Origin of the sequence: Pseudoxanthomonas sp. LjRoot125 (assembly GCF_964252705.1) — a bacterium.
In the GTDB taxonomy this organism is placed as follows: Bacteria; Pseudomonadota; Gammaproteobacteria; order Xanthomonadales; family Xanthomonadaceae; genus Pseudoxanthomonas_A.
The window spans coordinates 1,692,930-1,747,922 of the sequence record NZ_CAXUOY020000001.1; the positions used below are offsets into that span (position 1 = coordinate 1,692,930).

At 67.2% G+C, this 54,993-nt stretch carries 57 protein-coding genes and 1 tRNA gene (2 of these 58 running past the window's edge); 29 read left to right on the forward strand and 29 right to left on the reverse strand.

The annotated features are described in order from the left end of the window. The 3 genes from ACSION_RS07745 to ACSION_RS07755 form a co-directional block, all read right to left on the reverse strand. Window positions 1-955: the 5' portion of a PhoH family protein gene (locus ACSION_RS07745; RefSeq protein WP_435305543.1), read on the reverse strand. It extends 443 nt beyond the left edge of the window; the window shows 955 of its 1,398 coding nt (coding positions 1-955); the start codon lies at window positions 953-955; the stop codon falls past the left edge of the window. A gap of 130 nt (window positions 956-1,085) precedes the next feature. Next, window positions 1,086-1,571: a peroxiredoxin gene (locus ACSION_RS07750; protein ID WP_435305544.1), complete on the reverse strand. Its 486-nt coding sequence runs from the start codon at window positions 1,569-1,571 to the stop codon at window positions 1,086-1,088. A gap of 2 nt (window positions 1,572-1,573) precedes the next feature. Beyond that, the gene (locus tag ACSION_RS07755) at window positions 1,574-2,149 is read right to left on the reverse strand and encodes a glycine cleavage system protein R (RefSeq protein ID WP_093490560.1); all 576 of its coding nucleotides are present in this window, start codon (window positions 2,147-2,149) and stop codon (window positions 1,574-1,576) included. A 166-nt stretch (window positions 2,150-2,315) separates the two neighbouring features. On the opposite strand from ACSION_RS07755, the gene dapA reads away from it, so the two are divergent. Both dapA and ACSION_RS07765 read left to right on the forward strand, forming a co-directional pair. Beyond that, window positions 2,316-3,224: a 4-hydroxy-tetrahydrodipicolinate synthase gene (gene dapA, locus ACSION_RS07760; protein WP_435305545.1), complete on the forward strand. Its 909-nt coding sequence runs from the start codon at window positions 2,316-2,318 to the stop codon at window positions 3,222-3,224. A 15-nt stretch (window positions 3,225-3,239) separates the two neighbouring features. After that, complete coding sequence (locus ACSION_RS07765; protein ID WP_435305546.1) at window positions 3,240-3,734, forward strand: hypothetical protein; 495 nt, start codon at window positions 3,240-3,242, stop codon at window positions 3,732-3,734. 69 nt (window positions 3,735-3,803) lie between these two features. Here the strand turns inward: ACSION_RS07765 and fdxA are convergent, their stop codons facing one another. Then, window positions 3,804-4,127, reverse strand: a complete 324-nt coding sequence (gene fdxA / locus ACSION_RS07770; protein ID WP_435305547.1) for a ferredoxin FdxA — start codon at window positions 4,125-4,127, stop codon at window positions 3,804-3,806. 312 nt (window positions 4,128-4,439) lie between these two features. Here fdxA and ACSION_RS07775 point away from each other — a divergent pair, with 312 nt between their 5' ends. After that, window positions 4,440-5,147, forward strand: a complete 708-nt coding sequence (locus ACSION_RS07775; RefSeq protein ID WP_093490563.1) for a pirin family protein — start codon at window positions 4,440-4,442, stop codon at window positions 5,145-5,147. Between the two features lie 61 nt (window positions 5,148-5,208). Here the strand turns inward: ACSION_RS07775 and ACSION_RS07780 are convergent, their stop codons facing one another. The 8 genes from ACSION_RS07780 to ACSION_RS07815 all read right to left on the reverse strand — a co-directional run bounded on the left by ACSION_RS07780 (window position 5,209) and on the right by ACSION_RS07815 (window position 11,564). Continuing rightward, complete coding sequence (locus tag ACSION_RS07780; RefSeq protein ID WP_435305548.1) at window positions 5,209-5,367, reverse strand: DUF1427 family protein; 159 nt, start codon at window positions 5,365-5,367, stop codon at window positions 5,209-5,211. Then, on the reverse strand, window positions 5,364-5,594 hold the full coding sequence (locus tag ACSION_RS07785; protein WP_435305549.1) for a XapX domain-containing protein: 231 nt from the start codon (window positions 5,592-5,594) through the stop codon (window positions 5,364-5,366). The genes ACSION_RS07780 and ACSION_RS07785 overlap by 4 nt, the downstream gene beginning before the upstream one ends. Beyond that, window positions 5,591-7,231 (reverse strand): MFS transporter, encoded by a 1,641-nt coding sequence (locus tag ACSION_RS07790; protein ID WP_435306679.1) that lies wholly within the window; start codon window positions 7,229-7,231, stop codon window positions 5,591-5,593. Before ACSION_RS07790 ends, ACSION_RS07785 begins: the two co-directional genes overlap by 4 nt. Next, a complete protein-coding gene (locus tag ACSION_RS07795; RefSeq protein WP_435306680.1) occupies window positions 7,228-9,081 on the reverse strand; it encodes an amidohydrolase in 1,854 nt (617 codons plus the stop codon). Before ACSION_RS07795 ends, ACSION_RS07790 begins: the two co-directional genes overlap by 4 nt. Window positions 9,082-9,169: 88 nt before the next feature. After that, the gene (locus ACSION_RS07800; RefSeq protein WP_435305550.1) at window positions 9,170-9,628 is read right to left on the reverse strand and encodes a DoxX family protein; all 459 of its coding nucleotides are present in this window, start codon (window positions 9,626-9,628) and stop codon (window positions 9,170-9,172) included. Window positions 9,629-9,639: 11 nt separating this feature from the next. Further along, a complete protein-coding gene (locus ACSION_RS07805; RefSeq protein WP_435305551.1) occupies window positions 9,640-10,296 on the reverse strand; it encodes a hydrolase in 657 nt (218 codons plus the stop codon). Window positions 10,297-10,384: 88 nt separating this feature from the next. After that, window positions 10,385-10,984 carry an NAD(P)H:quinone oxidoreductase gene (wrbA, locus tag ACSION_RS07810; protein ID WP_435305552.1) on the reverse strand — a complete coding sequence of 200 codons (600 nt, stop codon included), beginning with the start codon at window positions 10,982-10,984 and terminating at the stop codon, window positions 10,385-10,387. A gap of 52 nt (window positions 10,985-11,036) precedes the next feature. After that, the gene (locus ACSION_RS07815) at window positions 11,037-11,564 is read right to left on the reverse strand and encodes a helix-turn-helix transcriptional regulator (protein ID WP_435305553.1); all 528 of its coding nucleotides are present in this window, start codon (window positions 11,562-11,564) and stop codon (window positions 11,037-11,039) included. A gap of 152 nt (window positions 11,565-11,716) precedes the next feature. Here ACSION_RS07815 and ACSION_RS07820 point away from each other — a divergent pair, with 152 nt between their 5' ends. The 4 genes from ACSION_RS07820 to ACSION_RS07835 all read left to right on the forward strand — a co-directional run bounded on the left by ACSION_RS07820 (window position 11,717) and on the right by ACSION_RS07835 (window position 14,909). Further along, the gene (locus tag ACSION_RS07820) at window positions 11,717-12,334 is read left to right on the forward strand and encodes a response regulator (protein WP_435305554.1); all 618 of its coding nucleotides are present in this window, start codon (window positions 11,717-11,719) and stop codon (window positions 12,332-12,334) included. A 79-nt stretch (window positions 12,335-12,413) separates the two neighbouring features. Next, window positions 12,414-13,220: a MipA/OmpV family protein gene (locus ACSION_RS07825; RefSeq protein ID WP_435305555.1), complete on the forward strand. Its 807-nt coding sequence runs from the start codon at window positions 12,414-12,416 to the stop codon at window positions 13,218-13,220. Between the two features lie 32 nt (window positions 13,221-13,252). Next, complete coding sequence (locus ACSION_RS07830) at window positions 13,253-13,804, forward strand: hypothetical protein (protein WP_435305556.1); 552 nt, start codon at window positions 13,253-13,255, stop codon at window positions 13,802-13,804. Beyond that, window positions 13,797-14,909: an MBL fold metallo-hydrolase gene (locus ACSION_RS07835; RefSeq protein ID WP_435305557.1), complete on the forward strand. Its 1,113-nt coding sequence runs from the start codon at window positions 13,797-13,799 to the stop codon at window positions 14,907-14,909. Before ACSION_RS07830 ends, ACSION_RS07835 begins: the two co-directional genes overlap by 8 nt. A 6-nt stretch (window positions 14,910-14,915) precedes the next feature. Here ACSION_RS07835 and ACSION_RS07840 read toward each other — a convergent pair whose 3' ends face one another. The 3 genes from ACSION_RS07840 to ACSION_RS07850 all read right to left on the reverse strand — a co-directional run bounded on the left by ACSION_RS07840 (window position 14,916) and on the right by ACSION_RS07850 (window position 17,177). After that, on the reverse strand, window positions 14,916-16,292 hold the full coding sequence (locus ACSION_RS07840) for an ATP-binding protein (RefSeq protein ID WP_435305558.1): 1,377 nt from the start codon (window positions 16,290-16,292) through the stop codon (window positions 14,916-14,918). Then, the gene (locus ACSION_RS07845; RefSeq protein ID WP_255412337.1) at window positions 16,289-16,954 is read right to left on the reverse strand and encodes a response regulator transcription factor; all 666 of its coding nucleotides are present in this window, start codon (window positions 16,952-16,954) and stop codon (window positions 16,289-16,291) included. The genes ACSION_RS07840 and ACSION_RS07845 overlap by 4 nt, the downstream gene beginning before the upstream one ends. Window positions 16,955-17,102: 148 nt before the next feature. Then, window positions 17,103-17,177: transfer RNA gene (locus tag ACSION_RS07850), tRNA-Glu, on the reverse strand. Between the two features lie 84 nt (window positions 17,178-17,261). Between ACSION_RS07850 and pcnB the strand changes: the two genes are divergently transcribed. The 6 genes from pcnB (at window position 17,262) to pgi (ending at window position 22,793) form a co-directional block, all read left to right on the forward strand. Continuing rightward, window positions 17,262-18,608, forward strand: a complete 1,347-nt coding sequence (gene pcnB / locus ACSION_RS07855) for a polynucleotide adenylyltransferase PcnB (RefSeq protein ID WP_435306681.1) — start codon at window positions 17,262-17,264, stop codon at window positions 18,606-18,608. Beyond that, a complete protein-coding gene (gene folK, locus ACSION_RS07860) occupies window positions 18,605-19,096 on the forward strand; it encodes a 2-amino-4-hydroxy-6-hydroxymethyldihydropteridine diphosphokinase (RefSeq protein WP_435305559.1) in 492 nt (163 codons plus the stop codon). The genes pcnB and folK overlap by 4 nt, the downstream gene beginning before the upstream one ends. A gap of 17 nt (window positions 19,097-19,113) precedes the next feature. Further along, a complete protein-coding gene (panB, locus tag ACSION_RS07865; RefSeq protein WP_435305560.1) occupies window positions 19,114-19,926 on the forward strand; it encodes a 3-methyl-2-oxobutanoate hydroxymethyltransferase in 813 nt (270 codons plus the stop codon). 36 nt (window positions 19,927-19,962) lie between these two features. Further along, window positions 19,963-20,805 carry a pantoate--beta-alanine ligase gene (panC, locus tag ACSION_RS07870; protein ID WP_435305561.1) on the forward strand — a complete coding sequence of 281 codons (843 nt, stop codon included), beginning with the start codon at window positions 19,963-19,965 and terminating at the stop codon, window positions 20,803-20,805. 94 nt (window positions 20,806-20,899) lie between these two features. Continuing rightward, window positions 20,900-21,280, forward strand: a complete 381-nt coding sequence (gene panD, locus ACSION_RS07875) for an aspartate 1-decarboxylase (RefSeq protein WP_056881163.1) — start codon at window positions 20,900-20,902, stop codon at window positions 21,278-21,280. Window position 21,281: 1 nt separating this feature from the next. Beyond that, window positions 21,282-22,793: a glucose-6-phosphate isomerase gene (gene pgi / locus ACSION_RS07880; RefSeq protein WP_435305562.1), complete on the forward strand. Its 1,512-nt coding sequence runs from the start codon at window positions 21,282-21,284 to the stop codon at window positions 22,791-22,793. Here the strand turns inward: pgi and queG are convergent. Then, window positions 22,790-23,887, reverse strand: a complete 1,098-nt coding sequence (gene queG / locus ACSION_RS07885) for a tRNA epoxyqueuosine(34) reductase QueG (RefSeq protein WP_435305563.1) — start codon at window positions 23,885-23,887, stop codon at window positions 22,790-22,792. The genes pgi and queG overlap by 4 nt on opposite strands. A gap of 67 nt (window positions 23,888-23,954) precedes the next feature. On the opposite strand from queG, the gene ACSION_RS07890 reads away from it, so the two are divergent. The 6 genes from ACSION_RS07890 to ACSION_RS07915 all read left to right on the forward strand — a co-directional run bounded on the left by ACSION_RS07890 (window position 23,955) and on the right by ACSION_RS07915 (window position 31,331). Continuing rightward, complete coding sequence (locus ACSION_RS07890) at window positions 23,955-25,427, forward strand: NAD(P)H-hydrate dehydratase (protein WP_435305564.1); 1,473 nt, start codon at window positions 23,955-23,957, stop codon at window positions 25,425-25,427. Between the two features lie 42 nt (window positions 25,428-25,469). Next, window positions 25,470-25,952, forward strand: coding sequence for a tRNA (adenosine(37)-N6)-threonylcarbamoyltransferase complex ATPase subunit type 1 TsaE (gene tsaE / locus ACSION_RS07895; protein ID WP_435305565.1), 483 nt, complete (start codon window positions 25,470-25,472; stop codon window positions 25,950-25,952). A 75-nt stretch (window positions 25,953-26,027) separates the two neighbouring features. Continuing rightward, complete coding sequence (locus ACSION_RS07900; protein ID WP_435305566.1) at window positions 26,028-27,572, forward strand: N-acetylmuramoyl-L-alanine amidase; 1,545 nt, start codon at window positions 26,028-26,030, stop codon at window positions 27,570-27,572. Window positions 27,573-27,638: 66 nt separating this feature from the next. Then, entirely contained in the window at window positions 27,639-29,444 is a 1,806-nt protein-coding gene (mutL, locus tag ACSION_RS07905) for a DNA mismatch repair endonuclease MutL (protein WP_435306682.1), read from the forward strand. Between the two features lies 1 nt (window position 29,445). Then, window positions 29,446-30,384: a DUF1684 domain-containing protein gene (locus ACSION_RS07910; protein ID WP_435305567.1), complete on the forward strand. Its 939-nt coding sequence runs from the start codon at window positions 29,446-29,448 to the stop codon at window positions 30,382-30,384. Between the two features lie 11 nt (window positions 30,385-30,395). Then, the gene (locus tag ACSION_RS07915; protein WP_435305568.1) at window positions 30,396-31,331 is read left to right on the forward strand and encodes a TraB/GumN family protein; all 936 of its coding nucleotides are present in this window, start codon (window positions 30,396-30,398) and stop codon (window positions 31,329-31,331) included. A 16-nt stretch (window positions 31,332-31,347) separates the two neighbouring features. Here ACSION_RS07915 and rnfB read toward each other — a convergent pair whose 3' ends face one another. The 6 genes from rnfB to ACSION_RS07945 all read right to left on the reverse strand — a co-directional run bounded on the left by rnfB (window position 31,348) and on the right by ACSION_RS07945 (window position 40,488). Further along, a complete protein-coding gene (gene rnfB / locus ACSION_RS07920; RefSeq protein WP_435305569.1) occupies window positions 31,348-31,770 on the reverse strand; it encodes an Rnf electron transport complex subunit RnfB in 423 nt (140 codons plus the stop codon). Between the two features lie 13 nt (window positions 31,771-31,783). After that, window positions 31,784-33,850 carry a methionine--tRNA ligase gene (gene metG, locus ACSION_RS07925; RefSeq protein ID WP_435305570.1) on the reverse strand — a complete coding sequence of 689 codons (2,067 nt, stop codon included), beginning with the start codon at window positions 33,848-33,850 and terminating at the stop codon, window positions 31,784-31,786. A 118-nt stretch (window positions 33,851-33,968) separates the two neighbouring features. Beyond that, window positions 33,969-34,409 carry a DUF2147 domain-containing protein gene (locus ACSION_RS07930; protein WP_435305571.1) on the reverse strand — a complete coding sequence of 147 codons (441 nt, stop codon included), beginning with the start codon at window positions 34,407-34,409 and terminating at the stop codon, window positions 33,969-33,971. A 93-nt stretch (window positions 34,410-34,502) separates the two neighbouring features. Continuing rightward, window positions 34,503-35,270, reverse strand: coding sequence for a sel1 repeat family protein (locus ACSION_RS07935; RefSeq protein WP_435305572.1), 768 nt, complete (start codon window positions 35,268-35,270; stop codon window positions 34,503-34,505). Window positions 35,271-35,434: 164 nt separating this feature from the next. After that, window positions 35,435-37,432: an alpha/beta hydrolase family protein gene (locus tag ACSION_RS07940; RefSeq protein ID WP_435305573.1), complete on the reverse strand. Its 1,998-nt coding sequence runs from the start codon at window positions 37,430-37,432 to the stop codon at window positions 35,435-35,437. A 131-nt stretch (window positions 37,433-37,563) separates the two neighbouring features. Further along, a complete protein-coding gene (locus ACSION_RS07945; RefSeq protein WP_435305574.1) occupies window positions 37,564-40,488 on the reverse strand; it encodes a TonB-dependent receptor plug domain-containing protein in 2,925 nt (974 codons plus the stop codon). A gap of 202 nt (window positions 40,489-40,690) precedes the next feature. Here ACSION_RS07945 and apbC point away from each other — a divergent pair, with 202 nt between their 5' ends. The 3 genes from apbC to ACSION_RS07960 all read left to right on the forward strand — a co-directional run bounded on the left by apbC (window position 40,691) and on the right by ACSION_RS07960 (window position 42,794). Further along, entirely contained in the window at window positions 40,691-41,554 is an 864-nt protein-coding gene (apbC, locus tag ACSION_RS07950) for an iron-sulfur cluster carrier protein ApbC (RefSeq protein ID WP_435305575.1), read from the forward strand. Between the two features lie 94 nt (window positions 41,555-41,648). After that, complete coding sequence (dcd, locus tag ACSION_RS07955; RefSeq protein ID WP_435305576.1) at window positions 41,649-42,221, forward strand: dCTP deaminase; 573 nt, start codon at window positions 41,649-41,651, stop codon at window positions 42,219-42,221. Between the two features lie 36 nt (window positions 42,222-42,257). Beyond that, a complete protein-coding gene (locus tag ACSION_RS07960) occupies window positions 42,258-42,794 on the forward strand; it encodes an RDD family protein (protein ID WP_435305577.1) in 537 nt (178 codons plus the stop codon). A 3-nt stretch (window positions 42,795-42,797) separates the two neighbouring features. Here the strand turns inward: ACSION_RS07960 and ACSION_RS07965 are convergent, their stop codons facing one another. Continuing rightward, the gene (locus ACSION_RS07965) at window positions 42,798-43,205 is read right to left on the reverse strand and encodes an HIT family protein (RefSeq protein ID WP_435305578.1); all 408 of its coding nucleotides are present in this window, start codon (window positions 43,203-43,205) and stop codon (window positions 42,798-42,800) included. Then, entirely contained in the window at window positions 43,202-43,861 is a 660-nt protein-coding gene (locus tag ACSION_RS07970; protein ID WP_435305579.1) for a dienelactone hydrolase family protein, read from the reverse strand. Before ACSION_RS07970 ends, ACSION_RS07965 begins: the two co-directional genes overlap by 4 nt. A 139-nt stretch (window positions 43,862-44,000) precedes the next feature. Here ACSION_RS07970 and rimO point away from each other — a divergent pair, with 139 nt between their 5' ends. Together rimO and ACSION_RS07980 are read left to right on the forward strand one after the other, a co-directional pair. Next, window positions 44,001-45,362 (forward strand): 30S ribosomal protein S12 methylthiotransferase RimO, encoded by a 1,362-nt coding sequence (gene rimO / locus ACSION_RS07975; RefSeq protein ID WP_435305580.1) that lies wholly within the window; start codon window positions 44,001-44,003, stop codon window positions 45,360-45,362. Then, a complete protein-coding gene (locus tag ACSION_RS07980; RefSeq protein ID WP_435305581.1) occupies window positions 45,359-46,186 on the forward strand; it encodes a DUF3025 domain-containing protein in 828 nt (275 codons plus the stop codon). Before rimO ends, ACSION_RS07980 begins: the two co-directional genes overlap by 4 nt. 3 nt (window positions 46,187-46,189) lie before the next feature. On the opposite strand, the gene greB is transcribed toward ACSION_RS07980, so the two are convergent. From greB to ACSION_RS07995, 3 genes are read right to left on the reverse strand one after another with little or no spacing between them, the layout of a single operon-like run. Further along, window positions 46,190-46,693 (reverse strand): transcription elongation factor GreB, encoded by a 504-nt coding sequence (greB, locus tag ACSION_RS07985; protein ID WP_435305582.1) that lies wholly within the window; start codon window positions 46,691-46,693, stop codon window positions 46,190-46,192. 1 nt (window position 46,694) lies between these two features. Beyond that, window positions 46,695-47,093, reverse strand: a complete 399-nt coding sequence (locus tag ACSION_RS07990) for a copper resistance protein NlpE N-terminal domain-containing protein (protein WP_435305583.1) — start codon at window positions 47,091-47,093, stop codon at window positions 46,695-46,697. Window positions 47,094-47,101: 8 nt separating this feature from the next. Next, window positions 47,102-48,604, reverse strand: a complete 1,503-nt coding sequence (locus ACSION_RS07995) for a helicase HerA-like domain-containing protein (protein ID WP_093490602.1) — start codon at window positions 48,602-48,604, stop codon at window positions 47,102-47,104. 135 nt (window positions 48,605-48,739) lie between these two features. Between ACSION_RS07995 and ACSION_RS08000 the strand changes: the two genes are divergently transcribed. Then, a complete protein-coding gene (locus ACSION_RS08000; protein ID WP_435305584.1) occupies window positions 48,740-50,320 on the forward strand; it encodes a transglycosylase SLT domain-containing protein in 1,581 nt (526 codons plus the stop codon). Window positions 50,321-50,323: 3 nt separating this feature from the next. Further along, on the forward strand, window positions 50,324-51,109 hold the full coding sequence (locus ACSION_RS08005) for a lysoplasmalogenase (protein ID WP_435305585.1): 786 nt from the start codon (window positions 50,324-50,326) through the stop codon (window positions 51,107-51,109). Here ACSION_RS08005 and asd read toward each other — a convergent pair. After that, window positions 50,994-51,836 (reverse strand): archaetidylserine decarboxylase, encoded by an 843-nt coding sequence (asd, locus tag ACSION_RS08010; protein ID WP_435305586.1) that lies wholly within the window; start codon window positions 51,834-51,836, stop codon window positions 50,994-50,996. The genes ACSION_RS08005 and asd overlap by 116 nt on opposite strands. Further along, window positions 51,833-52,486, reverse strand: a complete 654-nt coding sequence (locus ACSION_RS08015; RefSeq protein ID WP_435305587.1) for an SCO family protein — start codon at window positions 52,484-52,486, stop codon at window positions 51,833-51,835. Before ACSION_RS08015 ends, asd begins: the two co-directional genes overlap by 4 nt. Before the next feature lie 137 nt (window positions 52,487-52,623). Between ACSION_RS08015 and prmB the strand changes: the two genes are divergently transcribed. The 3 genes from prmB to ACSION_RS08030 form a co-directional block, all read left to right on the forward strand. Then, window positions 52,624-53,553, forward strand: a complete 930-nt coding sequence (gene prmB, locus ACSION_RS08020; protein ID WP_435305588.1) for a 50S ribosomal protein L3 N(5)-glutamine methyltransferase — start codon at window positions 52,624-52,626, stop codon at window positions 53,551-53,553. A gap of 139 nt (window positions 53,554-53,692) precedes the next feature. Next, on the forward strand, window positions 53,693-54,796 hold the full coding sequence (aroC, locus tag ACSION_RS08025; protein WP_435305589.1) for a chorismate synthase: 1,104 nt from the start codon (window positions 53,693-53,695) through the stop codon (window positions 54,794-54,796). Then, window positions 54,789-54,993, forward strand: partial view of a 2-hydroxyacid dehydrogenase gene (locus ACSION_RS08030; RefSeq protein WP_435305590.1) — the start only. 830 nt of this gene lie beyond the right edge of the window; only the first 205 of its 1,035 coding nucleotides appear in the window; its start codon is at window positions 54,789-54,791; its stop codon lies beyond the right edge, outside the window. Before aroC ends, ACSION_RS08030 begins: the two co-directional genes overlap by 8 nt.

Consider the following 54,993-nt stretch of genomic DNA (forward strand, 5'->3'; position numbering starts at 1 on the left):
TGTCCTCGCCCACGCTGACGGTGGCGCGGGTCATGATGATCTCGCGGTAGCGTTGCTGGTCCATCGTCTGTGCCAAACCGGCCGCCAACGCCAGCAGCGTCTTGCCGGTGCCAGCGGTGCCGAGCAGGGTGACGAAGTCGACCTCCGGGTCCATCAGCGCGTTGAGCGCGAAGTTCTGTTCGCGGTTGCGCGCGTTGATGCCCCACACCGCGTGCTGGCTGTGACGGAAATCGTCGACGATCTGCAGCGTGGCCTTGTCGCCGTCCACGCGCGCGACGCGGAATTCGGATTCGTCGTCGCCAGGCAGGTAGAGGAACTGGTTGGGATACCAGCCCGCATCCTTCTCCATCGTCACTTCGTAGTACGTGCGTCCCTTGTCGGTCCACGAACGCAGGTCCTTGCCGTAGCGCTGCCAGAAATCCTCGGGCAGCGGATCCGCGCCGGTATACAGCAGGCTGAAATCGTCCAGTGCGCGGTCGTTCTCGTAGTCCTCCGACACGATGCCGGCGATCGCCGCCTTGATCCGCAGGTTGATGTCCTTGGAGACGAACACCACCGGGATCTCGGGCTCCTGCTCCTTCAGCGCGAGGATCGCGCCGAGGATGGCGTTGTCCGGGATGACCGCACCGAAGCTCTTGCCGGCTTCGAAATGGCTGGTCTGGAACCGCAGCAGGCCGGCGCTCTTCGAGCCGCGCAGCTGCAGGCTGTTCGGCTGCACCAGCGGGATGCCGGCGGCCACATTGTCGAGGCCGGAGGCCTCGACGAGTTCGTTGAGGAAGCGGCTGACCTGCCGCGCGTTGCGGCTCGCTTCAGACGTGCCTTTCTTGCCGTTGTCCAACTCCTCGATCACCTGCATCGGCAGGTAGACGTCGTGCTCCTCGAACTTGAACAGCGCGGTGGGGTCGTGCATCAGCACGTTGGTGTCCAACACATAGATACGCTTGCTACGGGTCATTCAGGCAACCTCATGGAGGAAGATGTGTGAACACAAGACGCAACAACGGGTGCCGCGGAAACGCGCACAGCAGCGCGCCACCATGACCCGCCGCGGCGCGGGATGGTGGTCGGAGTGGAAGAGGATTTGGTCACTGGGCTTGGTGGGCCTTCAGGGCTTCCAGCACGGCCTCGGCGTGGCCGGGTACCTTCACGCCGCGCCATTCCTGCGCGATGCGGCCGTCGGGCGAGATGAGGAAGGTGCTGCGCACCACGCCCAGCACCTTGCGGCCATACATGTTCTTCTCGTGGATGACGTCGAAGGCCTGGCAAAGCTTCTCGTCGGCGTCGCTGACCAAGGCGAACTTGAAGCCTTGCTTGGCACAGAAGTTGTCGTGCGATTTCACCGAGTCGCGCGAGACGCCCAGTACGGTGGCGTTGAGCTTCTTGAACTTCGGCAACAGCGCGTTGAAGTCCAGGCCCTCGGTAGTGCAGCCGGGCGTGCTGTCCTTCGGGTAGAAGTACAGCACCAGCCATTGGTCGGCATAGTCGGCGAGGGTAGCGGTCTCGCCGCCGGACAGCGCCAGCGGCAGTTTCAGTGTCGACTTGGGCAGAGCGTTCGCGCCTTTGGCCGTCATCGTCAGAACTTCATCGGATCCATGATCGCGTCCAGGTTCAGATGGTCGCAGAATTCAAGGAAATCGTCGCGCAACGCGGCGATGTGCATGTTGGCGGGAACACCGATCGTCACCTGCGCCGAGAACATCTCCGCGCCGGTCTGCATCGCGCGGTAGCGCGTGCTCTGCAGATTCTCGATCGTGATGCCCTGGCGGTCGAAGAAGTCGGCCAGCTGGAACAGGATGCCGGGCTTGTCCGCGGCGACCACTTCCACGATGTAGGGCAGCAGGTTGGACTGCACCACCTTCGGGCCGGTGCGGTAGAAGACCAGCTTCAGGCCCTCATCGCGCTCCAGGCGAGACAGCATGGCCTCCAGCTTGGCGACCGCATCCCAGGAGCCGGTGGCCAGTGCCGTCACCGAGACATCGCGGCCCACCGTCGACAGCCGTGCGTCCACCAGATTGCAGCCGCTGTCCGCGATCCGGCGCGTCACCGACAGAAGCGGCGACTCCGGATGCGTCGTGTAGGCGGTGATCAGGAGGTGGTTTTCGGTCGGCGAAGGCCGGGGCGTGGAATCGGTCAAAGGAGCTTCCGGCATTGCGGTCTGGCTGAATGGCAGCCGGGCCAGTGCCCGGCGACGCTGGCAGCATACTTGCCCGCCCTTTGAGCCCGCAAGTAACATGCGGCGGACATTGCGGGCGTGCCGGGATAACCGCGCTTACTTGCGCCGCCGGGCGCCCGGATCCTCCCACCGAGAACCTCCCTTGCACCTTTCCGGCAGCATCACCGCACTGGCCACGCCCTTCCTGGCGTCGGGCGAACTCGACCTGCAAGCCTGGCGCGCGCTGCTCAAACAGCAGTTGGACGGTGGCACGCAGGGCGTGGTGGTGGCCGGTTCGACGGGCGAAGCCGCGGCGCTCTCCGATGAGGAATACGACACGCTGCTGCGCATCGCCGTGGAAACGGTGGGTGGCGCGCTGCCGGTGCTGGCCGGTACCGGCCAGATGAACACCGCCAAGACCATTGCCGCCACCCGTCGCGCCGCCGAGGGTGGCGCGCACGTGGCCCTGGTCGTGACGCCGCCCTACGTGCGACCGACGCAGGCGGGCCTGGTGGCGCACTACCGTGCCGTCGCCGACCAGGGCGGACTGCCCGTCGTGCTCTACAACGTGCCGGGCCGCACCGGCTGCGACCTGCTGCCGGAAACCGTGGCGCAGCTGGTCGACCATCCGAACATCATCGGCATCAAGGAAGCACGGGCCGAACCCGAGCGCATGGCCGCGTTGCTGGCATTGCGCAGCGAAAGCTTCGCGATCCTCAGTGGCGACGATCCCACGGCGGGTCGCGCGATGCTGGCCGGCGCCGATGGGTTGATCTCGGTCGGCTCCAATGCGTTGCCGCGCACTTTCCGTCGCCTGTGCGATCTGGCGCGCGGCGGGCATGCCGATGCGGTCGCCACGCTGGATGAGCAGTTGCAAGAGCATTACGCCTTCTTCGGCGTCGAGTCCAACCCCATTCCCGTCAAGGCGCTGTTGCAGCGCCAGGGCATCGGCCACGGCCTGCGCCTGCCGCTGCTGTCGTTGTCCGATACCCATGCCCCCACTGCCGACCGACTGGCCACGCTGGCCCAGTCGCTGGAAGCACAATCCAGCCGCGAAACGATCGCGGCCTGAACCCAGGAGAATTTCATGCGTCTTTCGTCTTCCCTCGTGCGTCCGCTTGCCCTGGTGCTGCTGGCCGTCTCCGTCGCCGGCTGCTCGTGGTTCAAGAAGGATGCGAAGGGCGACTACGCGCTCGCGCCGGAAGCCCGTCCGCTGGAAGTGCCGCCGGATCTCAACGTGCCCAACACCAGCGGCGCGATGCAGGTGCCGAACGTCGGTCCGGCCGCTTCCGCCGGTGCCACGTCTAATGCGGCGGGTGGCTTCACCGTCGCGGGCAGCCGTGACGATGCGTTCACCCGCGTCGGCGAGGCGCTGGCCGGTGTCGAGGGCGCGACGATCGCCAGCCGCGCGCAGTTGCTCGGCACGTACGACGTGAGCTACGAAGGCGCCAGCTTCCTGGTGCGCGTGAGCGCGGTGGACGCCGGTGCCTATGTGTCCGCGGTGGACCCGCGTGGTCTGCCGGCCACCAACCCGGCGGCGGTCAAACTGCTGGCGGCGCTGAAGGCCAAGCTCGGCGGCTGATCCCGCCGGCAGCATTGCTGGAAAGAAAAAGGGCGCCATCGGCGCCCTTTTTCATTGCATCGGGGATGTTCAGCGCTCCAGCAGCGGAAGCTTGTCCGGCTTGCCTTCCCATTCCTTCGCGTCGGGCAGCGGGTCCTGGCGCGTGGTGATCACCGGCCACGCCCTGGACAGTTCCGCATTGAGCGCGACATACCCTTCCTGGCCGGCGGGCACGTCGTCTTCCGGATAGATCGCGTTGATCGGGCATTCCGGTTCGCACAGGGTGCAGTCGATGCATTCATCCGGGTCGATCACCAGGAAGTTCGGGCCTTCGTGGAAGCAGTCCACCGGGCAGACTTCCACGCAGTCGGTGTACTTGCACTTGATGCAGTTTTCGGTGACGACGAAGGGCATGAAGACACGGGCTCGAACGGAAACCGCGCAAGTTTAATGCACACGGCCAACTGGGGTGAGGGGAATTGCCGCCCCGCATCCTCGACTGCCTTCACTGCGACGCGATGACGCGGCTCCGATGATGGCCCCGGCGCGCACCAGGATCCGCGACGCCGGCGCAGCGGGCGGGCAGGCTCGATGGATGGGCGCGCTGGTGTCGCCCAGCAGCTATAATTCCATTAATGGAACAAGTAATTAGATTTAGCCTTATTTATTCCATAAATGCATTCATTCATGCTGCGCGCCACATCCACCACTGAAGGAGTTCCCGCCATGATCACCCTGCGTCCTGCCCACGAGCGGGGCCACGCCAACCACGGCTGGCTGGACTCCTGGCACAGCTTCTCCTTCGCGAACTACTTCGACGACAAGCACGTCCATTGGGGTCCGCTGCGCGTGATCAACGAAGACCGCGTGGCCGCCGGCCGCGGGTTCGGCGAACACGGCCATCGCGACATGGAGATCATCAGCTACGTGCTGGAAGGCGCGCTGGGCCACAAGGATTCGATGGGCAACAGTTCCAGCATCGTGCCCGGCGACGTGCAGCGCATGAGCGCCGGCACCGGCGTGCAGCACTCGGAGTTCAATTACAGCGAAACCGGCACCACGCATTTCCTGCAGATCTGGATCATCCCTGATCGCCAGGGTGTAAAGCCTTCGTACGAAGAGAAGTCGTTCCCCGCCACCGACAAGCAGGGCCGCCTGCGGTTGGCCATCAGCCCGGACGGTGCCGACGGCTCGGTGAGCATCCACCAGGACGCGCGCATGTACGTGGGCTTGTTCGACGGCAGCGAAAAAGGCGAACTGCGCCTCGCACAGGGCCGTCTGGGTTACGTGCACATCGCGCGCGGCGAAGCGACCGTGAATGGCCAGGCGTTGAAGGCCGGCGACGCGCTGCTGTATCGGGACGAGCCGCTGGTCAGCATCGAGCGGGGCATCGGCGCCGAGGTGCTGGTATTCGATTTGCCGACGATGCAGTAAGCGCGATGGCGTGACGAAGCGAAGGGTGCGCATGTCGCACCCTTCTTCGTATCCGCCTGCTTCAGCCGAGCAGCCGGTCCGCGGCGAGGAAGCCCGCCGTCATCGCGACCACCAGCAGTGCCCCCTGGAGGCGCGGTGGCGCGGGCACCGGAATGTCGAGCCAGCGGCAGGCAAAGCCGATGGCGAGGGCGAGGGCGATGCCAATCAGTGCCGTGATCATGGCGCGTCGCTCCGCGCGCCCTGGCCGGTCGGCCCGCCGCAATCGCGTCGATGCCGCGCTTCACGCCTGACCATGGCACCGTCGGCGAGCATGTAGCCGCTGGTCATCGCCACGACCAGCAACGCACCGACCAGCACCGGAGGCGCGGGCACCGGCACGCCGAAGACGCGACACCCGAAGCCGATGCCGAAGCCGAGCAGGAGCCCGGCGATGAATTTCCAATTCATGCCAAACCTCCGTGGGTCGAAAGTGCTGCCGGCAACATGGCGCCCGGCGCACCGCCAATGAAATGACGTACCTGCGGCCGTTGCGCGGGATCGACGAGCGTCTCGAGCAGGGCCTCCTGGAGGACGCGCTCGTCTTCGGTCACGCGTTCGTGCTGGCGCAGGTGTTCGCGCCATGAGGCATCGACGAAGTACTCCAGGTACACGCCGGATTGCGTGCTGTCCTCCGCCACGCCCCACTGGAGCGCGCCGTTCCGGCGCCGCGCATGGCCGAGTGGTTGAAGGCGTTGCAGGAAGTCGTGGCGCCGCGCCGGATCGACGCGGTATTCGATTGTCACCAGCACCGGTCCGCGATCGTCGTGCAGGTCCGGGCTGACCACCGGCTGCGGCCAGTGGCCGGATGGTGTCGCGTTGACGTGCGCGGCTTCGCCCAACCGGAAGCGTGCACCCACGAGGGCCGCCACCGCGGTGCCGAGGGCGGCGGCCAGCAACGCACGCGGCGTGTCGAAGGTCTGCGCCAACCAACCCCACCCCAAGCTGCCCGCCGCCATGCCGCCGGAAAACACCACGATGTACAGCGACAGTGCGCGTGCGCGCACCCACGCCGGCACCGCGGTCTGCGCGGCGATCTGCAACGAAGACAACACCGCGATCCAGGCGAAGCCGGCCAGCAGCGCGATGGCATACAGCAGGGGCACCCAGCGCAGCAACGCGATGGCGAGGATGCACGCGGCATACGTCAGCGTCGCGTACAGCACCATCCGGTCCGGATCCATGCGCGTGCGCAGGCCGGGCAGCAGCATCGCGCCGCCGATGGCGCCCACGCCGATGCAACCCAGCAGCAGGCCGTACGTGCCCGCGCTCGCGTGCAGGTCCTGCTTCACCACGATCGGCAGCAGCGCGGTCAGCGCGCTGGCGAAGGTGAAGAACCAGCCCGCCTTGACCAGCACGGCCTTCAGCACGCTGTCGCGCGAGGCGTAGCGCAGCCCCGCGCGCAGGGCGATACCGAAGGTTTCCGGCGGCAATACCGAGGCGGTCGGCGCGCGGCGCCAGCGCCACAGCACGATGGCCACGCCGAGGAAGGTCACCGCGTTGACGGCGAACGCCCAGGCGATGCCGGCCTGCGCGACGATCAGGCCGCCCAGTGCCGGTCCGATGGCGCGCGCGATGTTCATGCTCAGCGATCCCAGCGCCACCGCGGGCCCCAGCATCGGCCTGGGCACGAGTTCCGGCGTGGTGGCTTGCTGCGCCGGCATCGCCATCGCCGCGCCGATCCCGAGCGCGAAGGTAAGCGCGACCAGCATCCACGGCCCCAAGCGGTCGAGGTGGGCGAGTACGGCGAGCGTGCTGGCCACGAGCAGCATCCACAGCTGCGCGAGGATCAGGTAGCGCCGCCGGTCCACGATGTCGGCCAGCGTGCCGGCCACGATGGCCAGCACCACGACCGGCAACGTGGTGGCCGATTGCACGGCAGCGACCATCAGCGGGGAATTGGTGGTCTCGGCCATGATCCACGCGGCGGCGACATCGTGGACCCAGGTGCCGATGTTGCCGACCAGGATCGCGAGCCAGAGCGCGCGGAACGTGGGCTGTCCCAGTGGTGACCAGGGGCCATGCGTGTCAGACGCGGACATGGTCAGAACGCGAAGCACGCGCAGCCCAGCGTGCCCCAGAATGCCTGCAGGTCGCGCGTGGGGACGACGCGGTGCGCCGCGTGTGCGTGTCCCTGCTCGTGCGCGTGCACGCGGCAGGCCGGGCCGTGCGCATGCGCCAGCGCGGCGCTGGCTTGCGCGAGCGTGCCGCCCTGGTAACCGCCGAAGCGATTGACCGGCGACCAGTCCGGCGTCGGTGCGGGCAGCGCGGGCGCATGCGGCGCGAACGGCCCGGTGCCGTGCACGATGCGTCCGTCCACCACGGTCAATACGCTGGTGATGTCGGGAATGTCGTCCTCGGCAACACTGAAGAAGTCGGCCGACAGCAGCGCGCAGTCGGCGAACTGGCCGACGGCCAATCGTCCTTTGCGGGCCTGCTCGGTGGAGAACCACGCGCTGCCGTGCGTCCACAGCTGTAGTGCTTCCTCGCGCTCCAGCCGGTTGTCGTCGCCGTACATCTGCAGGCCGCCGAGCGTGCGCCCGCTGACCAGCCAGTACAGCGCCACCCACGGGTTGTAACTGGCCACGCGGGTGGCATCGGTACCGGCGCCGACCGGCACGCCGGCCTGCAGCATGCGCCGCACCGGGGGCGTATGCCGCAGCGCCTCCTTGCCGTACCGCTGCGCGAAGAACTCGCCCTGGTACGCCATGCGATGTTGGATGGCGATACCGCCGCCGAGCGCGCGAACGCGGTCGATGTTGCGCGGCGAAATGGTTTCCGCATGGTCGACGATCCAGTGCAGTCCATCGAACGGCACTTCCCGGTTCACCTGCTCGTAGACGTCAAGCACGCGGGTGATGCTCTCGTCATAGGTGGCATGGATGCGGAACGGCCATCGCTGCTCGGCGAGGAAGCGCACCACGCCGGACAGCTCGCCCTCGAGCGTGGCGGGGAGGTCCGGGCGCGGTTCGCGGAAATCCTCGAAGTCCGCCGCCGAGAACACCAGCATCTCGCCGGCACCGTTGTGGCGCAGCAGGTCGTCGCCCTGGCCAGGCCTGAGCATCGCGGACCAGCGCTGGAAATCGGCCAGCTCCTCGCCCTTCTTCTGGGTGAACAGGTTGTAGGCGATGCGCACGGTCAGCTGCCCGTCGGCGTGCAGCTGCTCGATGATCCGGTAATCCTCCGGATAGTTCTGGAAGCCGCCGCCCGCATCGATCACCGAGGTGATACCCAGGCGGTTGAGCTCGCGCATGAAATGCCGGGTGGAATTGCGCTGGTATTCCGCCGGCAGTTTCGGCCCCATCGCCAGCGTGGCGTACAGGATCAAGGCATTGGGTTTGGCCAGCAGCAGGCCGGTCGGGTTGCCGGCCTTGTCGCGCTGGATCTCGCCGCCCGGCGGGTTCGGTGTGTCCTTCGTATAGCCCACTGCGCATAGCGCGGCGCGGTTGAGCAACGCGCGGTCGTACAGGTGGAGGATGAAGACCGGCGTGTCCGGCGCGGCCGCGTTGAGTTCGTCCAGCGTCGGCAGGCGTTTCTCGGCGAACTGCGATTCGCTGAAGCCGCCTACCACGCGCACCCACTGCGGCGCCGGCGTGATCGCCACCTGCGCCTTGAGCATCGCCATCGCGTCGGCCAGCGAGCGCACGCCGTCCCAGCGCAGTTCGAGGTTGTAGTTCAACCCGCCACGGATCAGGTGGGTATGACTGTCGTTGAGGCCTGGTACCAGGCGGCGCCCGCCGGCATCGATGACGCGCGTGCCTTCGTTGGCATGCGCCATCACCTGGGCGTCGTCGCCGACCACCAGTACGCGGCCATCGGCGAAGGCGATCGCGCTGGCCGAGGGCAGGGCCGTGTCGAGCGTGGTGATGCGCGCATTGCGCAGGATCAGGTCGGCCATGCGGGAATCTCCGGGGCGGGCATCGCGAGGCAGTGCCGCAAGCGTGGCGGCAGCCGCCACGGTCTTCAGCACCTGGCGGCGCGTATCGTCAACGGCCATGCGCGCCCTCCGTGCGCGCCGCGCGCAGGGCATCGATGGACAGGGCGCCTGCGCCGGTCAGTGCGACCGCGAGGTTGGCCAGCACCCACAGCAGGGGATACTCGATGCCCCCGTGCATCCAGAACCAGCCGTGCGACAGGTTCAAGGCGACAGTCACGCCAAGGAACGCCGCCGAACCCAAGGCCGCGACCCGCGTGAATGCACCGACGACCACCATCAGGCCCAGGAGGGTCTGCAGCGCAGCGAGCAGCAGGGGCAACGGTGGCGTGGAGGGCAGGCCGAAGTGCTGGAGTTCGGCGGCGAAGCCTGCGACACCGGGTCCGCCAAACCAACCCAGCAACTTGCCCAAGCCGTGCGGCAGCAGGAAGCCGCCGGCAGCGAGACGCAACACCAGCAATCCGGCCGATGTCGTGCCTGCATGCGCAACGGAAGCGGCGTGGGCGGCCATCGCGCGCGCCGTCAGTGGCCGCCCTCGGACGCGCCAAACATGCTCTTGGCGTACTGGATGCCGAGCCCATAGCCGCCGCCATGCAACTTGGCGATGCCGGTGGTCAGGTCGTAGGTCGCGCTGCGCCCCCAGTCGCGCTGCAATTCCAGCAGGTACTGCACGCTGGTCAGTGGGCGCACGCCGGCCTGGATCATGCGTTGCATCGCTCGCTCGTGCGCCTCGGCGGTGACGTCGCCGCAGGCGTCGGCGATCACGTAGACCTCGAAGCCCTGGTCGAGTGCGGACAGGGCCGGCCCGACGATGCACACGCTGGTCCACAGGCCGCCGAGCACGATACGGCCTTTCCCGGAAGCGTTCACTGCCCCGATGACGGCCGTGTCTTCCCAGCAGTTCATGGTGGTGCGGTCGTACACCTTCGCGTGGGGGAAGGCTTCGGGGATCTCGGGGAAAAGCGGGCCCGAGAACGACTTCTCGGCGACCGTCGTCAGCAGCGTCGACACGCCGAAGCCGGCAGCGCCCTTCGCGACCAGGGCCACGTTGTTGCGCAGCATTGCCACGTCGATGGAATGGGTGGCGAACGCCATCTGCGACTGGTGGTCGATCAGCACCAGCGTGTGGTCGCTCGGCGTGAGCAGGGTCTTGCCGGCGGCGGGGGAGGCGGTAGGCATGTCGGGCTCCAGATGTGTAGGAAACGCGCCACTGTGGCGCGCCGGCGCGCACGCCGGCTTGCATCGGCGTGCGCGCTACCCGCGGACGTCAGCCGTGCAGCTTGATCGCGGTTTCCGCGACGCGGCGACCCTGGTAATGGGCGGCGTCCAGTTCGTTCTGCGTGGGTTGCCGCGATCCGTCGCCGCCGGCGATCGTCGTCGTGCCGTAGGGCGAGCCGCCGGTCACTTCGTCCAGCTTCATCTGCCCGGCGAAGCCGTAGTCGAGCCCGACGATCACCATGCCGAAGTGCAGCAGGTTGGTGATGATGGAGAACAGCGTGGTTTCCTGCCCGCCGTGCTGGGTGGCGGTGGAGGTGAACGCGGCGCCGACCTTGCCGTGCAGCGCACCCTTGGCCCACAGGCCACCTGCCTGGTCCAGGAAGTTCGCCATCTGCGAGGACATGCGCCCGAAGCGCGTGCCGGTCCCGACGACGATGGCGTCGTAGTCGGCGAGTTCGGCGATGGTCGCCACGGGCGCGGCCTGGTCGAGCTTGAAGTGCGACTTCTTCGCCACGTCTTCCGGCACCAGCTCCGGCACGCGCTTGATGTCGACGCTGGCGCCACCCGCGCGCACGCCTTCGGCGACGGCGTGGGCCATGGTTTCGATATGCCCGTAGGCGGAGTAGTAGAGGATCAGGACCTTGGCCATCGCAGGACTCCGGGGAAAGGGTCGCCGCACGGTCCGGCGGCGACAGGCAGGGTCACGCCGTGCGGGTTACCGGCGCGTGCAGGTGGCAGAACTCGCGTGGGGAATAGCCGGTCATCCGACGGAAGGTGCGGGTGAAATGGCTCTGGTCGAAGAAGCCCAGCGAGGCCGCGGTGGCGGAGATCTTCTGCGGGCCGCGGGCAAGCTGTTCCTTCGCCAGCGCGATGCGCTTGGCGAGCACGAATTCCATCGGGCTCCGGCCCGTGCTGACGCGGAACAGGCGGGCGAAGTGGAACCGGCTGATGCAGGCGGCGCCGGCGATGTCGGCGAGCGTGATCGTGTCGCCGATATGGCGTTCGATGTAGTCCAGCGCGCGCGTCAACGCACGCGGACTCAAGCCGCGACTCTCCAGATGCGCATCGGGCGGGGACACGTAGCAGGCGGACGGCGCGGCAACGACGGAGACGTGCGGGAACAGGGACGGGGAGGCATCCACGGCGGTGTCCTCGATCGGCGATGTGGGGGAGGGGCGAGCAGCAGGGAGGCGGCAAGCCAGCGCCATCGTGGGGTGTGGCTGCGTCATCGATAACCCCAATCGGGGCAAGTGCCCGATCCCCCGAATGGGGGTGGGCGGCACGCGCCAACGGCCGTGTAGTTGCCTGCGTAGCGACGCCCCCCGTATCGTGGCGAGACAGGTCCGGGATCCGGTGCCTGGCATCCGCCCAGACCACGCCCATGCCGATCCGCATCCTGACCGTCGATGACCACCCCCTGCTGCGCGAAGGCATCGCGGCGGTGATCGAAGGCCAGTCCGACATGGAGCTGGTCGGCGAGGCCGCCAATGGCGTCGAGGCGCTGCAGGTGTTCCGGGGTTGCCGCCCCGACGTGACGCTGATGGACCTGCAGATGCCGGAGATGAACGGCGTGGAGGCCATCGGTGCGATCCATCGCGAATTCCCGGATGCGAAGGTCGTCGTACTGACCACCTACCAGGGCGATGCCCAGGCGTTGCGTGCGTTCAAGGCCGGCGCCTCGGGCTACCTGCTCAAGAGCATGCTCCGCCGCGAACTGGTCGACACCATCCGCAGCGTGCACGCCGGTCGCCGGCGGATTCCACCGGAGATCGCCGCCGGCATCGCCGAACATGCGTCCGACGACGCGCTGACACTGCGCGAGATCGAGGTGTTGCGGCAGGTGGCCGACGGCAACGGCAACAAGCGCATCGCCCAGTTGCTCACCATCTCGGAGGAGACGGTGAAGGCGCACATGAAGAACATCCTCGCGAAGCTGGACGCCAACGACCGCACGCATGCGGTCACCATCGCGGTCCGGCGGGGCATCATCGACCTCTGAAGCGGGCTTAAGGAGTTCTTAAAGAGCCTGCGGGAGCATGGCGTGGCCGGGTATCCGGTTCCCCCATGTCGAGGCCCCCATGAGCGCGCTGCGCGCCTGCACGCCCCTGTTGTTGCTGTTTCCCCTGTCCGCCGCCGCGCAGATCGTCGAGCGCACCGATGCCAAGGCGCAGGACGAGGTCTCCTCGCGCTGGAGCGCCGGCCTGGCGGTCGTCCATCGCGACAGCGAGTACGCCGGCGAAGGCACGCGCACGCGCCTGTATCCGAACATCGCCTACGACGGCGACCGTTTCTACCTGCGCGGCGCCGCGTTCGGCTATCGCCTGCATGCGGACGACCGTTTCGAGCTGCGTGCCTTCGTCGCCGGCCGCCTGGACGGCATCGATGCGGACGACTTCGGCGTGGCCGAGCTGGCGCGGCGCGGGATCGACCGCAACCTGCTCGAAGACCGCGACGACAGTGCCGACCTCGGCATGGCGGCCAGTTGGAAAGGCGTCGCCGGCAAGCTGGAGCTCGATGTGCGTGGCGACGTCACCGGCACCAGCGACGGGTACGCGGTCGCGCTGGATTACAGCTACCCGTTGTCGTTGGGTCGCACCCGGGTGATTCCCTCGGTGGGTGCCGTGCGCCTGTCGGACGACATGGCCAACTACTACTACGGCACGCTCGACGAAGAGGTCGCGCGCGGCGTGGTCGCTTACCGTCCCGGCGCGGCCACGATGCCGCGCGCCAGCGTCACCGTGGTCCACCCGTTCGCCAAGCGCTGGGCCTTGCTCGGCAACGTGGAGTACCGCGCGCTGCCGGACGCACTGCGCGACAGTCCGCTGGTGGAGGAGGGCAAGGACCAGGCGGCGTCGTTGTTCATCGGTATTTCGCGCGGCTTCTAGGCCAAGCCCGTCTCCTTCCTGAGGAACTCCCCATGTCATTGACCATAGCTCCCCGGCGCCGCGAAGCCATCGCTGCGCCCGCGATCCGCGCCATCGCACCCGTGCCCCACGTCCGTGTCAGCCGCGTGACCCGCACCCATGCGGCCGCGCTGATGCAGCTCTGCGACCGCCACATGGCGGAACTACCGACGGGAGCCAGCGCCCAGCGCGCCGCCGGCGGTCGCGTGCTGGAGCTGATGGAGGCCCTGTTCGAAGCCCCGTTGCGCGCGTGGGCGTGGATCGCCGAGCGCGATGGCGTGCCGCAGGGTTATGCGTTCGGCACCGTGGGCTTCTCGATGATCGAGCGCGCCTACTACTTCAACCTGGAGTCGCTGTTCGTATCCGCGGACGCCCGACCCTCCGATGCCGCCTCGGCGCTGTTCGACGCGGCGCGCGCGATGGCTGACGAACTGGGCTGCATCGATCTGCGTTGGCAGGTGCCGGTGGCGCAGGAAAGCGCGCTGATGCTGCCGGGGCACGCCGCGGCGGCCTCGATGATCCAGTACGTGTTTCCCACATCGATGCGGAGTTTGCGCGATGAGTAAGCAGATCGAAGCCAAGGCGCCCCGGCGTCGCCGGTGGAAGCGCATGGCCGCTGCGGTGTGCGTGTCGGCAACGGCTGCGGCCTACGCCGGGGCATCCGGCTGCAGCACGCTCGCCTATCCGCAATCGCCGCAATACGGTGAAGACGGCTTCCAGAACGAGCGCAAACCGCGCCCGCTGGGCTGGCGCGAGACCAGCAAGCTCTGGTGGGACTTCCTGGTCGGTGGCAAGCCGGCGGGCACGGTGCCCGCCAGCGAAATTCCGGTGCAGTCGCTGTCGGCGGACCAGCTGGCGCAGGCGCCGGATGGCACGGTGTATCGCCTGGGGCATTCCACGGTGCTCCTGAAACTCCAGGGCCGCTTCTGGCTCACCGATCCTGTGTTCGCCGAGCGCGCGTCGCCCGTGCAATGGGCCGGCCCCAGGCGCTTCCACGCGCCACCGTTGTCGCTCGAGGCCTTGCCGCAGCTGTCCGCCGTGGTGCTGTCGCACGATCACTACGACCACCTGGATCGCGACACCGTCATCGCGCTTGCCGCGAAGACCGATGTCTTCCTGACGCCGCTGGGTGTCGGCGATCGCCTGGTGCGCTGGGGCGTGCCGCGGGAGAAGGTCCGCCAGCTCGACTGGTGGGAGCACAGCGACATCGACGGCGTGCAGTTCACCGCGACGCCCTCGCAGCATTTCTCCGGGCGTACGCTGTTCGACCGCAACAAGACGCTGTGGGCGTCGTGGGTGATCCAGGCCGGCGATACCCGCGTGTTCTTCAGCGGCGACACCGGCTATTTCGACGGCTTCCGCACCATCGGCGACCGCTTCGGGCCTTTCGATATCACCCTGCTGGAATGCGGTGCCTACGATCGCCGATGGCAGGACGTGCACATGTTGCCGGCGCAGACACTGCAGGCCCATCTCGACCTGCGCGGACGCTGGCTGGTGCCGATCCACAACAGTACGTTCGACCTGGCGTTCCACCGCTGGAGCGAACCGATGGAGACTTTGTACGGACTGTCGCGCGATGCGGGCGTGGATATCGCCACGCCCGTCATTGGTGCACCGCTGGCGATCCACCAGCCCGAGGGTACGCAGCCGTGGTGGCGTGCCGAGTAGCGGCCGTCAGGTGTTGTCGGGTGCGGCGATGAAGCGCACCCGGCAACCGAAGCCGCGGCCGGCGATACCGTCACCCGCGTCGATCTCCGCTTCGTGCGCCTGTGCAATGCGCTGGACCAGCGATAGCCCGATGCCGCTGCCGCGTTCGCCATTGCCGTGGCTGCCGCGGAAGAAGCGTTCGAAGACGCGTTCGCGCTCATCGGGTGCCACGCCCGGCCCGTTGTCGCGCACGGCGAGCCACGCCGTGCGGCCATCGTCCTCGGTACCGCAGGCGATCTCGATGCGCCCGTGCTCGCCGCAGTAACGCACCGCGTTGTCGATCAGGTTGCGGGCGAGGATGCCGAGGTCGTCCAGGTCGCCGCGCACGCTGGCAGGCTCGGCGTGCACGCTGATGGTCTGGCCGCGTCGCGCGGCCATCGATTCGAACTCGCGCGCGACCATCGTGACCACGTCGGGCAACTGCACGGTCGGCTGATCCTCGCGCAGCGGCGAGGCATCCACGCGCGCCGAATCCAGCAACTGCTGCGCGAGCCGCGAGGTGCGCTGGATGCCCTGCACCAGCGGCTCCAGCGCGGCGCGCGCGTCGGCCTGCGAGCCGGCACGCAAGGCTACCTGCGTCTGGGTCAGCAAAGCCGCCAGCGGCGTGCGCAGTTCATGCGCCGCGTCGGCAAGGAACTGGCGCTCGCCGCGCATCGCGTCCGATAGCCGTTCCAGCAGCAGGTTGAACGAGTCGACCAGCGGCCGGATCTCGCGGGGCAGGCCGGCGGAGGGCAGGGGAGCGAGGTCGTGCGCTTCGCGCTGTGCCATCTCGCGACGCAGCCGGTTCATCGGGCGCAGGCTCCAGTGGATGGCCAGGCCGACGGTCATGCCGAGGATGAGCAGGATGACGATCCCGCTCCACACGCTGACCTTCACCCAGTACGCCAGCTCCGCGCGCATCGCGGACAACGACATGCCGGACTGCACCTGGATGCGTCCGCCGGCGTCGGTGACGGCGTAGACGCGCCAGGGTTCGCCGGCTACTTCGGTGACCACGAAACCCGGCTTGAAATCCGCTTTCAGCGGCTGGGTCGGCGCGCCTTCGGATAGCACCACAGGCTTGTCGCGCCCAAGGATCCACACCTGGTAGCGCAGCGCGTCGAACTTGCGGCCGGCCATGCTGGGGCGCGTGGGCAGCCGCAGGCGCGGACCATCGCCCAAGGCGGTGAGGTTGGCCGGCATCGACAGCAGGATCTGCTCGCTGACCTCCTGCAGGAACAGGTCGTCATGGCCTTTCTGCTGGCGCGTCATCTGGAGGTGCTGGCCGCCCAGCCAGCAGCCCCATCCGAGCGCAAGCGGTGTCATCACCGCGAGCAGCAGTTTGGACTTGAGCGAATGACTCATTCGCCGTCTCCCAGGCGGTAGCCGAATCCGTGCACGGTGGCGATCACGCCGTCGCCCAGCTTCTTGCGCAACTGGTGGATGTACACGGCGATGGTGTTGCTCTCGATCGCGCCGTCGCCGCCGTAGACCAGCGACTCCAGCGTTTCGCGCGCGATCACCCGGCCGGGACGTTCCATGAGTGCGAGCAGGGTGCGGTATTCGTGCACGCCCAGCCGGACCGGGCGATCGCCCTGGCGCACCGAGCGGTCCGCCGGGTCCAGCACGATGTCGCCATGGCGCAGCACCGGCGCCACCCGACCCTGGGTGCGGCGGACTACGGCGCGCAGTCGTGCGCCGAGTTCGCCGGCCTCGAAGGGCTTGACGATGTAGTCGTCGGCGCCGGCATCCAGGCCGCGCACGCGGTCGCTCAGCTGATCGCGGGCGGTGATGATCAGGACCGGGGTGGTGTCGTAGCGCTGGCGCAGGGCGGCCAGCACGTCGAGGCCGGAGCCGCGGGGCAGGCCCAGGTCGAGCAGGACGGCGGTGTAGCCGTGGTCCACCAGCGCCAGTCGGGCGGCGGCGGCATCCTCGGCACGGTCGATGGACCAGCCGTCCTGCGCGAGCGCAGCGGCAAGCGCATCGCCCAGCATACGATCGTCTTCGACCAGGAGCAGGCGCTGCACGGGACATCCTCGGGAACGGCGGGCCCCCATGCTAGGCCGAAGCGATTAAACCGTCTTTAATGCAGGGGCCGGAAACGCGAAACCCCGCCGTGGCGGGGTTTCGTACGATCGCTTGGCCGCGGCTCTCAATCCGTGGCGCCTCGCCGGATGGCGCTCCCTAGGGGACTCGAACCCCTGTTTTAGCCTTGAGAGGGCCACGTCCTAACCACTAGACGAAGGGAGCGTTTTTGGTGAAACCGGCGTAGCGGATTAGTATATGCGGCGGCACCGCCCAGGGCAATCCATCCGGGCCGCCGCGTAACCCCTTCTGCATGGAACCGCCGCTATTACGCCGCCCACCGCTCTGCGAACCATCCCGCGCGACCAGCACACCATTTCGCGCAAGGACATCAGCCCGAACGCGCTGCGCGTGCTCTACCGCCTGCGGGATGCCGGGTTCCAGGCGTATCTGGTCGGCGGTGCGGTGCGCGACCTGCTGGTCGGCGGGCATCCCAAGGATTTCGATGTCGCCACCGATGCGACGCCCGAACAAGTGCGCCAGCAGTTCCGCAACTGCCGCCTGATCGGTCGTCGCTTCCGCCTGGCGCACGTGGTGTTCGGCCGCGAGATCATCGAGGTCGCGACCTTCCGTGCCAACAGCGACGACGGCAGCGGCGATCGCGAGATGGAGAACGGCCGCCTGGTGCGTGACAACGTATACGGCAGCATCGAGGACGATGCCGTCCGCCGCGACTTCACCGCGAATGCGTTGTACTACGCCATCGATGATTTCTCGGTGCGCGACTACGTCGGTGGCTTCGAGGACGTGATGGCGCGCCAGCTGAAGCTGATCGGCGATCCCGAGCAGCGCTATCGCGAAGACCCGGTGCGCATGCTGCGTGCCGTGCGCCTGGCCGCCAAGCTGGGCTTCGAGATCGAAGCCGACACGGCGGCGCCGATCGCGCCGCTGGCGCCGCTGTTGGCGGAAGCCGCGCCGGCACGCCTGTTCGAGGAAATCCTGAAGCTGTTCCTGTCCGGCCACGCGGTCGCGAGTTTCGAAGGGCTGGAGCGCTTCGGCTTGTTGAAGGTGCTGCTGCCGGAAACCGCGGCTGCACTGGCCTCCAACCGCAGCGGTGCGCTGCGCCGCATGGTCATGGCCGGCCTGGCCGGTACCGACCAGCGCGTGGCCAACGATGAGCCGGTATCGCCGGCGTTCCTGTTCGCGCTGCTGCTGTGGCCGGCGTACTGCCGCGCTCTGATGGGCCTGCAGGCTTCCGGCGTGCATGCCGAAGAAGCGCAGCGCCGTGCGGCCGACCGCGTCACCCTGCACCAGTTGAACACCGTCGCGCTGCCGCGCCGCTTCTCGCTGCCGATGCAGGAAATCTGGCTGCTCCAGACGCGCTTCGGCAATCGCCAGCGCAAGCGCGTGGTTCGGCTGCTCTCGCACCCGCGCTTCCGAGCGGCGTTCGATTTCCTGGTGCTGCGCCTGGAAGCTTCGCCCGAGCATGCCGAGGACGTGGCGTTCTGGCGCGAAGCGCAGACCCAGTCAGGCGATGAACTGTCGGCGGCGTTGGGCGTCGGCGCTCCCGTGGACGATCTGCAGGGCGACGATGCGCTGCCCTCCAAGCGCCGTCGCCGCCGTCGCCGCCGTGGCGCGGCTGCTTCCGCCGAATGACGCGGCAAGTCCGGGCCTGCATCGGCCTGGGGGCCAATCTCGGCGATGCCGCCGGCACGCTGCAGCGTGCCTTCGAGGCGCTGGATGCCTGTGAAGGCATCGCCTTGCTGAGCGCTTCGCGCCTGTACCGCACGCCGGCGTGGGGGCGCGAAGACCAGCCCGATTTCATCAACGCGGTCGCGCTCGTGGACACGACGCTGGCGCCGCGCGCGCTGCTCGCGCAACTGCTTGCGGTCGAGGCCGCGTTCGGGCGGCAGCGTGTCGAAGGTGAGCGCTGGGGGCCGCGCACGCTGGACCTGGACCTGCTGCTGTACGGCGATGCCGTCGTCGACGAGCCGGGCCTGCACGTGCCGCATCCGCACCTGCATGAACGCGCCTTTGCGCTGGTTCCCTTGCTCGAAGTCCTGCCCGACGCCCGTATCCCGGGTTACGGCGATGCGCGGGACGCTGTGTCCGCGCTCGAAATGTCCAACATCCATCCGTTATGAGTGGATAATGCGGGGCTATGAGTACGCACGCCGACAGCAAGCCCTGGACCGTTCCCGCTCTCGCCGACGCCAAGCGCGAAGGGCGCAAGCTGGTGATGCTGACGGCTTACGACAACAGTTTCGCCCGCGTCCTGGACCGCAACGGCGTGGACCTGGTGCTGATCGGCGATTCGCTGGGCATGGTGGTGCAGGGTCACGATTCGACGCTGCCGGTGACGGTGGACGATATCGCGTACCACACCCGGGCGGTCGCACGCGGCCTTGATCGCGCGCTGCTGGTCGCCGACCTCCCATTCCAGTCCGATGCCACGCCGGAGCGCGCGCTCGATGCGGCCATCGTGCTGCTGCAGGCGGGTGCGGAGATGGTCAAGCTCGAAGGCGCGGGCCACAAGCTCGACGTGATCCGTTTCCTGGTCGAACGCGACATTCCGGTCTGCGGCCATCTCGGCCTCACGCCCCAGTCGGTGCTGACCTTCGGCGGCTACAAGGTGCAGGGCCGCGGTGATTCGGCCGCGGCGAAGTTGCGCGCGGATGCGCGCGCGGTGGCCGACGCGGGCGCGCAGCTGCTGGTGCTGGAATGCGTACCGTCGCCGCTGGCGGCGACGATCACCGCCGACATCGCCATTCCCACCATCGGCATCGGCGCCGGTCCCGGCTGCGATGGGCAGGTGCTGGTACTGCACGATTTCATCGGCCTGGACACGGGCCATCGCCGGCCGAAGTTCGTCAAGGATTTCCTGGCCGAAGGCGGTTCGGTGGCGGGCGCCGTACGCGCGTATGCCGACGCGGTGCGCAGCGGGGCGTTCCCCGACGACGCCTATTCCTACTGACCGCGCCGCGCGCACCGACACGCCACAGGGGCCCCGATGATCGAGACCATCACCGAACTGGATGCGCTGCGCGCACGCGTCAGGGAGTGGAAGCAGCAGGGCCTGCGGGTGGGCTTCGTGCCCACGATGGGCAATCTTCATGCCGGGCATTACTCGTTGGTGATGCTGGCAAGGCAGTACGCCGACCGCGTGGTGTCCAGCGTGTTCGTCAATCCGACCCAGTTCGGTCCCAACGAGGACTTCACCCGCTATCCGCGTACGCCGGAAGCGGACATGAGCGGTCTCGAAGGCGCCGGTTGCGATGTCCTGTGGCTGCCGACGGTGGAGTCGATGTATCCGTTCGGCGTCGAGCTCGCTGCCAGGGTGCACGTACCCGGTGTCAGCAGCGTGCTGGAGGGCGCGCACCGCCCGGGCCATTTCGATGGCGTGTGCACGGTGGTCGGCCGGTTGTTCAACCAGGTGCAGCCCGACGTGGCGGCCTTCGGCAAGAAGGACTACCAGCAATTGGCGGTGATCCGGCAGCTGGTCACTGACCTGGCCTTCCCGATCCAGATCCTCGCCGGCAGCATCGTGCGCGAGCCCGATGGCCTGGCCATGAGTTCGCGCAACCAGTACCTGTCCGCGGACGAGCGACCGCGTGCTGCCGAAATCCGCAAGGTGCTGATCGCCATGCGTGAAGGCCTGCTGGCGGGGCAGTCGCGCGCCCAGGTGGAAGCGGATGCGGCGCGCAGGCTCACCGAGGTGGGTTACGTGGTCGACTACACCGTCGTCCGTCGTCACGACCTGGGCGAACCGGCCGAGGGCGAGCAGGGCGCGCGGGTCGCGCTGATCGCGGCCAAGTTGGGGCGCACGCGGCTGATCGACAACCTGGAATTCTGACGGCGGCGATAGTGGACGCGGTGTTGCACGATCGTGCACGCCGCACCGGGCGCGAGGGGCTAAACTTCGCGTCCCCGATCCAGATTGCGCCCCCATGCACCTCAGCCTGCTCAAGACCAAGATCCACCGCGCGACCGTCACCCATTCGGAGCTGAACTACGAAGGCTCCATCGCCATCGACGGCCTGCTGCTGGATGCCACCGGCATCCGCGAGTTCGAACAGGTCCACATCTGGGACGTCACCAACGGCGCGCGCTTCTCGACGTACGCGATCCGGGCCGATGAAGGCAGCGGCATCATCTCCCTCAACGGCGGCGCGGCGCGCCACGTGCAGGTGGGCGACCTGATCATCATCGCTGCGTTCGCCGGCATGAGCGAACAGGAGGCCGACCAGTTCCAGCCGACCCTGGTGTACGTGGACGGCCAGAACCGCATCACCCACACCAACCGCAGCATCCCGAAGCAGGCGGCCTGACATGAGCATCGGCTCCGACGCGTTGAACGCCCACGCCGCGCGCCTGCGCGGCACCCCGCTGAGCGAACTGCTGACGCGCGAGCCCGGCCGTGTTACGGCCAACACGCTGCGTACCGGTCCGCTGTACTTCAATTTCGCACGCCAGTCCTACGACGCGCAGGCGTGGCAGGCCCTGCTCGCGCAGGCGCAGGCCGCCGACCTCGCGGGTGCGTTCCGTCGCCTGTTCGACGGTGAAAAGGTTAACGTCACCGAAGGTCGTTCGGCGTTGCATACCGCGCTGCGCGGGCAGCATTCCGACGCGGTCGTGGCGCGCGAGGCCTATGCCAGCGCGCTCGATGTCCGCCAGCGCATGGCGTCCTTGATCGCGCAGTTGGAAGCGACCGGCGTCACCGACATCGTCAGCGTCGGCATCGGCGGCTCCGATCTCGGCCCGAGGCTGGTGGCCGATGCGTTACGGGATCCTCTGCCGGGACGTTTCCGCGTGCATTTCCTGTCCAACGTCGACGGCGCAGCGGCGCAACGCACGCTGGCACCCCTGGACCCCGCGCGCACGGCAGCGATCCTGATCTCCAAGACGTTCGGTACGCAGGAAACGCTGCTCAACGGCGGCATCCTGCGTGATTGGCTGGGCGGCAGCGAACGCCTGTATGCGGTCAGCGCGAATCCCGAACGCGCTGCGGCGGCCTTCGACATCGCACCAGAGCGCGTGTTGCCGATGTGGGACTGGGTCGGCGGCCGCTATTCGCTGTGGTCGGCGGTGGGCCTGCCGATCGCGCTGGCGATCGGGTTTGATCGTTTCGAACGCCTGCTGGCAGGCGCGTCGGCTTTCGATGCGCATGCCATCGGCGCACCGCTGGCCGACAACATCGCGGTACGCCACGCGCTGACCGCCGTGTGGAACCGCAACGTGCTCGGCCACGCTGCGCAGGGCGTGATGACCTACGACCAGCGCCTTGCGCTGCTGCCGGCCTACCTGCAGCAGTTGGTGATGGAAAGCCTGGGCAAGTCGGTGAAGCTGGACGGCAGCCCGGTCGGCGTCGACACCGTGCCGGTCTGGTGGGGCGGTGCGGGCACCGATGTGCAGCACAGCTTCTTCCAGGCGTTGCACCAGGGTACGGGCATCGTGCCGCTGGATTTCGTCGGCACGATCAACAGCGATGCGCCGTATGCCGAGAACCACCTCGCGCTGCTGTCCAACCTGCTGGCGCAGAGCGAAGCGCTCGCCAACGGACAGCACAGCGACGACCCGCACCGCAGTTATGCGGGCGGCCGGCCGAGCACGCTGATCCTGCTGGACGCGCTGACGCCGGAGTCGCTGGGCGGGCTGATCGCGATGTACGAGCACAGCGTCTATGCGCAGTCGGTGCTCTGGGGCATCAACGCGTTCGACCAGTTCGGCGTCGAGCTCGGCAAGCAGCTGGCCAACGGCCTGCTGCCGGCCCTCAAGGGCGAACGCGCTGCCTCGGATCCGGTCACGCAGGCGTTGCTGGCGGAGATCGCGGCGCGCGGTTAATTCCGCGCGTCGTCGGCCGGGCGCGGGTGCCTGCCCAGCGCCCAGGCCACGTGCTCGCGCACCAGCGGCGAGGCATCCTCGCGGCGGCTCGCCAGTGCCGCCAGCACGTCGGGCGTCGTCGGTGCATTGCCCAGCGCGACCGCGATATTGCGTAGCCAGCGTTCATGGCCGCTGCGGCGGATCGCCGATCCTTCCGTGCGGCGCAGGAACTCCGCTTCGTCCCACGCGAACAACTGCGGCAAGGTCGCGGTGTCCAGATCGTTCCTGGCGCGGAAATCGGGTTCGTCGGTGCGCTTGGCGAACTTGTTCCAGGGGCACACCAGCTGGCAATCGTCGCAGCCGAAGATGCGGTTGCCGATCGCCGGCCGCAGGTCTTCCGGAATCGCACCTTCGTGCTCGATGGTCAGGTAGGAAATGCAGCGACGCGCGTCGAGCCGGTAGGGCGCGGTGATCGCCTGGGTAGGGCAGACCTCGATGCAGCGCATGCAGGTGCCGCAATGCGCGGTCGCGGGCGCATCGATAGGGAGCGGCACGTCGACATAGATTTCGCCGAGGAAAAACCACGACCCGCCGTCCTTGTCGATCAGGCAGGTGTGCTTGCCGATCCAGCCCAGGCCCGCATTGCGCGCCAACGCGCGCTCCAGTACCGGTGCGGAATCCACGAACACGCGGTGCCCGAAGGCGCCGAATTCCTTCTGCAGCTGCTCCGCCAGTTTCTGCAGCCGGTTGCGCATGAGCTTGTGGTAGTCGCGTCCCAGCGCGTAGCGCGCCACATAGGCGCGACTGCCATCCGCCAGGGTGTCCCAGGCGTCGTCGCTGTCGTTGCGGCCGTAGTCGAGGCCGACCGAGATCACCCGTAGCGTGCCTGGGATGAGGTCCTGCGGTCGCGAGCGCTTGTCGCCGTGCTGCGCCATCCACGCCATCGAGCCGTAAAGGCCCTGTGCGAGCCAGTCGCGGAGATAGTCCTCGTCCTTGCCCAACTCGATACCGGCGATGCCGCACCGCTGGAAGCCGAACTCGCCCGCCAGCGCGCGCACGCGGGCGGCCAGGGTCGCGGGATCGGGTGGCAGCGAGGGCGAGGAGGGAGACGGCATGCGGAAAGTATAGGTGGCCTGGCGGCATTCACTTCCGCGCAACCCGGAGCGGTCCTAGAATCCGCGCATGTCAGGCACCGTGCCCCTGTATTCCACTTCCGCCGCGCGGGCGCTGGATGCCAATGCCACGCGCACGCTGGGCGGCGATGCCTACACCTTGATGCAGCGTGCCGGCCAGGTGGCGTGGCAGCACGTGCTGATGCATTGGCCAGACGCGCAACGCGTCGTCGTGGTCTGCGGGCCCGGCAGCAACGGCGGCGATGGTTACGTGTTGGCCCGGCACGCGCACCGTGCGGGGCGGTCGGTGGAAGTGGCGCATTTGCCCGAGCACGTGCCGGCCAATCCCATCGCCCAGCACGCATGCACGGACTACGTCGCGGCGGGTGGGCGCGTCACCCTGTTCGATGGCGCGTTGCCGAACGCCGACCTGCTGGTGGATGCCCTGTTCGGTATCGGCCTGTCGCGTGCGCCTGACGCGGGCGCGCACGCGCTGATCGATGCGCTCAACACGCAGGCGCTGCCCGTGTTCTCGCTCGACGTGCCCAGTGGCGTCGATGCGGATCGCGGCGGCGTGCCCGGCGTGGCCGTGGTGGCGACACGCACGCTGCAGTTCATCGCGCGGCATGCCGGGCTGCACACCGGCGACGCGTTGGAATACACCGGTGCGTTGGCCCTGGACGATCTCGATGTGCCGGCCGGTGCGTTCGATGGTGTGGAAGAACACGCGACCTTGCTCGATCACGAGGCGCTGGCGCGCTGGCTGTTGCCGCGCCGTCGCAACACGCACAAGGGCGAGTCGGGACATGTGCTGTGCATCGGCGGCGAAGAAGGCAGCGGCGGTGCGGTCGCCCTGTGTGCGGAAGCTGCGTTGCGTGCGGGTGCCGGCCTGCTCAGCGTGGCGACGCGACCGGCGCATGTCGATGCGATCCTCGCGCGCCGTCCGGAAGCGATGGTGCGCGGCGTCGAATCCTCGGAGGACCTCGCGCCGATGCTGGCGCGCGCCGGCGTCATCGCGATCGGGCCGGGCCTGGGGCAGGGCGAATGGGCGCGCGCGTTGCTGCAGCAGGCCTGGCGCAGCGGGCGGCCGCTGGTCGTCGATGCCGACGCACTCAATCTGTTGGCGGCATCACCGCAGGCGCTGCACGACGCGGTACTGACGCCTCATCCTGGCGAGGCCGCACGCCTGCTGGGTTGCACGACGGCCGAGGTGCAAGCCGACCGCTTCACCGCCGCCCGCGCGATCGCGCAGCGCCATGCCTGCGTCGTCGTGCTGAAAGGCGCGGGTACGATCATCGCCGCGCCCGACGGTGCGCTGCGCGTGATCGATGCCGGCAATCCCGGCATGGCCGTCGGCGGCATGGGTGATGTGCTGACCGGGGTGATTGCCGCCTTGCGCGCGCAGGGTCTTGCGGCATTCGACGCGGCCAGCGCCGGCGCGCTGCTGCATGCGCTCGCGGGCGACGCAGCAGCATGGGACGGGCAGCGTGGCCTGTTGCCTTCCGACCTGATGCCGCACCTGCGGCGCCTCGCCAATCCCTGAGCCATGCCTGCGCCGGTCGGCGCCAGCACTTAGAATCGGCGCATGCACACGTTCCTTGCCGACAGCGACGCCACTGAAGCCCTGGGCCAGGCGCTTGCACGCACGCGGCCACCGTTCGCGGTGGTGCACCTGCAGGGCGACCTGGGCGCAGGCAAGTCGACGCTCGCGCGTGCGCTGTTGCGTGCGTTGGGCGTGGGCGGTGCGATCCGCAGCCCGACCTACACCCTCGTCGAGCGCTATCCCGTCGAAGGCGGCGAAGCCTGGCACCTGGACCTGTACCGCATCGGCGATGCGGGGGAACTGGAATTCCTCGGCCTGGACGAAGGCGCAGCGGTGCTCTGGCTGGTCGAATGGCCCGAGCGTGGCGGCGCATCCCTGCCGCCGGCGGACCTGGTGGTCACGCTGGCGGTCGAGGGCACCGGAAGGTCGGTCCTGTGCAAAGCGGGTTCCCGGGTCGGCGAGCAATGGCTGGCGCGGGCGGCCGAAGAAGCCCAGTTGCAGGCTTCAGTTGCCCAGCCTGGTTAGGAACATCTTCCAGGTTGCGGATTATTAAGGGAAAACGTCTTGCATTCGTGACCTGATGGTGCTTGAATCCGCGGCATGAGCCCGGGGATGCCCACCACCGTCATGCTGCGCGCCGCCTTCGCGGGGCTGCTGGCCGTGCTGCCTGTGTCGCTCTGGGCGGGTGAAGTGACCGGCGTCAGCCTGGCGCAGGGCGCCACCGGCACGCGCGCCGAGATCCAACTGGCCGGCGCGGGTCAGTACAAGACCATCAGTCTGAAAGGCCCTGATCGGCTCGTGGTGGACCTGCCCGCGTCGAAGGCGCGCGCCGGCCTGCGCCTGCCGGCACCGGCCGGCATCGTGCGCGCGGTGCGCACGGGGCAACCCGATGCGAACACCCTGCGCATCGTCTTCGACCTCGCCTCGCCGGTGGCCGCGCTCAATCCGCGCATGGAACAGGCCGGCGACGCCTCGCGCCTGGTGATCGAATGGCCGGGCGATGGTGCTGCCCCTGCCGCCCCGACGCAGACGGTGGCAAGCGCACCGACGGCCGTGACGACGACGGCACCCACCGCGACCTCCCCATCTCAGGCGCAGGCCGATGCCGCACGCGCGACCGCGCTGCTGACGGCACAGGTGGCGCAGGCGGGCCAGGCGCCTGCCACGTCGCCCCCTGCGAGCACGTCCAGTGCAGCGCCGTCGCCGCAGGCCATCCTCAACGGGCAAGCGACCACGGCTGTCGTCACGACGAATTCCGGCAACCCGCCGCCCACCTACACGATCGCGACGGGCCAGCCGACCCCGATGCCGGGTTCGACCGCAGCGACTGGCGCGCCCGACGCGACCGTCGTTGCGCCGTCGCCGGTCGTCACCGCCGGCATGCGTCCGCTGGTCATCGCCATCGATCCGGGCCACGGTGGCCAGGATCCCGGTGCCATCGGCCCGAGCGGTCGCTACGAAAAGCACGCGGTGCTGGCCATCTCCAAGGAACTGGCGCGCCAGATCAATGCCACGCCCGGCATGAAGGCGTACCTGGTCCGCGATACCGATGTGTACGTCGAACGCCCGCAGCGCGCCCGCAAGGCCCGCGCGGCGAAGGCCGACATGTTCGTCTCCATCCACGCCGATGCGGCAGAGAACCGCAGCGCCTGGGGCTCGTCCGTCTACGTGCTGTCGCTGCGCGGCGCCTCCTCGCAGCACGCGCGCTGGCTGGCCGACAAGGAAAATGCCTCCGATCTGGTCGGTGGCGTCCGCCTGACCAAGGACACCTTGTCCAACGTGCTGCTGGACCTGGCCCAGAGCGGCCACATGAAGGCCTCGCAGGACGCGGCGGGGCACGTGCTGACCTCGTTGAAGGACCTGGGCAAGACCCACAAGCCGCAGATCGAGTTCGCCAACTTCGAAGTGCTGCGCAATTCCGACATGCCGGCGATGCTGGTGGAGACGGGCTTCATCTCCAATGCGGACGAGGAAAAGCGCCTGTTCGACCCCGCGCATCAGCGCAAGGTGGCGGGCGCGGTGCTGGACGGCATCCAGTCCTACTTCACCCGCCAGCCCCCGCCGGGCACGCTGTTCGCGGCGCGCGCCCAGGCCGAGGCCGAGGCACGCAGTGTTGCGGCAGGCGGAGCCGCTGGCGCGCCCTGATCGCGCGTTCGCTCGGCTATCATCACGGCTGAATCCCCCAGACGGTGCGTCTTGCGCCGCCAGCACGTGCCGATCCGCCAACTCCCCGACACCCTGATCAACCAGATCGCCGCAGGCGAAGTCGTCGAACGCCCCGCGTCCGTCGTCAAGGAACTCGTGGAAAACGCGCTGGACGCCGGTGCGCGCCGCGTGGATATCGATCTCGAAGAAGGTGGCGTCCGCCTGATCCGCATCCGCGACGACGGCGGCGGCATTGCGCCGGAAGAACTGCCGCTGGCGGTGTCGCGCCATGCCACCAGCAAGATCGCCTCGCTGGATGACCTCGAAGCGGTGGCGACGCTGGGTTTCCGAGGCGAAGCGCTGCCGTCGATCGCGTCGGTCAGCCGGTTCTCGCTGACCTCGCGCCGTGAGCAGGATGCGCATGGCGCCTCGCTGCAGGTGGACGGGGGCAAGCTTGGCGAGGTGTCGCCCAAGCCGCATGCGGTCGGTACCACGGTGGAGGTCCGCGAGCTCTTCTACAACGTGCCCGCGCGGCGCAAGTTCCTGCGCGCCGAACGCACGGAGATGAGCCACATCGAAGAGTGGTTGCGCTCGCTGGCATTGGCGCGCCCCGACATCGAACTGCGCGTGTCGCACAACGGTCGTCCCTCGCGGCGCTACAAGGCGGACGAACTCGAGTCGCTCGCGCGCCTGGACGAAACCTTGGGCGAAGAGTTCGCCCGCAGCGCGCTGCGCGTGGATCATGCGGCCGCCGGTCTGCGCCTGCACGGGTGGATCGCGCAACCCAGCTATTCGCGTGCCAGCGCCGACCAGCAGTATGTCTACGTGAACGGGCGGTCCGTGCGCGATCGCAACATCGCGCACGGCGTGAAGATGGCGTACCAGGACGTGCTCTTCCACGGTCGCCAGCCCGCGTACGTATTGTTCCTCGAACTCGACCCCACGCGCGTCGACGTGAACGTGCACCCCGCCAAGCACGAGGTCCGTTTCCGCGACACGCGGCTGGTGCACGATTTCGTCTATCGCACGCTGCACGAGGCGCTCGCGGAGACGCGCGCGGGTGTCGTGCCGCAGGACACCGTGGCGTCGTCCTTCGCCGTGCGCCCTGCCGGTTCGATTCCGTCGGCCTGGATGCCGACGCAGCAGTCACCGTTGGGACTGTCGGTGGCGGAAGCGCCGGCCGCCTACGCTGCGCTGTATGCGCCGGCGACCGAGGCGTCGCCGGGCGCCATGGCGAACTATCCCGCGCCCACCATGCCGGCAATGCCGGCGAACGATCCGGACGGCGTGCCGCCGCTGGGTTTCGCCATCGCCCAGTTGCACGGCATCTATATCCTCGCCGAGAACGCCGACGGTTTGATCGTCGTCGACATGCATGCCGCGCATGAGCGCATCGGCTACGAAAAATTGAAGCACGCGCACGACGGCATCGGATTGCGCGCGCAACCCTTGTTGGTGCCGCGCGTGCTGGCCGTCGCCGAGCGCGAGGCGGACGTGGCGGAACGTGAAGCCGGTACGCTGGCCCTGCTGGGTTTCGACATCACCCGCGCCGGACCGCAGTCGCTGAGCGTGCGCAGCATTCCGGCGCTGTTGTCCAATGCCGATCCGGAAGCGCTGTTGCGTGACGTGCTCGCCGACCTGCGCGAACATGGCGAGAGCCGCCGGGTAGCGGCCGCGCGCGACGAACTGCTGGCGACGATGGCGTGCCACGGCGCGGTGCGCGCCAATCGCCGCCTCACGCTGCCTGAAATGAACGCCCTGTTGCGCGAGATGGAAATCACCGAGCGCTCGGGGCAATGCAACCACGGCCGCCCGACCTGGGCGCGCTTTTCCTTGAATGAGATTGACCGCTGGTTCCTGCGAGGACGCTGACATGGGGATGAAGACAGGATGGCTGGGGATGGCCATGCTGCTGGGTTTGCTGGTGGGGTGTGGCGATGCGGACGAGAAAGCCGGTGCGGCCGGCAACGTCGTGGACGCACGCTTCCTGGCCGACAACACGGCATGGCGTGAGCAGCGCAAGAACGAACTGGTCGCAGCGGATGGCTGGACCAGCCTCGTGGGCCTGCACTGGATCGAACTGAAATCGCACTTCATCGGCAGCGGTCCCGCCAGCGGCATCAAGCTGGTCGTCGGGCCGCCCAAGATGGGCATGATCACCCAGCAGGATGGCCGCATCTTCTTCACGCCCGAGCGCGGCGTGGACCTGACGCTCAATGGCGAGCCGCTGAAAGGCCGTGTCGAACTGCAAAGCGATCGCGATGCAACGCCGGGCGTGATCGGTTTCGACGAAGGCAAGGGCGCGCTGTCGGTGATCGAGCGCGGCGGCCGCCATGCCCTGCGCGTCAAGTACGCCGATGCGGAATCCCGCACGCAGTTCGTCGGCCTGGACTACTGGCCCGCGCTGGAAAGCTGGCGCATCGAGGGCCGCTACATTCCGCATCCGCCGGGGAAGACGCTGACCATCGTCGATGTGATCGGCGTGGCGAACGAGTCGCCCAATCCGGGCGCGGTGGAGTTCGAGCGCGACGGCAAGACGTTCCTGCTCGAAGCGCTGGGCTCGGCGGATGGTCCGTTGTTCTTCGTGCTCGCCGACCGCACCAGCGGGCACGGCAGCTATCCGGCCGGGCGCTTCCTCGATGCCGAAGCGCCGCGCGACGGCAAGGTGGTGCTCGACTTCAATCGCGCCTACAACCCGCCGTGTGCGTTCACGCCGTACGCCACGTGCCCGTTGCCGCCAGCGGAGAACCGCCTGGACCTGCTGGTAGAAGCAGGCGAGAAGGCGTACGCCAAACCGATCAAAGTGCTTTGAGGAAGGAACCGATGAAGTTGCACATGCTGCTGAAATCCCTGGTCGCCATGGGCCTGCTCGCCAGCGCCTCCGTGCTGGCCGCGGATACCGCCAAAGCCCCCGCCGCGCCGGTGCCCTTGTTGTGGAAGGTGTCGGACAAGGACAACGCGGTGTACCTGCTCGGGTCGTTCCATCTGCTCCGGCCTAGCGACTATCCGCTGTCGGGCGATGTGGAAGCGGCGTTCGCCGATGCGGAGCGGTTGATGTTCGAACTGGCGCCGGCGGAGATGCAGTCCACGGCCGTGCAGCAGCTGATGCTGCAGGCGGCGCTGCGCAGCGATGGCAAGACGCTGCAGCAGGAACTGGATGCAGCGACTTGGACGCGGCTTGAGGCGTGGACCGCCAAGAATGGTATGCCGATCGTGGCGTTCAACAGCTTCGAACCCTGGTTCGTCGGGCTGACCATCAGCATCGTGGAGATGACCCGGCAGGGCCTGGATCCGAAGCTGGGCCTGGACAACCACTTCATGGACAAGGCCAAGGCAGCGGGTAAGCCCACGGCAGGGCTGGAGCTCGCCCAGGAACAGATCGGCGTGCTCGACGGCATGGATGCCGCGGAGCAACGCCAGTTCATCATCGAGGCGCTCGACCAGGCCGCCAAGGGCTCGGTGGAAACCGAACGCCTGCATGCCGCATGGCGTCGTGGCGACGCCGAAAGTCTCTGGACCGGCATGGCGGCGGACATGAAGCGCCAGTACCCGCGTCTCTACACGCGCATCAACGTGGAGCGCAATGACGCGTGGGTGCCGAAGATCCGGCAGATCCTCGATCAGCCGGGCGACGACGATGCGCTGGTCGTCGTTGGCGCGCTGCATCTGCTGGGCGAAGATGGGGTGGTCGAGAAACTGCGCGCGCGCGGCTACAAGGTGGAGCGCATCTGTTCCGCCTGCAAAGCGGGAACCCGCTGACATCGGTCCCGCGGCATCACGGCGCCGCGGGCACCATTTCGATGCAATCCACGGGGCATGCGGGCACGCACAGCTCGCAGCCCGTGCACAGTGCATCGATGACCACGTGCATGTGCTTGGCGCCACCGATGATGGCATCCACGGGGCAGGCCTGGATGCACTTGGTGCAGCCGATGCAGTCTTCTTCCACCACCACGGCCACGATGGGTGGCGCGTGCGTGCCACGGTTGCGATCGTAGGGGCGCTCAGGCACCCGTAGCAGGTTCGCCAGCGCACGCGCGCCGGCATCGCCGCCCGGCGGGCAATGGTCGATGCCCGCTTCGCCGCGGGCCATCGCTTCCGCATACGGCCGGCAGCCATCGAAACCGCACTGGCCGCATTGGGTCTGCGGCAGCAGGCGGTCGAGGCGTTCGACGAGCGCGGCGTCCATCGCCGTCATGATGCGCTGGGCGTCAGCGCACCGGCATGCCGGGCAGGGCGCCGGCATCCGCGTCCAGCAGCGCCAGCGCGCCACCGTCAAAGCCGGCCGACAGGATCATCCCTTCGCTCAAGCCGAAGCGCATCTTGCGCGGCGCAAGGTTGGCGATGAACACCACCTTGCGGCCGACGAGTTTTTCCGGCTCGCCGTAACTGCCGCGGATGCCGGAGAAGATCTGCCGCTGGCCCAGATCACCGGCATCCAGCAGGAAGCGCAGCAGCTTGTCCGAGCCCTCCACGAAGCCGCACTCCAGCACCTGGCCGACACGCAGGTCGAGTTTGGCGAAATCCTCGATGCCGATGGTGCCGCCCGCGTCCTTCGCGTCAGTCGGGGCGGGCGCCGCCTTGGCCTCCGCTTTCTTCTCGGGTGCGGCAGGTGCGGGCACGGCGGCGAGGGTGTCTTTGGAGGCGTCGGTCATGGCGTCGATCAGTTTCGGGTCGATACGGGTGAACAGGGGCGAGTAAGGCTGGATGGTGTGCGCTTGCAGCGGCGCGGCGACGTCCGCCCAGGTTTCGACGGGCGCGCCGAGGAAGGCTTCGGCTTCCGCGCTCGTGCGCGGCAACACCGGTTTGAGCGCGGCGGCCAGGATGCGGAACAGGTTCAGGCCCTGTGTGCAGACCGCCTGTAGTTCGGCGTCGGCGCCTTCCTGCTTGGCGATCACCCAAGGCTTTTTTTCGTCGATGTACTTGTTGGCTTCATCCGCCAGCGCCATCGTCAGGCGCAGCGCGGTGGCCGGTTCGTTGCGTTCGTAGGCGTCGGCGATCGGGCCCAGCGCGTCGACGAAGCGCTGGTACATGGCGGGATCGGGCAGGACATCGGCCAGCTTGCCGCCGAAGCGCTTGTCGACGAAGCCGGCGCAACGACTGGCCAGGTTGACGAACTTGCCGACGAGGTCCGCGTTGACCCTCGCGATGAAGTCGCCGAAGTTCAGATCGAGGTCGTCCACGCCGCCGGAAGACTTGGCTGCGTAGTAGTAACGCAGCGCTTCCGGTTCCAACCCGGTATCCAGGTAGGTGCGCGCCATGATGAAGGTGCCGCGCGACTTCGACATCTTCGCGCCATCCACGGTCAGGTAGCCATTGACGTGCAGGCGCGTGGGCGCGCGGTGGCCGGTGCCTTGCAGCACGGCGGGCCAGAACAGGCCGTGGAAGTTGACGATGTCCTTGCCGATGAAATGGTGCAGCTCCACCTCGGTACCGGAAGCCAGGTGCGGTTCGAAATCGAGGCCGCGCTCGGCGCACAGGTTCTTGAAGCTGCTCAGGTAGCCGATCGGTGCGTCGAGCCAGACATAGAAGTACTTGCCGGGCGCACCCGGGATCTCGAAGCCGAAGTAGGGCGCATCGCGCGAGATGTCCCAGGAGCGCAGGCCGCCTTCGGCATCCAGCCACTCGCGCAGCTTCGCCTTCACGCCCGGCACGGCGACGTCGCCGGCCAGCCATTCGCGCAGGAACGCCTCGAAGCGGCCGACGTCGAAGAAGTGGTGTTCCGAATCGCGGATCTCCGGGGTGCTGCCGGAGAGGATGGACTTCGGTTCCTTGAGATCGGTCGGCGCATAGGTGGCGCCACAGACTTCGCAGTTGTCGCCGTACTGGTCCGCCGAACCACAGTTGGGACAGATGCCCTTGATGTAGCGGTCGGGCAGGAACATGCCCTTGGCCGGGTCGTAGAACTGCGCCACGGTGCGGCGGCTGATGTGGCCGCCGGCGTCCAGCCGCTGGTAGAACGCTTCGGTCAATTCGCGGTTGGCCGCCGAGTTGGTCGAGTCGTAATGGTCGAACGCCACGCCGAACGCGGCAAAGTCGCGCTCGTGGCCTGCCTGGATGTTCGCGATGAAGGCTTCGGGTGTCACCCCGGCCTTCTCGGCGGCCAGCATGATCGGTGTGCCATGCGTGTCGTCGGCGCAGACGAAGTACACCGTATCGCCCCGCATCCGCCGCGCGCGCACCCAGATGTCGCCCTGGACATAACCCACCAGATGGCCCAGGTGGAGCGGGCCGTTGGCGTAGGGCAGGGCATTGGTGACGAGGGCGGTGCGGCTCATGAGGGGCTTCGTGACGGGGGTTCGCGATTATCGCATGGACCCGCAGCGGCCCTTCCGACGCCCGAAACGCAGCGGGCCCGGCATGACCGGGCCCGCAGGAATCGTTGGCGCGTGAAGCTTACTGGCGGATCCAGGTCTGCGACTTGCAGATGAAGGCGATGCAGCCGGACACCTCCAGCTTCTTGCCGCCGTCGATCAGCTCCATCTTCGACTTGTACACCTTGCCCTCGTCGGGCTTGAGGATCGTGCCGCCGGCGTAGTCGCCGCCACCCTCGGCCTTCATGCCGCGGATGATCTCCATGCCGGTGATCGGCTTGTTCTTGCGATCGTCCTTGCACTTGTCGCAGGTCGGGTTGGGCTTGCTCGGGTTGATCAGTTCGATGATGCGCCCGCTGATTGCGCCGTTGGCGGCCTGGGTGATCTCGACATAGGACTTGGGCTTGCCGGTCTCGCTATCGATGGTCTTCCAGCGGCCCACCACCGGGTCGGCGGCGGAGGCCACCAGCGACAGGGCCATCAGCGGGGCGGCCAGGCAGATGGCCATCAGGGTCTTGCGCATGTTCCCCTCCCAGGGATGTAGGTCAGGCCCGCCGGCGACGCCGACGGGATGCGGCAGTTATACCGCATCCGCCGGCGTATGGAAGAAGCCTGTTCAGCCGTCCTTGCGGGTGCCGAGACCGCTTTCGTCGGCCTCCGGCGTCTCGGGTTCTTGCGCGTCGATTTGCGGGGCGGCGGCGGGGATGCGGGATGCAGGGGGAGGGGTGCCAGGCACCTGTTCGACACTGCCCACGGACACGCGCCCGATGCGGGGCTTCATCCAGATATCGTCGTGCCAGGCCTGGTATTGCTTCGGATCCCAGTAGCGATCGTCGTAGAACTTGCTGCCGTCGATCGGTATGAAGCCGCCCGGACCCGGGATGTAGATCTGCAGATTGCCTGTGAAGCCCGTGCGGCTGCCGGTCGACCTGCGCTTTTCGCGCCTCAGTACGTTGGCGAGGCGTGGCTGCGCTGCTTCGTCGCCGAACCGGGCGTAGATGGCCTGGCCTTCCTCCACCGCGCGGGCGCGCTCTTCCGCGCTGAGTTGTTCCCAGTAGCGTTCACGCAGGCCGAGGAATCCCATGTAGCCGCGCTCTGACGCCAGGTCCATCCAGGCGTACGCCAGTGCGCGATCCTGCGTCGTGCCCTGGCCCGTCCACAGCATTTCGCCCACCATGCCTTGGGAGGGTTTGTCGCCGTAGTAGGCGGCGCGCTGGTAGAAGCGGAACGCCTCTTCGAATTCGCCGGCCTTGAAGCGCTTGAGCCCCAGCAGGCGATAGCGCAGGTCAGGATGCCCGGTCAGGAAGCCCGCGCTGAGCATCATCGCGTCGCGGGTGGGGTCGGATGGTGGCTTGTCCGCGCGCGCCTCGAGTGGGGTGGCCACGGCAACTGCGAGCAGTAGGAGAAGTGGGATCGTCCTGAGGTGGCCCATGTGCACTCCGACACGTGTGTTGACGGTTGAATCCGCAGTGTGACCGGCGCTACTGCGCCGGTCACGTCTCGGAAGTCATGGGCGAGACACCATGGGATGCACGCTCGATCGGTCTGCTATTTCGCGTCGGCAGCGCCTGCGCTGGCCTTGCCGCCGATGTGTCGGTCGAAGAAGGACAGCATTTCGGTATACAGCTTCACCCGGTTGTCGACATCGTAGAAGCCGTGCATCTCGCCGGACTGGATGATCATTCCCTCCGGTGCGTTGCCGGCGGCGATCAGTGCCTTGTTCATCAGTTCCGTCTGCTCCGGCGGCGTCCGGACGTCGCGGGCACCCGCGGCCAGATAGACCGGGATCTTCACTTCTGCGGCGCGTCGTGCCGGGGAGTTTTCGGCCCACACTTTCTTGTCGGAACCGTGCGTACGGCGCAGATAGCGTTGGCCGGACTCGGTGCTTGGAATGTCTCCCTTCTCGAACATCATTTCCACGTCATACACGCCGACGTAGCCGAAGGTGCACTTGAACATTCCAGGTGCTCGGATAGGCGCCATCAGCGAGGAGTAGCCGCCGAAACTGCCTCCATAGATGCAGATGCGGTCCTTGTCTGCGTGCCCTTTCTGGATCGCCCACTGGGTGGCGTCGATGATGTCGTTCTGGATGCCCTGGCCCCACTGCTGGTGTCCCGCATTCTGGAAGCCGCGGCCGTAGCCGCCGGAACCGCGATAGTTCACCTGCAGCACGGCGTAGCCGCGGCTTGCGAACAACTGCGTTTCGCCACTGAATGCCCAGTCGTCGCGAGGGCCGATGGGGCCGCCATGCGGGTTGACGATGAGGGGCAGGTTCTTGCCGTTCGAACCGTTGGGAATCGTCAGGTAGCCATGGATGCGCTTGCCGTCGCGCGCCACGAAATTGAAGGGCATGACCGACGCCATCTTCGCGGGGTCCAGCTGGGGCAGCCGCTTCATCAGGAAGCGCGCCTTGCCGGACTCGCGATCGTACAGATAGAGCTCGCCCGGATTATGGTCGCTGTAGACGCTGACGATGATCTTCTTGCCATCCGTCGTGTAGCTAGAGAAATCGACCATCTGCCCTTCGAACGCGGAGGCGAGCGAAGCATAGAGCTCGGCGTCGGGATGCGCCTCGTCGATCAGTTTGACGGCAGGTGCCCCGGCCTCGGTGACCACGCTGATGAGCGCCGTATCGTCGGTCGACCAGATGAGGTTGCTGATCTGGGCCACCGGGTCCTGGAACAAGGGTTTGAACTCGCCGGAGGTGGTGTCCAGCGTGCCCAGCGCGGCGGGCGCCACGCCATCGTCCTGGCTGACGTACACGGTGCCGTTGCGGTTCGTATGGACGACGCCGAGATGCTTGCCGCCGGACTTGGACGCGTTCACGAGCGTCCAGGCACGTCCGTCGCGACGATAAAGCTCGGTGCGTTCGTCGAACTCGCCATCTTCGTTACGGCTGGAAGAACACACGGCGAAACGCGCCTGCTTGTTCTCGTCCAGCGTAACGTTGCAGTTTTCCTTGGGCGCACGGCCGAGCGAGGTGCGGCGGCCATTGAAGACGTCGAGCTTGACGAGTTCGGTGCCCGCGCCCTCGCTGGAACGTGGCGAACGCACGTCCATGATGACGAACTGGTCGTCGTCACGCAGCGTGTCGACGAGGCTGAAGCGTTCGGAAGTGACCGTCTTCGCGCGCTGGGTGGTGTCCTGGGTGCCGTAGAAAATTAAGGGACGAGGCTGAGAGCCGTCCGCGTTGACGGCGAACCATTCGCCCGTGCTGAAGGGCTGGGCGTAGCCGCCCATCTTGCGTACTGCGCTGAACATCAGACGATTCGGGCTGACCCAGTCAAAAGAGCCGACGCTCTTCTTGTCGGGCAGCTGGCTGACGTTGAGGATCTTCAGGTCGCTGGTCCGCATCGTCGTGAGGACGTCCTGATCGCCCCTGTCCACGGTGATGGCCAGATACTCCCCGGTCGGCGAGATCTTCGCGGTACTGAAGGCTGCGTGGCTGACGAAGTCGCGGACCGGTTGCGGCGATGCGGCGTGCGCATCGGCAACGGTCACGGCCAGTAGACCGGCCAGGACGAGCAATGCTCCTTTTTGCATCATCTTGAGCTCCTTGGTGGCGGCGCGCCGCCTTCGATGGTCATGAGGGCGTCGCCGCTGAGGCCAGGGCGACGCCAGAAGTAAAAGACCCGGCGTCGCCGCCGGGTCCAGGTGTTGCAGAGCCGCTCAACCCATCAGTTGAACTTGTAGGTCGCTTCCAGACCCACCTGACGACCAATGGCATCGAAACCGCGCCAGAAGTAGGGGTAGGTGTAGTTGGTCTTGTCGATCGGGTGGTGATTGTCGAACACGTTGACCACCGACAGGCGCAGGTTCAGCTTCTCGGTGATGTCCTTGGCCACACTCGCGTTCCAGGTGATGTACGGACCGATACGCGTATCGAAGTCCGAGTAAGCCACCGGTACGGTCGGATCCCAGATCGGCGTGCTGCCCAGGCGGTTCATGAACACCGTGGCCATCCAGTCGTCCTTCGACCAGTTGATGGTCCAGCGCACACGGCTGCGGTTGTCCAGATTGCTGTTCCAGTCGCGGTAGCTCTGGATCGGCTGGTCGACCGACAGCTTCTGGGTTTGCTCCAGCACGTGGGTCCATTGCAGCGAGGTGCTGAAGTCACCGAAGCGATCAGTGTCCAAGCGGTAACGCACGGTCGCGTCGACACCCTTCGTACCCAGGAACGACTGGTTGATCGGTCCGCTGCGGATCTCGGTCAACGCATCAGTTTCGGCATTGCGACTGATGCGGCCCTGGATGATCTGGCAGTAACCGCTACTCGAAGCGTGCGGATACGCCGAGCCGTTGGGGTACAGGCCGGTGTTGCAGCCCAGTTCCGCCGCCAGGATATCGGTGCCGCTCTGCACGGTGACGACGTCGTTGAGCTCGATTTCGTAGTAGTCGGCGGCGAGCGACAGTTGCTCGGTGACATCCCACACGAAGCCGGCGGTCCAGGAGTTGCCGGTCTCTTCTTTCAGTTCCGGCGCGCCCTGCGAGGTCGTAAACACCGAGTAACGGTAATTGCCACCCGAGTTGCCGCAGACGTTGTCGCTCGTGCCGATACCGTTGAGGTAGCAGCGGTAGTAGTCGGTTACCGTGCCGAACGAACCGCTAGGCTCGGAGAACACGTAGTGCATGTCCGGCGCCTTGAAGCTGGTGGCATAGTTTGCGCGGATCAGCAGTCCGTCGAAGGGACGGAACTCCAAGCCTGCACCCCATGTGCTCGCAGCGTCCACGTCGGTGACGTCGTCGTACTTGTCGTAGCGGCCCTGCAAGCTCGCCGTCAGCATGCTGAAGATCGGCACCTTGAACTCGACGCCAGCAGCGTAACGATTGCGCTCACCGCTGCCGCCCGTGCCGGTCAGGTTGTAGATCGAACGGACCGTGGGCAGGATGCGCGCATCGCTGTCCAGATCGTAGCTCTGGCGAGACGCTTCGATCACGCTGGCGAAAGACAGCGGGCCCGCAGGCAGTTCGAACAAATCGCCGGAAAGCACGAAGTTCGCGGCAGCGTTCCGGGAGACCGCTTCGTAGTGCACCATCGTCGACATCGCGCGATAGTCGGCCGCGCTGATCGGGCCGTAGAAGCGATCCAGGTTGAGGCGATAGACAGGCAGGCCATTCGGAATACCCGCCAAGCCCGTATATGCGCCCTGACCGGTCACGCCGAGCTGGTTGCCCATGAAGTACGACGTGGCACCGGCCACTGTCATGCGCGGGCGATCGCGGACGATTTCGTATTGGGCGCCGCCCAGGGTGAATTCCCAGTCGAAGCGATCGGCGAACGAGCCGCGCAGGCCGACGGCCAGATCCAAAGAGTCTTCCTCGAACTTCTGGAACGTGCCTTCAGATCCGCCGTACGATTCTGGCGTGATCGCGCGAATCGGCAGGGCACGGATGCCGAGACCCGGGTCATAGAAGGTCGCGTTTGGCTGAGGGCCGCCGAACCACTGTTCGACACCACCGCCCAGCCTGCTGCGCGAATGGAAGGCCATCGCACTGGCCCAGCCTTCCAGGTTATCGGTGAAATTGAACGTGCCGTAGACGTAACCGGACAGATCGTTGCTGCCATTGGCGACGGTCTGCTCAGCCGGGTAGCGGTCGTAGCCGCAGCCGGGTCCGAGATTGGCGCCCGTGGTTGCGCTCGTATAGAAGTGATACTCGTACAGCGAGCTACCGCTGCAGTCGCGGCCCGCGGGCATGACGTAGCCAAGCGTGGAGCCGGTGTTGCTGATGCGGCGGATCTGGATGCCGATCGGTGGCTGATAACCGCCGCGGCCATTGTTGAGCGCCAACGGGTAGGTGCCCGGAGGCGCTGGGTTGTCGGCAGCGGAATCCATGAAGTCGCGCTGGTAACCCCACAGGGCTTCGGCGTTGTACGACTCGAACGCGTACGTCACGCTCCAGTTGTCGCCGGTCTTGCCGCCGACCCACTGGATGTCCGCCACGTCGCGGCCACCGTCGGTCGAGGTCTGGCCCTTGACCTTCAGGATGTTGCCTTCGTAGTTGGTCTTCAACACGATGTTGACCACGCCGGCGACGGCGTCGGAGCCGTATACGGCCGATGCGCCGCCCGAGAGGATCTCGATGCGTTCCACCGCCGCGGCGGGGATGTTGTTGAGGTTCTGGAAGTTGCTGCGGCCGTTGTAGGGGAACGGATAGTCGTTCGCGCGGCGGCCGTTGATCAGCAGCAGGGTGCGGCCGGGGCCGAGGCCTCGCAGGTTCACCGGGCTGGCATTCGGCGTGAAGCCGCCGGCGGCGTTGAAGTCGTTCTGCACGGAGCCCGTGTTCTGGCTCAGCGTGTCGATCGCCTCGGCCACGGTGTTGAAGCCTTCCTGCTTGATCTGTTCGGCCGTGATGACCGTGACAGGCGAAGGACCCTCAATCTCGGAGCGCTTGATGCGCGAACCGATGACCTGCACCTTGCCGAGGTTGGTCGTTTCGCCTTCCGGGGTCGAGCTGGTGGTGGCGTCCTGGGCGAATGCCGCGCCCGGGATCAGCAGGGCGCGGCATTCGCCGCGCCAAGCGGATTGCGCCGGAGCGCTTTCGCGTTTCCGTAAGTCATGTGGTGAATCCCCTAGAAATCCGTACGTGTAAGCGGCTCGCAAGAGGACCGTTCCCATCGGTCCAGGCCGCGCAAAAGCGTCCATGCAACCCGACATTAACACGGAATTAATGTGTTGCGCGTATCACAGAATTATTTCTCGTGTGTGATGCAGCCTTCACGGTTATGAGTGGCCTGTTCAGGTTTCGGTGGCTGCGGACGCAGTGCGACAATGACGTCACCACAATGGCGTGAAGTCCCATCAAGTGACTGAAAACAAAGAAAATTCCGAGCGCCCCCGCACCCATGCCGTCCAAGGCAACCTCTCCCCCCATCCGCGTGTGCGCAATGTCATCGCGGTCGGATCGGGCAAGGGCGGGGTAGGAAAGTCGACCACGGCGGTGAACCTGGCCCTGGCCCTGGCGGCCGAAGGCGCCCGCGTAGGGCTGCTGGATGCCGACGTCTACGGCCCCAGCATCCCGGCGATGCTGGGCCTGTCGGGGCGGCCGGACAGCCCGGACAACAAATCGATCGAACCGATGCGGGCGTTCGGGGTGGAGGCCATGTCCATCGGCCTGCTGGTCGACCAGGACACGCCGATGATCTGGCGCGGGCCCATGGCCACCTCGGCGCTGATGCAACTGTTCAACGACACGCTGTGGGGCGACCTGGATTACCTGCTGATCGACCTTCCGCCGGGTACGGGCGACATCCAGCTGACGCTGGCGCAGAAGATCCCGGTGGCCGGGGCGGTCATCGTCACCACGCCGCAGGACATCGCCACGTTGGATGCCAAGAAAGCGCTGAAGATGTTCGAGAAGGTCGAGGTGCCGGTGCTGGGGATCGTCGAGAACATGGCCGTCCATACCTGCTCCAACTGTGGCCACGTGGAGCACCTGTTCGGGCAGGGCGGTGGCGAACGGATGGCGGCACAGTACGGCGTGCCGTTGCTGGGCTCGCTGCCGCTGGACATCGCCATCCGCGAGCAGGGCGACGCCGGCCAGCCGGTCGTGGTCGCTGCGCCCGATTCGGCAGTGGCGCAGGCCTACCGGCAGACGGCACGGGTCATGGCGGCCACGCTGGCCCAGCGCCCGCGCGCCCCGCTTTCCATCCTGTCCTCACTGGTCTAGCGCGCGACGCAGACGGCGGGCGGGGGCCCGCCCTACAATTCCCCGTCCGCCGCGCGCCGTCCGCGTGGCCTTCGCCCCACACACCAGGATTTGCATGAGCATCAAGAGCGACCGTTGGATCCGCCGCATGGCCGAGCAGCAGGGCATGATCGAACCGTTCGAGCCGGGGCAGGTGAAGCACGCCAACGGCGAGCGCATCGTCAGCTACGGCACATCCAGTTACGGCTACGACGTGCGCTGCTCGCGCGAGTTCAAGGTGTTCACCAACATCAACTCCACGATCGTCGATCCCAAGCACTTCGATCCGAAGAGCTTCGTGGACATCGAGGCCGACGAGTGCATCATCCCCCCGAACAGCTTCGCGCTGGCGCGCACGGTGGAATTCTTCCGCATCCCGCGTGACACGCTGGTGGTGTGCCTCGGCAAGAGTACTTATGCGCGCTGCGGCATCATCGTCAACGTGACCCCGCTGGAGCCGGAGTGGGAAGGCCACGTGACGCTGGAATTCAGCAACACCACGCCGCTGCCGGCGCGCATCTACGCGAACGAGGGTGTCGCGCAGATGCTGTTCTTCCAGTCCGATGCCGACGATGTCTGCGAGACCAGCTACAAGGATCGCGGCGGCAAGTACCAGGGCCAGACCGGCGTGACGCTGCCGCGCACCTGATCGTTCATTTCACCCATCGCAACGCAGGGAAGCACGATGCAAGCACCGCCTCCAATGCCGCAGGACCCCTATCGCACGCCTGATGCGGAGGTCGCGTCGACGCCCGGCACCGCGCTCGACCCGGCAATCCGTGCGTTGCGGTTGGTTGCGGTCCTGATCGATGGCTGCATCGCCCTGGTGGTGATGGTGCCGCTCATGTTCATGGGCGGCTATTGGGAGGCGGCGTTCGAAGCGGGGCGTTCGGGCGGATTCGGCCTGATGCCGCTGGGTACCACGCTGCTGTGGGCCGCCGTAGGCTTCCTCGTGTTCGTGCTGATCCAGGGCTATCCGTTGCAGATGACGGGACAGACCTGGGGCAAGAAGCTGCTGTCGCTGAAGATCGTCGATCTGCAGGGCAACAAGCCGTCGCTCGCAGACCTGCTGCTGAAGCGCTACCTGCCGACGCACGCGATCGGAAATCTTCCCTGTCTGGGTGTGATCTACCTGCTGGTCGATTCGCTGATGATCTTCCGTCCGGATCAGCGCTGCGTGCACGACCTGATCGCCGGCACCCGGGTCGTCAAGACGTCCTGATCCTTATGCCAGGCGCTGGCGCCAGGCATCGACCTGCGCGTTCAAGGCGGTGGGAGCATGCCGAATGGCGCTCCCGCTGCCCCATACCGGCCCCGGCCACGCGGCATCGCCTTCGTGCCGTCCCACCAGATGCACGTGCAACTGGCGCACGATGTTGCCCAGCGCGCCGATGTTGAGTTTCTCAACGCCGGTCTGCGCACGGATGAGCTGCCCGGCCTGGTTGATCTCCGCAAGCAGCAGGCGCTGTTGTCCGCCGTCCAGTTCCAGCCATTCGCTGACGCCGTTCACGCGTGGCACCAGCAGCAGCCACGGGAAGCGGGTGTCGTCCATCAGGCGGACCTGCGACAGCGGTCCGTCGGCGATGAAAGCGCTGTCGGCAGCCAGGCGGGGATCGAGGACGAAGTCGGTCATGCGAGGTTCCGTGCGAAGAAATCGAGTGTGCGTTCGCGCGCCAGGCGCGCACTGACGGGATCGTAATCGGCGCGCAGGTCGCAGTTGAAGCCATGGCCGGCGGGGTAGGTGAAAACTTCCATCTGCGGCAGCGCGTCCCGATGGGCCCGGACCATCTCCGGAGGGATGGACGCATCCCGTTCGCCGAAATGGAACATCACGGGCGCGCGCGGCGTTTCCTGGAGGAAGGGCAGGTTGCGCGCCCCGTAGTAGCTGACCGACGGCAGACCCAGCCGCAGTGCGGCCAGCAGAGCGACCGTGCCGCCCCAGCAGTAGCCCACGGTACCGACGTTGCCTTCGCCTGCCAGCGACTCGGCGGCGGCGCGGGTGATGTCCGCTGCACGTTCGAGGCCCAGTGACGTGATCAGCGACTTCCCGCGTGCGATGCCTGCGGCGTCGTACTCCAGTTCCACGCCGGGTTCGATCGGATCGAAGTAGGCCGGCGCCAGCGCGATGTAACCCTCCCGCGCGAAGCCCTCGGCCACGGTGCGGATGTGTGGATTGACGCCGAAGATCTCCTGCACCACGACCAGCGCACCGCGCGGCGCGCCCTCGGGGTCGGCCCGCCAGGCATGGATGCGGCCGTGTGGGGACTCGAAAGGCAGCCATTGGCCCATGGGTGCGCTCCGCTCTTGGGGGCGGACTAGTGTAGGCGCCGCGGGGTGTGCGGGGAGTGCAGTCTGAACGGCCCGGCCAGGCCTGCCGATGGCCCGGGGCTATAATCCGCGGCCCCGTACACGCCGCCGCCGTACTCCCATGTCCCTGCAGAACCCCAAGGTGGGCTTCGTCAGCCTCGGCTGCCCGAAAGCCCTGGTCGATTCCGAACGCATCCTCACCCAGCTCCGCGTGGAGGGATACGACATCGTGCCGACCTACGACGCGGCGGACGTGGTGGTGGTGAACACCTGCGGGTTCATCGATTCCGCCGTGGCCGAATCGCTCGATGCCATCGGCGAAGCGATGAACGAGAACGGCAAGGTCATCGTCACCGGCTGCCTGGGCAAGCGCCCGGAGCAGATCCGCGAGCAATACCCGGACGTGCTGTCGATCAGCGGTCCGCAGGACTACCAGAGCGTGATGGAAGCGCTGCACGCGGCGCTGCCGCCGAAGCACGATCCCTTCGTCGACCTGGTGCCGGACTACGGCGTCAAGCTGACGCCGCGCCACTACGCGTACCTGAAGATTTCCGAGGGCTGCAACCACCGCTGCAGCTTCTGCATCATCCCGTCGATGCGCGGCGATCTGGTGTCGCGCCCGGTCGATGACGTGCTGCGCGAGGCCGAGCGCCTGGTGCGCGGCGGCGTGAAGGAACTGCTGGTGGTGTCTCAGGACACGTCTGCCTACGGCGTGGACGTGAAGTACGCCGAACGGGAATGGCGCGGCAAGGCGTACCAGACGCGGATGAAGGCGCTGTGCGAAGGTCTGGGCGAGCTCGATGCCTGGGTGCGCATGCATTACGTCTACCCGTATCCGCACGTCGACGACGTGATTCCGCTGATGGCCGAAGGCAAGGTGCTGCCTTACCTGGATATTCCTTTCCAGCACGCCAGCCCGCGCATCCTCAAGCTGATGAAGCGCCCCGGCGCCGTCGACAAGACGCTGGAGCGCGTGAAGCGCTGGCGTTCGATCAGCCCCGACATCACCCTGCGCTCGACCTTCATCGTCGGCTTCCCCGGCGAGACGGAGCAGGAGTTCGAGGAACTGCTGCAGTTCCTCGATGAAGCGCAACTCGACCGCGTTGGTGCGTTCGCCTACTCGCCGGTCGAAGGCGCGGCGGCCAACCTGTTGCCGGACCCGGTGCCGGAGGAAGTGAAACAGGAGCGCCTGGCCCGTTTCATGGAGAAGCAGGCGGAGATCTCCGCCGCGCGCCTCGAAGCGAAGATCGGCACGGTGCAGCAGTGCCTGGTGGACCTGATCGAAGACGATATCGCCGTCGCGCGCTCGAAGGCCGATGCGCCGGAGATCGATGGACTGGTGCATATCCAGAATGGCGGCGAACTGGGGCTGCGCGTCGGCCAGTTCGTCGACGTGGAAATCACCGAGAGCGACGAGCACGACCTGATTGGCGATGCCATCGTCGAAACGGCGGGCCGGCCGCTCGACGTCAAGGTGCTGTGACCGCGCCGGCGACGGGCGCGCATGCTGGCAACGGCCGGCGTCGTTTCGTCGCTCCCCTGCGCGGGCACGTCGATGCCGCATGCTTCCGGCATCCCCTGTTCGATGGGTATGGCGAGTACCGGGACCTGCTGACGGCCCCGCACTGGCCCGACATCGAGGCCCTCAATGCGCGGATGCCGCTCTCAGGTACTCGTTTCGCGAGACAGGATGCCGGCTTGCTTGCCGACGGGCTGCATTACGAAGCACGGACCGCGCAGGGATGCATCGCCACGCGTGCGGATAACTGGCATGACCTGTTCAACGCGATGGTCTGGCTGCGTCATCCGGCTCTCAAGCACGCGCTCAACCAGCAGCAGTGCAGGCACATCGCGCGCATGGGCTCGCGTGAGCGCAGTCCCGCGCAGCAAGCACTGACCCAGTTCGATGAAAGCGGCGTCATCGTGCAGGTGCGCGATGCAGCACTGCTGGATCTGTGGGATCGGCACGACTGGGCGGCACTGTTCCGTGCGAACGCCGCACGCTGGCATGACGGCGGCATCACCGTCGCTGCGGTGGTGGGGCATGCGCTGATGGAGCAGGTGCTGGTGCCCGGGCGCTTGCTGGTCGGCAAGTGTTTGGTGGTACTCGGCGATCCGGCAGACGTGCTCAAGCAGGTGATCGAATCGATGTCGGCGGGCGCGATCCTCACTGCGCCAAGCGAATTGCGTCCGCTGCCACTGGCCGGCATTCCCGGGTGGCACGCAGGACAGGATGCCGCGTTCTACGGGCAGGAGGACTACTTCCGTCCCTTGCGGGACGGCCGCGTTTACCCGCGACCGTTGTGACGATCAGCTCGCGTAGCTGACATCCATCAGCACGAAGTGGGTAACGCCGCCGGGGAGTTCGACCGAGAATTCGTCGTCGATGCGCTTCTTCAACAATGCACGCGCAAGCGGCGAATCGATGCTGATCCAGCCGCGGGCCGCCTCGGTCTCGTCGGGGCCGACGATGCGGTAACGCGAGGTTTCGCCATTGGCGATGTTCTCCAGCTCGATGGTGGCGCCGAAGAACACGGCGTCGGGATCGCTGGGCGCGGTGTCGACCACGCGCAGCACTTCCAGCCGCTTGCTCAGGTAGCGCACGCGCCGGTCGATCTCGCCTAGCTGCTTCTTGCGGTAGGTGTACTCGGCGTTCTCGGAGCGGTCGCCCTCCGCGGCGGCAGCGGCCAGGGCCTTCACCACCTCGGGGCGGCGCACGCGCCACAGATCGTCCAACTCCGCCTTGAGGCGATCATGGCCTTCGCGGGTGATCAGGGCGGTGCTCTTCTCGCCCGGTGGGCGCCAGCGCGACACGTCAGCGTTCTCCGGCGGCTTCCGCGCGCTGCAACGTGCGCCCGCGCGGGTCCTCGACCGGCTCGATGCAGCTACCCGCGGTCAACACCAGCAGATCGTCGTCATGGATGGCGAACTCCTGCGCAGGTCGACCGTCTTCCGGCGCGAGCTGCACGCAGGTGCCATTCCATGTCACCGACCAGCGGCCGGCGCGCCTGGGTGCCACCTGCAAGTCGTCCTGGCAATGCGCTTGCAGCACGTATCGGCCGTCAGCCCCCAGGTCGAGCAACACGTCCTGCGATGCGCAGGCTTCGGCCGGCAGGCTGCCGAAGAACGTGCCGGCGAACGTCGACGGCGCCGGATTGGCGGCGGAAGCCGCCAGCGACAACGCGCAGGCCAACGGTACGAAACTCCACTTCATGCGCGTGATCAGCGACGTCCGCCGAAGATGCTGCCCAGGATGCCGCGCACGATCTGGTTGCCCAGCTTGGTGCCGACCGTACGCGTGGTCTGCTTGGCCATCGTCTCGATCATGCCCTGGCGACGCTTGGTGCCAAACACCGCGTCCTTCACGGCCTGGCCGAAGCCGCCGGCGTCGGGATCGTCCTGCTCGGTCTTCGCGGGCGGCGCCTGGGCGGCCTGCGTGGCGGTCTCGGCGCGCTTGGCGAGCATTTCCGCAGCGGACTCGCGATCGACGCGGGTATCGTACTTGCCGCCGACAGGGCTGCCGTTGCGCACCTGCTGGCGTTCGCCTTCGTTGATCGCGCCCATCCGGCAGCGGGGCGGCGACACCATCGTCTGCTGCACGGGCGAGGGGATGCCCTTGTCCTGCAATGTCGACACCAGCGCCTCACCGGTGCCGAGCTTGGAAATCGCCTGGGCCACGTCGAGCTTGGGATTCGGCACGAAGGTCTCGGCGGCGGTCTTCACCGCCTTCTGGTCGCGCGGCGTGAACGCGCGCAACGCATGCTGCACGCGGTTGCCCAGCTGGCCGAGGATGTTGTCCGGCACGTCGTCGGGGAACTGCGAGCAGAAGTAGACGCCCACGCCCTTGGAACGGATCAGCCGCACGACCTGTTCGATGCGCTGCTGCAACGCGGGCGGAGAGTCGTCGAACAGCAGGTGTGCTTCGTCGAAGACGAACACGAGCTTGGGTTTGTCCAGGTCGCCGACTTCCGGCAGTGTCTCGAACAGTTCGGACAGCAGCCACAGCAGGAAGCTGGAATACAGGCGGGGCTTCAGGATCAACTGGTCCGCCGCGAGGATGCCGATCACGCCGCGGCCATCGGTATTCGTGCGCATCAGGTCGGCCAGTTCCAGCGCCGGCTCGCCGAAGAACATCTCGCCGCCTTCCTGCTCCAGCCGCAGCAGCGCGCGCTGGATGGCGCCGACCGACTGCGTGCTCACCAGGCCGTAGCTGGTGGAAATGTCCTTGCGCTCGGCGGCGACCAGGCCCAGCAGGGCACGCAGGTCTTCCAGGTCCAGCAGCAACAGCCCGCGGTCGTCGGCGAGCTTGAACACGATGTCGAGCACGCCGCTCTGGGTGTCGTTGAGTTCCAGGATGCGCGAGAGCAGGGTGGGGCCCATCTCGCTGACGGTCGTGCGGACCGGATGGCCCAGCTTGCCGTAGAGATCCCAGAAGATCACCGGATTCGCGCCCGGCGCGTAGTCGGCGATGCCGATGTCCTTCGCGCGCTGCAGCACCTTCTCGCTGCCGTCGCCTGCGGCGGCCAGGCCGGCCACGTCGCCCTTCACGTCGGCCATGAACACGGGCACGCCCATTCGCGAGAAACCCTCCGCGAGCGTCATCAGCGTCACCGTCTTGCCGGTGCCGGTGGCGCCGGCCACCAGGCCGTGGCGGTTGCCGAACTTCGGCTGCAGCGTGACCGGAATGTCGTCGGTGACGCCCTTGCCCAGCAGGATCGGATCCATGTTCAACCTCGCGTGGTGATGGCCCGATTCTAGCGGCAGTACATGAGCGGCGGTGCAACATTCCATGACGCCTGACCTTGCCCGCGGCGCGCGGGCGGGGCTACCCTCCCGACTCACACTCTGGATGCATGCCTGATGTCCTTCGCAGTTCCTGCTTGCCTGCGCTACTGGCCTGTCCTGGCCACCTTGTCCCTGTTGCTGGTTTCGCCCGTCTCCCATGCCCAGCGCGTGTCCGCGCGTGATCGCGCCGCCGTCGAAGCGCTGGAGCAACGCATGGCCGTGGCGGAGAAGCGGTACCGCGACGGGCTGGTGCTGGTGGCCAACAGCGATCCCCGCGGTGCAGGCGAGAGCGATGCGGCACTGGAGGACATGGAGGACGTGCTGGACGCCTGCATCAAGCAGCGCGGTTGCCAGGTGCACACGCTGCTGGCCAGCTACAAGCGGCTGCTGAAGGACAATGCCGACGGGCAGACCGCGGACGCGGAGGACGAGGGCGACGCGATCGACGCGCTGGACGACGGCACCGACCATGCAACGCCCGCCGGCACCGCGGTGCCGGAGACGGCCCGCACCGCGGCCCTGCTCAACGACCAGCGCCACGCGTTCGACCGGATGGTCGAGTACAACCCCGCCATCCAGGCGGGTATCCGCCGCTGGCTGACCGACATGCGGCCGGCGCTGATCGACAGCTACGAGAACTACCAGAACATGCGCGCCGAGCTGTACCCCGCCTGGGAGCGCAGCGGACTGCCGGAAGCCCTGCTGTTCGGCATCATGGCCAAGGAATCCAACGGCAAAGTGCATTCCACCTCGCGTGCCGGCGCGGCGGGACCGATGCAGTTCATGTTCAACACCGGTGCGCGCTTCGGGCTCGGCCGCGATGCCAGCGGCTTCGATACGCGCTACGACCCCTATGCCTCCGGGCAGGCCAGCGCGGCGTACATCAACGAGCGCATGCGAGGCCTGAACAACAATATCGAGCTCGCGCTAGCCGCCTACAACGGTGGCGAGGGCCGTGCCGCACGTGTCTATCGCGAGAACAGCGGTCTTGGGTTCTGGGACGACGTGGTCTATAGCCAGTTTCCTGGCGAGACGCGCGACTACGTTCCGATGGTGATTGCGGCGGCGTGGCTGTTCCTGCACCCGCGCCAGTACGGCCTGGAATTCCCGAAGGTCAACGCGCAGCCGGCGCCGCTGAAGCTGGCGCGCGATGCCTCGATCTACGAGCTGACCATCTGCCTGGGCAATGGCGGCACCCGCGAGGGTTACATGCGCACGCTGCGCAACCTCAATCCGCGTTACCAGCCGGAGACGTGGATTCCAGCCGGCACCACCCTGAAAGCCAGCGCGCGCATCGCGGGTCTCTATGCGCGCTACTGCATCAACGGTCCACGCGCCGAGCTGGCCCGCACGCTGGTCAATGCGGATCCCGCCGCCGCCATCCGTCGCACGCAGCTCACCGGCAACGTCGCCGTCGGCGACGTGATGCCGGTAGCCGGCGTCCCGACCACGGTGGCGACCGGCGAGCCGAAGCCCGCTGAGCCCAAGGCCAAGCAGGCCCGCGAGTACCGCGTCGCCAAGGGCGACACGCTGGGGCGCATCTCCAAGCGTTTCCAATGCGACCAGAAGAAGCTCGCACGCGCGAACAACCTGAAGGCGCCGGCCTACGCCGTGCGGCCGGGCCAGGAGCTCACGCTGGAAAGCTGCAAGAAGTAACCGATGGCGACGCCCAGGGAAGGCAGTCGTGTCGTCTGGATACTCGCCATCGCTGCCAGCGCGGCGTTGGCGATCCTCGGCGCTGAGATCGACGGGCTACGTGGCCTGCACTACGTCTTCAAGCCGCTGACGACGCTGTTGATCCTGGCGATGGCGCGTCGGCGCACGGGTGGAACCGGGCTATACGCACGCTGGATCGGGATCGGCCTGGTGCTCTCCACGGCGGGCGACATCTTCCTGATGTTGCCGTTCGACGGCTTCGTCTTCGGCCTGGGCAGTTTCCTGCTGGCCCACCTCGCGTATCTGTGGGCCTTGCGCCAGCGCGGCGGATGGTGGCGTGTGCGCTGGCCCGTCGTCGTCTACGCCGTGGTCGCGTCGTGCGTACTCGCCCGGCTGTGGCCCGGGTTGCCGAACGAGTTGAAGCTGCCCGTGATCGTGTACGTCATTGCCCTGGCCGGCATGGCGGCACAGGCAGCGAGCGTGTGGCGCGAACATCCTGATACCAAAACACGCGTGGCGGCGATCGGCGGCGCGTTCTTCGTGGCGTCCGATGCCTTGCTGGCACTGGATCGCTTCAGCGCGCCGATTCCGCTGGCGAGCACGTTCGTGCTGGCGACCTACTGGATCGCGCAGTGGTGCATCGCGCGATCAGTGCAGGTGACCGGGGGTGGAATCAGGCCAGCGACGCCAGTCGCTGACCCAACCGCACCGGCGATTCAGCCTGCAGCTCCGGCGTCAGCGTTGCCACGCCGGGCGGCAGCAGCACGATCACCGTGGAGCCGTAGTTAAAGCGCGCCATCTCGGCGAAACGCTCCAGCGTGATGCCCTTGCCACGGTAGTCCTTGCGGGTGATCGCGGTGCCGTAAGCGGGGATTTCCTCGCCGCTCCACACCGTTTCCACGCCCGAAACGAGCAGCGCGCCGACCATCACCGAGACCATCGGGCCGAAATCGGTGTCGAAGTGGCAGACCAGGCGCTCGTTGCGGGCGAACAGGCGCGGCACGTTCGCTACCGCATCGGTGCCCACGCTGAAGAGCCGGCCGGGCACGTGCACGGTTTCCCGCAGCGTGCCGGTCCACGGCATGTGCACGCGGTGATAATCGCGCGGCGACAGGTAGACCGTAGCGAACAGGCCGTTGCGGAACGGCTCCGCCGCCGCGGCATCGCCCAGCAGTTCGGTCGCCGTGAACGACTGCCCCTTGGCCTGGAAGATGCGGCCGTCCTTGATCGGGCCGCACTGGCTGATGTGGCCGTCGGCCGGCATCAGCAGTGCGCGCGGATCGGCATCGGCGACGCGGGCGCCGGGCTTCAGCGCGCGGGTGAAGAAGGCATTGAAGCTGGGATACGAACGCGGATCGGGATTCGCGGCCTCGCCGAGGTCGACGTTGAACTTCTTCGTCACCGTATCGATCAGCCAGCGGCTGGTGCCCGGCGAGGTGGAGTACGCCAGCTTCCGCGCAAGCGACGACAGGAAGCGGTGCGGCAGGACGTAGGTCAGCGAGGTCAGCAGGCTCATTTCGACGACGCCTCGGTCAGCGCGCGCATGTCCGCGGCGATCGCTTTGGGCTGGAACGGCGGACGAATCAGGCCGGCCAGCCGGCCCTGCGGGTCCAGCACGCCGATCGCGGAGGAGTGGTCCATGCTGTAGTCGTTCGGGTTCTGGTCGAAGCCATCGCCCGGCACCTTCATGAAGACGAAGCCCAGCGACTTGGCGAAGTTCTCCAGCGTCGGCACGTCCGCGGTCGCGGCCATCGTGTCGGGATGGAAGGCATGCGCGTACTCGCCGATGCGGGTGGGCGTGTCGCGTTCCGGGTCCACCGACACGAACAGCACGCGCGGACGGGTGGAGTCGGGCAGGTCCTTCCATTGCGCCTGCGCCTGGGCGAGTTCGGCCAGCGTGGTGGGGCAGACGTCGGGGCAGAAGGTGAAGCCCAGGAATACCAGCGTCCAGTGGCCCTTGAGCTCGCCGTCGGCCAACTGGGTGCCGTCGGACTGGCGCAGCGAAAACGGCGGCAGCGGGCGCGCCTGCGGGAACAGGGTCACCGCCTCGGTGGGCGGCCACTGCGTCGCCGGGGTCACCGGGCCGAAGAACTTCTGCGCGGCCAGCAGGCCCAGGCCGGCGGCGAGCGCCAGGACGAGGATGAGGCCGATCTTCTTGTTGAACATGCGCTGGGGATTCCCACGAAACAGGGTGCGGCCCGTGGGCCGGCGCCGCATGGGCGCGGCGGCAAGGCGGCCATGATACCGGGGCAGCCCCTATAATCGGCGGCCTTCGCCGTTCCGGCGTCTTCACAAGCCTTGCCATGACCGCCGACGTCGCCGCCGAACTGCACACCATCATCGACCTGATCCGGTACGGCGCCAGCCGTTTCAACGCCGCCGGCCTGACCTTCGGTCACAGCTACGACAACGCGCTGGATGAGGCGACCTTCCTGGTGCTGCACACCCTGCACCTGCCGCCGGACCTGGGCCCGGCCTATGGCCAGGCGCGCGTCACCACGCCCGAGAAGGCGCAGGTGCTGGCGCTGTTCGAGCGTCGCGTGAGCGAGCGCGTACCGGTCGCCTACCTGACCGGCGAGGCCTGGTTCGCCGGACTGAGCTTCAAGAGCGATGCGCGCGCGCTGGTGCCGCGTTCGCCGATCGCCGAGCTGATCGAAGCCGGCTTCGAGCCCTGGCTGGGCGGCCGCGAGGTCAATCGCGCGCTCGATCTGTGTACCGGTTCGGGCTGCATCGCCATTGCGATGGGGCACTACCACCCCGACTGGCAGGTCGATGGCGTCGATATCAGCGACGACGCCCTCGCGCTGTCGGCGGAGAACAAGGCCCGCTTGCACGCGGACAACGTGCACTTCGTGAAATCGGACCTGTTCTCCGGGCTGACCGGTCGCCATTACGACCTGATCGTGACCAATCCGCCCTACGTCACCAACGACGAGACCGATGCGCTGCCGAAGGAGTACTCCTTCGAACCGGAACTCGGCCTGCGCGCCGGCGACGATGGCCTGGACCTGGTGCTGAAGATCCTTCGCGATGCGCCGCTGCACCTGAGCCAGGACGGACTGCTGATCTGCGAAGTCGGCGAGTCCGAACACGCGCTGGTGAGGCTGCTGCCGGACGTCGAGTTCGCCTGGATCGAATTCAAGGTGGGCCAGATGGGCATCTTCGCGGTCGAATGCGCGGAACTGATCCGCCACAACGCGCGCATCACCGCGCTCGCCGCCACGCGAAAATAAGGCGCCGGAATCCCTTGCGGTGCCCGCAGCGGTTGCGCCTGCAACCGTCGCGAACGACGTTGGCGCACTGCACAATAGGGTGGCCGGTATGCGATGCTTGAAGACCCGGCACCGATAGTTCCCATCCGCGGAGCGGCGCTTGAGCAGCAACAGTTTCGGAAAACTCCTGACGGTCACCACGTTCGGCGAATCGCACGGGCCGGCCATCGGCTGCGTGGTCGACGGCTGCCCGCCCGGGCTGGAGATCGCGCCGGAAGAATTCCGCCACGACCTGGAGCGTCGCGCCACCGGCAAGTCGCGGCATACGTCCGCGCGCCGCGAGGCCGATGAGGTCGAGATCCTCAGCGGCGTCTACGAGGGGCGCACGACCGGCACGCCGATCGCGCTGCTGATCCGCAACACCGACCAGCGCAGCAAGGACTACGCCGACATCGCACGGCAGTTCCGGCCCGGTCACGCCGACTACACCTACTGGCAGAAGTACGGGATCCGCGATCCGCGCGGCGGCGGACGCTCGTCCGCACGCGAGACCACGATGCGCGTGGCCGCGGGCGTGATCGCCAAGAAGTGGCTGCAGCAGCGTTATGGCGTGAGCGTGCGTGGTTACCTGTCGCAACTCGGGCCGATCACCCCCGAAGGCTTCGACTGGAGCGCGGTGGAAGACAACCCATTCTTCTGGCCGCACGCGGCGCAGGTGCCGGCGCTGGAAACCTATATGGACGCGCTGCGCAAGTCGGGCGATTCCATCGGCGCGCGCGTCAATGTCGTCGCCGACGGCGTGCCCGCCGGCTGGGGCGAACCGATCTACGGCAAGCTCGATGGCGATCTTGCTGCCGCGTTGATGAGCATCAATGCGGTGAAGGGCGTGGAGATCGGCGACGGTTTCGCGGCCGTTACCCAAAAGGGCACCGAGCATCGCGACCTGATGACGCCGGACGGTTTCCTGTCCAATCATGCCGGTGGCATCCTCGGTGGCATCTCCACCGGCCAGCAGGTCACCGCCTCCATCGTGCTGAAGCCGACGTCCAGCTTGCGCTTGCCGGGCGCCACGGTGGACGTGGACGGCAACACCGTCGACGTCATCACCACCGGCCGCCACGACCCCTGCGTAGGCATCCGTGCCACGCCCATCGCCGAAGCGATGATGGCCTTGGTGCTGATGGACCAGGCCCTGCGCCATCGCGCGCAGTGCGGCGACGTCGGCGACGTGCCGCCGCATGTGCCGGGCAGCGTCGATGGCTGAATCGCGGCCGCGCGTCTGGGTGTCGCAACCGCTGTTCGACGATCTCGTCGGACGGCTGGCGGCGCACTTCGACGTGCACGCGACCGAGTCCGTCACCGAACACAGCCCCCAGGCCATCGCCGACGCGCTGCGCGACAGCGCCGGGGCGCTGGTGACGCTGAACGAAAAGATCGGCGCGGCGCAGATCGCGGAAGCGT

What these genes read in the sequence shown, in the direction of transcription:
- ACSION_RS07750 (WP_435305544.1), bottom strand. Translation starts at nt 1,571, where the DNA reads ATGACGGCCAAAGGCGCGAACGCTCTGCCCAAGTCGACACTGAAACTG.
- ACSION_RS07755 (WP_093490560.1), bottom strand. Translation starts at nt 2,149, where the DNA reads ATGCCGGAAGCTCCTTTGACCGATTCCACGCCCCGGCCTTCGCCGACC.
- ACSION_RS07765 (WP_435305546.1), top strand. Translation starts at nt 3,240, where the DNA reads ATGCGTCTTTCGTCTTCCCTCGTGCGTCCGCTTGCCCTGGTGCTGCTG.
- fdxA (WP_435305547.1), bottom strand. Translation starts at nt 4,127, where the DNA reads ATGCCCTTCGTCGTCACCGAAAACTGCATCAAGTGCAAGTACACCGAC.
- ACSION_RS07775 (WP_093490563.1), top strand. Translation starts at nt 4,440, where the DNA reads ATGATCACCCTGCGTCCTGCCCACGAGCGGGGCCACGCCAACCACGGC.
- ACSION_RS07780 (WP_435305548.1), bottom strand. Translation starts at nt 5,367, where the DNA reads ATGATCACGGCACTGATTGGCATCGCCCTCGCCCTCGCCATCGGCTTT.
- ACSION_RS07785 (WP_435305549.1), bottom strand. Translation starts at nt 5,594, where the DNA reads ATGAATTGGAAATTCATCGCCGGGCTCCTGCTCGGCTTCGGCATCGGC.
- ACSION_RS07795 (WP_435306680.1), bottom strand. Translation starts at nt 9,081, where the DNA reads ATGGCCGACCTGATCCTGCGCAATGCGCGCATCACCACGCTCGACACG.
- ACSION_RS07800 (WP_435305550.1), bottom strand. Translation starts at nt 9,628, where the DNA reads ATGGCCGCCCACGCCGCTTCCGTTGCGCATGCAGGCACGACATCGGCC.
- ACSION_RS07805 (WP_435305551.1), bottom strand. Translation starts at nt 10,296, where the DNA reads ATGCCTACCGCCTCCCCCGCCGCCGGCAAGACCCTGCTCACGCCGAGC.
- wrbA (WP_435305552.1), bottom strand. Translation starts at nt 10,984, where the DNA reads ATGGCCAAGGTCCTGATCCTCTACTACTCCGCCTACGGGCATATCGAA.
- ACSION_RS07815 (WP_435305553.1), bottom strand. Translation starts at nt 11,564, where the DNA reads ATGACGCAGCCACACCCCACGATGGCGCTGGCTTGCCGCCTCCCTGCT.
- ACSION_RS07820 (WP_435305554.1), top strand. Translation starts at nt 11,717, where the DNA reads ATGCCGATCCGCATCCTGACCGTCGATGACCACCCCCTGCTGCGCGAA.
- ACSION_RS07825 (WP_435305555.1), top strand. Translation starts at nt 12,414, where the DNA reads ATGAGCGCGCTGCGCGCCTGCACGCCCCTGTTGTTGCTGTTTCCCCTG.
- ACSION_RS07830 (WP_435305556.1), top strand. Translation starts at nt 13,253, where the DNA reads ATGTCATTGACCATAGCTCCCCGGCGCCGCGAAGCCATCGCTGCGCCC.
- ACSION_RS07835 (WP_435305557.1), top strand. Translation starts at nt 13,797, where the DNA reads ATGAGTAAGCAGATCGAAGCCAAGGCGCCCCGGCGTCGCCGGTGGAAG.
- ACSION_RS07840 (WP_435305558.1), bottom strand. Translation starts at nt 16,292, where the DNA reads ATGAGTCATTCGCTCAAGTCCAAACTGCTGCTCGCGGTGATGACACCG.
- folK (WP_435305559.1), top strand. Translation starts at nt 18,605, where the DNA reads ATGACGCGGCAAGTCCGGGCCTGCATCGGCCTGGGGGCCAATCTCGGC.
- panB (WP_435305560.1), top strand. Translation starts at nt 19,114, where the DNA reads ATGAGTACGCACGCCGACAGCAAGCCCTGGACCGTTCCCGCTCTCGCC.
- panC (WP_435305561.1), top strand. Translation starts at nt 19,963, where the DNA reads ATGATCGAGACCATCACCGAACTGGATGCGCTGCGCGCACGCGTCAGG.
- panD (WP_056881163.1), top strand. Translation starts at nt 20,900, where the DNA reads ATGCACCTCAGCCTGCTCAAGACCAAGATCCACCGCGCGACCGTCACC.
- pgi (WP_435305562.1), top strand. Translation starts at nt 21,282, where the DNA reads ATGAGCATCGGCTCCGACGCGTTGAACGCCCACGCCGCGCGCCTGCGC.
- queG (WP_435305563.1), bottom strand. Translation starts at nt 23,887, where the DNA reads ATGCCGTCTCCCTCCTCGCCCTCGCTGCCACCCGATCCCGCGACCCTG.
- ACSION_RS07890 (WP_435305564.1), top strand. Translation starts at nt 23,955, where the DNA reads ATGTCAGGCACCGTGCCCCTGTATTCCACTTCCGCCGCGCGGGCGCTG.
- tsaE (WP_435305565.1), top strand. Translation starts at nt 25,470, where the DNA reads ATGCACACGTTCCTTGCCGACAGCGACGCCACTGAAGCCCTGGGCCAG.
- ACSION_RS07900 (WP_435305566.1), top strand. Translation starts at nt 26,028, where the DNA reads ATGAGCCCGGGGATGCCCACCACCGTCATGCTGCGCGCCGCCTTCGCG.
- ACSION_RS07910 (WP_435305567.1), top strand. Translation starts at nt 29,446, where the DNA reads ATGGGGATGAAGACAGGATGGCTGGGGATGGCCATGCTGCTGGGTTTG.
- ACSION_RS07915 (WP_435305568.1), top strand. Translation starts at nt 30,396, where the DNA reads ATGAAGTTGCACATGCTGCTGAAATCCCTGGTCGCCATGGGCCTGCTC.
- rnfB (WP_435305569.1), bottom strand. Translation starts at nt 31,770, where the DNA reads ATGACGGCGATGGACGCCGCGCTCGTCGAACGCCTCGACCGCCTGCTG.
- metG (WP_435305570.1), bottom strand. Translation starts at nt 33,850, where the DNA reads ATGAGCCGCACCGCCCTCGTCACCAATGCCCTGCCCTACGCCAACGGC.
- ACSION_RS07930 (WP_435305571.1), bottom strand. Translation starts at nt 34,409, where the DNA reads ATGCGCAAGACCCTGATGGCCATCTGCCTGGCCGCCCCGCTGATGGCC.
- ACSION_RS07940 (WP_435305573.1), bottom strand. Translation starts at nt 37,432, where the DNA reads ATGATGCAAAAAGGAGCATTGCTCGTCCTGGCCGGTCTACTGGCCGTG.
- dcd (WP_435305576.1), top strand. Translation starts at nt 41,649, where the DNA reads ATGAGCATCAAGAGCGACCGTTGGATCCGCCGCATGGCCGAGCAGCAG.
- ACSION_RS07960 (WP_435305577.1), top strand. Translation starts at nt 42,258, where the DNA reads ATGCAAGCACCGCCTCCAATGCCGCAGGACCCCTATCGCACGCCTGAT.
- ACSION_RS07965 (WP_435305578.1), bottom strand. Translation starts at nt 43,205, where the DNA reads ATGACCGACTTCGTCCTCGATCCCCGCCTGGCTGCCGACAGCGCTTTC.
- ACSION_RS07970 (WP_435305579.1), bottom strand. Translation starts at nt 43,861, where the DNA reads ATGGGCCAATGGCTGCCTTTCGAGTCCCCACACGGCCGCATCCATGCC.
- rimO (WP_435305580.1), top strand. Translation starts at nt 44,001, where the DNA reads ATGTCCCTGCAGAACCCCAAGGTGGGCTTCGTCAGCCTCGGCTGCCCG.
- ACSION_RS07990 (WP_435305583.1), bottom strand. Translation starts at nt 47,093, where the DNA reads ATGAAGTGGAGTTTCGTACCGTTGGCCTGCGCGTTGTCGCTGGCGGCT.
- ACSION_RS07995 (WP_093490602.1), bottom strand. Translation starts at nt 48,604, where the DNA reads ATGGATCCGATCCTGCTGGGCAAGGGCGTCACCGACGACATTCCGGTC.
- ACSION_RS08000 (WP_435305584.1), top strand. Translation starts at nt 48,740, where the DNA reads ATGTCCTTCGCAGTTCCTGCTTGCCTGCGCTACTGGCCTGTCCTGGCC.
- ACSION_RS08005 (WP_435305585.1), top strand. Translation starts at nt 50,324, where the DNA reads ATGGCGACGCCCAGGGAAGGCAGTCGTGTCGTCTGGATACTCGCCATC.
- asd (WP_435305586.1), bottom strand. Translation starts at nt 51,836, where the DNA reads ATGAGCCTGCTGACCTCGCTGACCTACGTCCTGCCGCACCGCTTCCTG.
- ACSION_RS08015 (WP_435305587.1), bottom strand. Translation starts at nt 52,486, where the DNA reads ATGTTCAACAAGAAGATCGGCCTCATCCTCGTCCTGGCGCTCGCCGCC.
- prmB (WP_435305588.1), top strand. Translation starts at nt 52,624, where the DNA reads ATGACCGCCGACGTCGCCGCCGAACTGCACACCATCATCGACCTGATC.